This window comes from Streptomyces radicis, from assembly GCF_003626575.1.
Lineage (GTDB): Bacteria > Actinomycetota > Actinomycetes > Streptomycetales > Streptomycetaceae > Streptomyces > Streptomyces radicis.
Genome location: NZ_RBDY01000027.1, coordinates 1 through 57,671 on the forward strand (window position 1 = coordinate 1; position 57,671 = coordinate 57,671).

At 74.2% G+C, this 57,671-nt stretch carries 35 protein-coding genes (1 of these 35 running past the window's edge); 17 read left to right on the forward strand and 18 right to left on the reverse strand.

Going from position 1 to position 57,671, the window contains the following annotated elements:
• The first annotated feature begins 152 nt into the window (after nucleotides 1-152).
• From D7318_RS34205 to D7318_RS25570, 3 genes are read left to right on the forward strand one after another with little or no spacing between them, the layout of a single operon-like run.
• Nucleotides 153-2,006, forward strand: coding sequence for an ATP-binding protein (locus D7318_RS34205; RefSeq protein ID WP_230424076.1), 1,854 nt, complete (start codon nucleotides 153-155; stop codon nucleotides 2,004-2,006).
• 49 nt (nucleotides 2,007-2,055) lie between these two features.
• Complete coding sequence (locus D7318_RS25565) at nucleotides 2,056-2,415, forward strand: GntR family transcriptional regulator (protein ID WP_408055534.1); 360 nt, start codon at nucleotides 2,056-2,058, stop codon at nucleotides 2,413-2,415.
• Entirely contained in the window at nucleotides 2,412-2,888 is a 477-nt protein-coding gene (locus D7318_RS25570) for a hypothetical protein (protein ID WP_120699569.1), read from the forward strand. The genes D7318_RS25565 and D7318_RS25570 overlap by 4 nt, the downstream gene beginning before the upstream one ends.
• An 18-nt stretch (nucleotides 2,889-2,906) precedes the next feature.
• Here D7318_RS25570 and D7318_RS25575 read toward each other — a convergent pair whose 3' ends face one another.
• Complete coding sequence (locus tag D7318_RS25575; RefSeq protein WP_120699570.1) at nucleotides 2,907-3,332, reverse strand: MarR family winged helix-turn-helix transcriptional regulator; 426 nt, start codon at nucleotides 3,330-3,332, stop codon at nucleotides 2,907-2,909.
• Nucleotides 3,333-3,430: 98 nt separating this feature from the next.
• On the opposite strand from D7318_RS25575, the gene D7318_RS25580 reads away from it, so the two are divergent.
• The 6 genes from D7318_RS25580 to urtE all read left to right on the forward strand — a co-directional run bounded on the left by D7318_RS25580 (nucleotide 3,431) and on the right by urtE (nucleotide 9,467).
• Nucleotides 3,431-4,549 carry a substrate-binding domain-containing protein gene (locus D7318_RS25580; RefSeq protein WP_120699571.1) on the forward strand — a complete coding sequence of 373 codons (1,119 nt, stop codon included), beginning with the start codon at nucleotides 3,431-3,433 and terminating at the stop codon, nucleotides 4,547-4,549.
• A gap of 158 nt (nucleotides 4,550-4,707) precedes the next feature.
• Nucleotides 4,708-6,039 (forward strand): urea ABC transporter substrate-binding protein, encoded by a 1,332-nt coding sequence (gene urtA / locus D7318_RS25585; protein ID WP_120699572.1) that lies wholly within the window; start codon nucleotides 4,708-4,710, stop codon nucleotides 6,037-6,039.
• Entirely contained in the window at nucleotides 6,036-6,932 is an 897-nt protein-coding gene (gene urtB, locus D7318_RS25590; protein WP_120699573.1) for an urea ABC transporter permease subunit UrtB, read from the forward strand. The genes urtA and urtB overlap by 4 nt, the downstream gene beginning before the upstream one ends.
• Nucleotides 6,929-8,029 (forward strand): urea ABC transporter permease subunit UrtC, encoded by a 1,101-nt coding sequence (gene urtC, locus D7318_RS25595; protein ID WP_120699574.1) that lies wholly within the window; start codon nucleotides 6,929-6,931, stop codon nucleotides 8,027-8,029. Before urtB ends, urtC begins: the two co-directional genes overlap by 4 nt.
• Nucleotides 8,026-8,775, forward strand: coding sequence for an urea ABC transporter ATP-binding protein UrtD (gene urtD / locus D7318_RS25600; protein WP_120699575.1), 750 nt, complete (start codon nucleotides 8,026-8,028; stop codon nucleotides 8,773-8,775). The genes urtC and urtD overlap by 4 nt, the downstream gene beginning before the upstream one ends.
• Complete coding sequence (urtE, locus tag D7318_RS25605; protein WP_120699576.1) at nucleotides 8,775-9,467, forward strand: urea ABC transporter ATP-binding subunit UrtE; 693 nt, start codon at nucleotides 8,775-8,777, stop codon at nucleotides 9,465-9,467. Before urtD ends, urtE begins: the two co-directional genes overlap by 1 nt.
• Nucleotides 9,468-9,469: 2 nt before the next feature.
• Here the strand turns inward: urtE and D7318_RS25610 are convergent, their stop codons facing one another.
• From D7318_RS25610 to D7318_RS25640, 7 genes are all read right to left on the reverse strand, one after another.
• Nucleotides 9,470-10,078, reverse strand: a complete 609-nt coding sequence (locus D7318_RS25610) for a hypothetical protein (RefSeq protein WP_120699577.1) — start codon at nucleotides 10,076-10,078, stop codon at nucleotides 9,470-9,472.
• 139 nt (nucleotides 10,079-10,217) lie between these two features.
• Entirely contained in the window at nucleotides 10,218-10,820 is a 603-nt protein-coding gene (locus D7318_RS25615; RefSeq protein WP_120699578.1) for a hypothetical protein, read from the reverse strand.
• A gap of 139 nt (nucleotides 10,821-10,959) precedes the next feature.
• The gene (locus tag D7318_RS25620; protein ID WP_120699579.1) at nucleotides 10,960-11,562 is read right to left on the reverse strand and encodes a hypothetical protein; all 603 of its coding nucleotides are present in this window, start codon (nucleotides 11,560-11,562) and stop codon (nucleotides 10,960-10,962) included.
• Nucleotides 11,563-11,701: 139 nt separating this feature from the next.
• Nucleotides 11,702-12,304, reverse strand: coding sequence for a hypothetical protein (locus D7318_RS25625; protein WP_147437823.1), 603 nt, complete (start codon nucleotides 12,302-12,304; stop codon nucleotides 11,702-11,704).
• A 47-nt stretch (nucleotides 12,305-12,351) separates the two neighbouring features.
• Nucleotides 12,352-14,592: a hypothetical protein gene (locus D7318_RS25630; RefSeq protein WP_120699581.1), complete on the reverse strand. Its 2,241-nt coding sequence runs from the start codon at nucleotides 14,590-14,592 to the stop codon at nucleotides 12,352-12,354.
• Nucleotides 14,574-15,035: a hypothetical protein gene (locus D7318_RS25635; protein ID WP_120699582.1), complete on the reverse strand. Its 462-nt coding sequence runs from the start codon at nucleotides 15,033-15,035 to the stop codon at nucleotides 14,574-14,576. Before D7318_RS25635 ends, D7318_RS25630 begins: the two co-directional genes overlap by 19 nt.
• Before the next feature lie 35 nt (nucleotides 15,036-15,070).
• Nucleotides 15,071-16,117 (reverse strand): helix-turn-helix domain-containing protein, encoded by a 1,047-nt coding sequence (locus D7318_RS25640; protein WP_147437825.1) that lies wholly within the window; start codon nucleotides 16,115-16,117, stop codon nucleotides 15,071-15,073.
• A gap of 184 nt (nucleotides 16,118-16,301) precedes the next feature.
• On the opposite strand from D7318_RS25640, the gene D7318_RS25645 reads away from it, so the two are divergent.
• From D7318_RS25645 to D7318_RS25665, 5 genes are all read left to right on the forward strand, one after another.
• Nucleotides 16,302-16,562 carry a phosphopantetheine-binding protein gene (locus tag D7318_RS25645; protein WP_120699584.1) on the forward strand — a complete coding sequence of 87 codons (261 nt, stop codon included), beginning with the start codon at nucleotides 16,302-16,304 and terminating at the stop codon, nucleotides 16,560-16,562.
• On the forward strand, nucleotides 16,555-18,135 hold the full coding sequence (locus D7318_RS25650) for an acyl-CoA ligase (AMP-forming), exosortase A system-associated (protein WP_120699585.1): 1,581 nt from the start codon (nucleotides 16,555-16,557) through the stop codon (nucleotides 18,133-18,135). Before D7318_RS25645 ends, D7318_RS25650 begins: the two co-directional genes overlap by 8 nt.
• Entirely contained in the window at nucleotides 18,129-18,962 is an 834-nt protein-coding gene (locus D7318_RS25655; protein ID WP_120699586.1) for an ABC transporter ATP-binding protein, read from the forward strand. Before D7318_RS25650 ends, D7318_RS25655 begins: the two co-directional genes overlap by 7 nt.
• A complete protein-coding gene (locus D7318_RS25660) occupies nucleotides 18,952-19,743 on the forward strand; it encodes an ABC transporter permease (RefSeq protein WP_120699587.1) in 792 nt (263 codons plus the stop codon). Before D7318_RS25655 ends, D7318_RS25660 begins: the two co-directional genes overlap by 11 nt.
• Before the next feature lie 65 nt (nucleotides 19,744-19,808).
• Nucleotides 19,809-23,144 (forward strand): beta-ketoacyl synthase N-terminal-like domain-containing protein, encoded by a 3,336-nt coding sequence (locus D7318_RS25665; protein ID WP_183091604.1) that lies wholly within the window; start codon nucleotides 19,809-19,811, stop codon nucleotides 23,142-23,144.
• A gap of 394 nt (nucleotides 23,145-23,538) precedes the next feature.
• Here D7318_RS25665 and D7318_RS25670 read toward each other — a convergent pair whose 3' ends face one another.
• From D7318_RS25670 to D7318_RS25705, 8 genes are all read right to left on the reverse strand, one after another.
• A complete protein-coding gene (locus D7318_RS25670) occupies nucleotides 23,539-24,303 on the reverse strand; it encodes a thioesterase II family protein (RefSeq protein WP_120699589.1) in 765 nt (254 codons plus the stop codon).
• Entirely contained in the window at nucleotides 24,300-25,391 is a 1,092-nt protein-coding gene (locus D7318_RS25675; RefSeq protein WP_120699590.1) for an HAD-IIIC family phosphatase, read from the reverse strand. The genes D7318_RS25670 and D7318_RS25675 overlap by 4 nt, the downstream gene beginning before the upstream one ends.
• Nucleotides 25,388-26,518 carry an acyl-CoA dehydrogenase family protein gene (locus D7318_RS25680; RefSeq protein WP_120699591.1) on the reverse strand — a complete coding sequence of 377 codons (1,131 nt, stop codon included), beginning with the start codon at nucleotides 26,516-26,518 and terminating at the stop codon, nucleotides 25,388-25,390. The genes D7318_RS25675 and D7318_RS25680 overlap by 4 nt, the downstream gene beginning before the upstream one ends.
• A 4-nt stretch (nucleotides 26,519-26,522) precedes the next feature.
• A complete protein-coding gene (locus D7318_RS25685) occupies nucleotides 26,523-26,789 on the reverse strand; it encodes an acyl carrier protein (protein WP_120699592.1) in 267 nt (88 codons plus the stop codon).
• Between the two features lie 12 nt (nucleotides 26,790-26,801).
• Nucleotides 26,802-27,647 (reverse strand): 3-hydroxyacyl-CoA dehydrogenase family protein, encoded by an 846-nt coding sequence (locus D7318_RS25690; protein ID WP_120699593.1) that lies wholly within the window; start codon nucleotides 27,645-27,647, stop codon nucleotides 26,802-26,804.
• 125 nt (nucleotides 27,648-27,772) lie between these two features.
• Nucleotides 27,773-36,700 (reverse strand): type I polyketide synthase, encoded by an 8,928-nt coding sequence (locus tag D7318_RS34675; protein ID WP_120699594.1) that lies wholly within the window; start codon nucleotides 36,698-36,700, stop codon nucleotides 27,773-27,775.
• Between the two features lie 7 nt (nucleotides 36,701-36,707).
• Entirely contained in the window at nucleotides 36,708-41,369 is a 4,662-nt protein-coding gene (locus D7318_RS25700) for a type I polyketide synthase (protein WP_120699595.1), read from the reverse strand.
• Nucleotides 41,370-41,383: 14 nt separating this feature from the next.
• Nucleotides 41,384-49,642 carry a type I polyketide synthase gene (locus tag D7318_RS25705; RefSeq protein WP_183091605.1) on the reverse strand — a complete coding sequence of 2,753 codons (8,259 nt, stop codon included), beginning with the start codon at nucleotides 49,640-49,642 and terminating at the stop codon, nucleotides 41,384-41,386.
• A gap of 512 nt (nucleotides 49,643-50,154) precedes the next feature.
• Here D7318_RS25705 and D7318_RS25710 point away from each other — a divergent pair.
• Together D7318_RS25710 and D7318_RS25715 are read left to right on the forward strand one after the other, a co-directional pair.
• Complete coding sequence (locus tag D7318_RS25710) at nucleotides 50,155-51,498, forward strand: pyridoxal-dependent decarboxylase, exosortase A system-associated (protein ID WP_120699597.1); 1,344 nt, start codon at nucleotides 50,155-50,157, stop codon at nucleotides 51,496-51,498.
• Between the two features lie 66 nt (nucleotides 51,499-51,564).
• Nucleotides 51,565-54,054 (forward strand): AfsR/SARP family transcriptional regulator, encoded by a 2,490-nt coding sequence (locus D7318_RS25715; RefSeq protein ID WP_183091606.1) that lies wholly within the window; start codon nucleotides 51,565-51,567, stop codon nucleotides 54,052-54,054.
• 13 nt (nucleotides 54,055-54,067) lie between these two features.
• On the opposite strand, the gene D7318_RS25720 is transcribed toward D7318_RS25715, so the two are convergent.
• Nucleotides 54,068-55,276: an RNA-guided endonuclease InsQ/TnpB family protein gene (locus tag D7318_RS25720; RefSeq protein WP_120699599.1), complete on the reverse strand. Its 1,209-nt coding sequence runs from the start codon at nucleotides 55,274-55,276 to the stop codon at nucleotides 54,068-54,070.
• Nucleotides 55,277-55,434: 158 nt separating this feature from the next.
• Here D7318_RS25720 and D7318_RS25725 point away from each other — a divergent pair, with 158 nt between their 5' ends.
• Nucleotides 55,435-56,379: a TIGR03564 family F420-dependent LLM class oxidoreductase gene (locus tag D7318_RS25725; RefSeq protein ID WP_120699600.1), complete on the forward strand. Its 945-nt coding sequence runs from the start codon at nucleotides 55,435-55,437 to the stop codon at nucleotides 56,377-56,379.
• On the opposite strand, the gene D7318_RS25730 is transcribed toward D7318_RS25725, so the two are convergent.
• Nucleotides 56,376-57,671: the 3' end of an ATP-binding protein gene (locus D7318_RS25730; protein ID WP_120699601.1), read on the reverse strand. The gene runs 1,644 nt beyond the window's last position; the window shows 1,296 of its 2,940 coding nt (coding positions 1,645-2,940); its start codon lies off the right edge, out of view; the stop codon is at nucleotides 56,376-56,378. The genes D7318_RS25725 and D7318_RS25730 overlap by 4 nt on opposite strands.

Genomic DNA, 57,671 nt, shown 5'->3' on the forward strand with positions numbered 1-57,671 from the left:
GCATCGCAACCCGCTACGACAAGACCCCGGACAGCTACCTCGCCGGCCTCTACCTTCGCGCCTCGATGATCTGGATCAAGGACCTGACACGAGCCACCCCTTGAACACAACTAAATACGCTCCCTAGCGCGGGGACCGCCGGAGAGGAGCGGATGGTGGAGGGAACGGACCCGGGCAGTGGTGCGGAGGGCGGCGCGGAGGAGGCGGGGCTGCGCGCGGACCTGACCCCGGAGGGGCGGGCCCTCGCCCTCGCGCTGCGCCGCCTGCTGAGGGCCACGGGGCAGTCGCAGCGCCAGTTCGCGGCCTACCACCACATCGGCCATGCGTCGGTCTCACGCTTTCTGAGCGGAGAGCGCGTTCCCGACAAGCGGTTCCTCGACGACCTGATGAAGTCGGCCTGCAAGGTCAACGGCCGGGAGGTCACCGCCGAGCTCCAGGGCGACCTGTACCGGCTGCACCGCGAGGCGCTGCTGGCCACCAGGCCCGCCAGGTATCGCGAGCAGATGGCCAGCGACCGCCTCGAGGACGCCGTGCTGCGGAAGGAGGCGGCGGAGCTGGAGCTGCGCGAGCTGAGAGGTGCCGTCACCGGCGAGCGGCGCCGACTTCTCGCGCTCGAGACACGGTTACGCGAGGTGGACGGCGCGGGCAGGCGCGAAAGGAGTCGCCTGCGTGCCGACCTCGAACGGCACGGCGCCCGCGAGGAGGAGCTGCGGCAGGAGTCCGCCAGGCTGCGCGAGGAGATCGCCAGGCTCGAGGAGGCCCTGCGGGAGGCGGAGCGGGAGCGGGATGCCGCGCTCACCCACTGCGAGGAGCTGGAGGCCGAGCTGGCCGTGGCCCAAGAGGCGACGGAGCGCGAGGAGTTGGAGCGGCTCGCCGCCGAGGAGCGGCTGCGCGCGGCGAGGGCCGCCGATGTGGCAGGGCACCGGCTCGAGGACCTGGAACGCGTGCAACGCGAGGCGGAACGCGTGCGGTTCGAGGCCGCGCGGGACGCCGCGGCGCGGATCGAGGAGGCGCGGGCCGAGGCGGAGAAGCTGGTCGACGAGGCGGCGGCCAAGGCCGGTCGGATGCGGCCCCCGGTGCTCAGAAGATCGGCGGCGGCCCGCCAACTGTCCGAGGCGGCACGGCGGATGGCCGAGGAGTTCACCGAGTACGGTCGGCGCCTCCTCGCCCACGACGGAGCCGATCCGGCGGACTTCGTACCCCGGCCGATCGACCTCCAGGGCCAGGACGACATCGGCCGGGCGGGCGAGGCGATCGAGGAGGTCCGGCGGGAGGCCGTGCGGGTGGCGGGGGAGCAGGCCGTGTTGCGCCGCGCCACCACCCAGCTCTCGCGCCGCACCCTGGGAGTCGTCCAGCGCCAACTCGCCCTGATCTCCGAGCTGGAGGAGCGCGAGACCGACCAGGACCGGCTCGCCTCGCTGTTCGGGCTCGACCACCTGGCCGTCCGCGTGCGCCGCCTCGCGGAGAGCGCGCTCGCGCTGAACGGGGTGGAGACGTACCACCGTTGGACGCACCCGATCCCCCTGGTGAACGTGCTGCGCGCCGCGGCGTACGAGGTGGCGGATCACCGGCGCGTCGAGCTGAGCGGGGTCCCGCCGCTGGATGTCGTCGAGCCCGTGGTGAGCGACCTGGTGCATCTGCTGGCCGAACTCCTGGAGAACGCCACCTCGTTCTCCTCGCCGCAGACCCGGGTCGCCCTCAGCGGCCAGCAACTGCCCGACGGCCGGGTCCTGGTGGAGATCGAGGACCGGGGCATCGGCCTGTCAAGGTTCGACATGGAGGACATCAACCAGCGGCTGGCCGAGCCGCCCGAGGTGGACCTCGCCGTCTCCCACCGCATGGGCCTCTTCCTTGTGGGCCGCCTGGCCCGGCGCCATGGCATCCGCGTCCAGGTGCGGCCATCGGGCTCCGGCGGCACGACCGCGCTGGTCATGGTGCCCGCACACGCCGTGGAACGCGGGCGCGCGCACGCCGCGTCGGGCGGCCTGGCCACGGACGTCGGCTGAACGGGCCCTGCGCTCCCCGGTCTTCCCCATCGATGCCTATGAAGCTAGCATGAGTAGCACCATGCTGCTTCATGTCGATCCATCGGACGCGCGCCCGCTGCACGAGCAGCTGGCCGCGGAGCTGCGCCGGGCCATCCGCACGCGCGACCTGGCGGCGGGGGACAGGCTGCCCACCGCCAAGGAGTTGGGCGATGCCCTCGGCCTCAACGCGAACACCGTGCTGCGCGCCCTGCGCGCGCTGCGCGACGAAGGGCTGCTGGAGTTCAGGCGGGGCCGCGGGGTCCGGGTGAGCGCGCTCTCGCCCGGGGACGCCGAAGTCGCCGAGCTGGTCCGGCGGTTGGTGGAGGTCGGTGAGCGGAACGGCTACCGGCGCGAGGAACTGGCCCACATGATCGAGGAGTTCGGATGAGAGACAAGGACAAGGGCGGCGCGGGGCGTCGGACGGCCTGGGTGAGCGGCGCCGGGAACGTGGCCGTTCCCCTCTTCGGCGCGGCGCTGGCCGCCGTGTTGATCGCGACACTGTGGTCGTCGGCGGGGCCAGGGATACTCCTGGCGCTCATCGCGCCCGTGGTCACCTCGCTGTTCGGCTCGGTGCGCGTGGTGGTCGGCGAGTCCGGGGTGCTCATCCGGATGGGCTATCTGGGCTGGCCGCGGCGGCATGTGCCGTTCGCCGACATCGACAAGGCCGAGAGGGACGACATCTCCGCGCTCTCGATGGGCGGTTGGGGCTATCGCGTGCGGGGCCGGACCACGGCATACCTGGTCAGGAGCGGTGAGAGTCTGGCGCTCAACCTGCGGAACGGCCGGAGGGTCGTCATCACCTGCCGGGACGCCGCGACCGGCGCCTCGCTGATCAACGACTACCTCGCGGCGAGGCGTTGACCCGCGCGCGGACGAACGTCAGGCCAGCGCCGGGCGGTTCCCCTCGAGCCCGGCCACCAGCCGGGTGAGCAGCGTCGCGAGCAGCTCGTCGTCGCCGCTGCTCGGCAGCGACTCCCAGGTGGCGCTGACCCGTTGGTCGAGGCGCTGCCACACCTCGCGCCCGCGCGGCGTGAGGAACGCCAGGATCCTGCGCCGGTCGAGCGGGTCGACGCGCCGGTGCACCATGCCGTCGTCGACGAGCTGGTCGACGAGCCGGGTCAGCGTCGGCGGCGGCAGCAGCACGCACTCGGAGATGGCCGTCATGCCGTGCCCCTCCCCGTCGGCGAGCAGCGACATCACGCGCCACGCGTCGACGGAACACCCCTCCTCGTCCAGCACCCCACGCAACCGCCGTACGGCCAACCGCTCGGCCCGGGCCAGCAACCCCACGAGATCAACGGACATACCCCTCCGCCCTCCAAGGCCCGAACGCCACCCCCATGGTACGAGTCGCGCGCACCGGCGGCCGCCGCGGCGCCGGGAGGAGGCATCATGGGCCGGTGATGCGACGGGAATCGGGCGGGGCGGGCGGGCCGTTGAGGGCCGAGCCCGGGGTGCTCGGGGTGGCGCTCGTCGTGCCGCGGCAGGGGCCCGCCGGGATCTTCGGGCCCGCGTGCGAGCTGTGCGCCCGGCTCGCCGCCGACGAGGTCAACGCCGCGGGCGGGGTGCTCGGGCGGGAGCTGCGACTCGTCACCGTGGACGGGGGCGCGCCGCCGCGGCTGGTGGCGGCCGAGGTGGAGGCGCTGGTCGCCGCGGGCGCCGTCCACGGCGTCACCGGCTGGCACATCTCCTCGGTGCGCCACGCCGTCGCGCCGCGCATCGCCGCCCGGGTGCCCTATGTGTATACGGCGCTCTACGAGGGCGGGGAGGACTCGGCGGGCGTCTATCTCACCAGCGAGACGCCCGACGGCCAACTCCGCCCGGCCATGCGGCTGTTGGCGGCCGAACGGCGCGTGCGCCGGTGGTATGTCGTCGGCAACGACTACGTCTGGCCCCGGCGCACCGCCCGCGCCGCCCAGCGTTACGCGCGCGAGAGCGGTGGCGAGATCTGCGGCGCGTCGTATCTCCCGCTGGGCGCCCACGACTTCGGCAACGTGCTGCGCGCCGTCGAACGCCGGGGTGCGGACGCGGTGGTGATGCTGCTGGTCGGTAGCGACGCGGTGCGGTTCAACCGCGCGTTCGCCGCCGCGGGGCTCGACCAGCGATGTCTGCGGCTGAGCACGCTGATGGACGAGAACATGCTGGCCGCCAGCGGCCCCGAGGCCACCCGCGGCCTGTCGGCCACCGCGGGCTTCTTCGGGGCCCTTGCCACCGCCGACACCCTTGATTTCCACGGGCGTTACGCCGCGCGGTTCGGGCCGGACTCCCCGGCGCCGAGCGCGTTGGGTGAGTCCTGCTACGAGGGCGTGCTGCTGCTCGCCGCGTTGATGACCCGGGCGCGTTCATGGGATGTCGCCGCCATCGAGGGCGCGGCGGGGGAGGTCAGCTACGAGGGCGCCAGAGGGCTGCTGCGCCTGGCGGGCCGCCATGTGCGGCAGCGCATCTACCTGGCGGAGGCGGACGGCCTCGACTTCGCCGTGACCGCCGACCTCGACGCCTGGAGCGGCCTCGCGCGGCCTTGAACGGCGGTGATACTTCCGAACGGAAGTATTAATGGAGGGGAAATCCCGGCGAAACTGCGCCCTTTGAAGCTGTGGCATGCCCACGCCGGGCGGCGCGGCCCGGCCACTCCCCTCGCGATTCCCCGTCCCTTCCCAGGGACCCTAGGAGGAGGTCGGTCATGCCCGGAGCCCGGGGAACCCGTCTCGCCGCGATCGTACTGGCGTTCGCCACCGCCCTGACCCTCACGGCCTGCGGGGCCAGGACAGGAGAGGAGGCGGGCGGGAGCGCCGCCGAGGTGGACACCTCGGGTGACACCATCAAGGTCGGCCTGCTCAACTCCCTGTCAGGGACGATGGCCATCAGCGAAGTCACCGTCCGCGACGCCCTGTTGCTCGCCATCGACGAGATCAACGCCGCGGGCGGCGTGCTCGGCAAGCAGATCGAGCCGATCAGCGAGGACGGCGCGTCCGACTGGCCGACGTTCGCCGAGAAGTCCGAGAAGCTGATCAGGCAGGACCAGGTCGCCGCGGTGTTCGGCTGCTGGACCTCCGCGAGCCGCAAGGCCGTTCTGCCGGTCTTCGAACGCGCCGGGTCGCTCCTCTTCTACCCCGTGCAGTACGAGGGCATGGAGCAGTCGCCCAACATCTTCTACACCGGCGCCACCACCAACCAGCAGATCATCCCCGCGCTCGACTACCTGCGCGAGGAGGAGGGCGTCGAGTCCCTCTACCTCGTCGGCAGCGACTACGTCTTCCCGCGCACCGCCAACCGCATCATCACCGCGTACGCCGAGGAGCACGGCATCGAGATCGCGGGCGAGGACTACGCCCCGCTGGGCTCGACGGAGTTCGCCACGATCGCCAACAAGGTCGAATCCTCGGGCGCCGACGCGGTGTTCAACACTCTCAACGGCGACAGCAACGTCTCGTTCTTCCGCGAGTACGCCGCCTCGGGCCTCACCGCCGAGTCCATGCCGGTGATGTCCGTCTCCATCGCCGAGGAGGAGGTGCGCAGCATCGGCGCCGAGACGCTCGAGGGCCAACTGACCTCCTGGAACTACTACCAGACCACCGAGGGCGCGACCAACGAGGACTTCGTCGCCGCCTACCAGGCCCGCTACGGCGAGGACCGGCCCACATCCGACCCGATGGAGGCCGCGTATACCTCCGTCTACCTGTGGGCCGCCATGGTCGAGGAGGCCGGGTCGTTCGAGGTGGAGGACGTGCGCGCCGCGGCCGACGGCATCACGTTCGAGGCCCCCGAGGGCACCGTGACCGTGGACGGCGAGACCCAGCACATCCACAAGACGGCCCGCATCGGGCGCATCAGCGCCGACGGCCTGATCGACGAGGTGTGGAACTCGGGCGAGCCCGTCGCACCCGACCCGTTCCTCACGAACTACCCCTGGGCGGAGGGCCTTTCGGCCGAGCAGCCGGACGGCGACGGAACGGAAGGCCACGCGACGGACGGCGAGGGAACGGACGGGTCCTCGGGCGAGGACGCCCCGTGACGGTCATCCTCAGCCAGTCGTTCACCGGCGTCAGCATCGGCGCGGTCCTGCTGCTCATCGCCCTCGGACTCTCGCTCACCTTCGGCCAGATGGGCGTGATCAACATGGCCCATGGCGAGTTCATCATGGCCGGCGCCTACACCGTCTACCTCCTCCAGGGCCCCATCGGCTCCGCCGGGGTCTCGCTCCTCGTCGCACTCCCGGTGGCCTTCGCGGTCGCCGGGGCGATGGGCGCGGCCCTCGAATGGCTGCTGATCCGGCGCCTCTACGCCCGCCCCCTGGACACGCTGCTGGTCACCTGGGGCGTCTCACTCATGCTCCAGCAGCTGGCCCGCGACCTGTTCGGCGCGCCCAACGTGCACACCGGGACGCCGAGTTGGCTGTCCGGCCGGATCACGCTGATCGGCGGTGACGACCCGTTGACGCTCGCCCATGGCAGGCTGTTCATCCTCGGCCTCGCGCTCGCCGCCGTCGTCGCGCTCACCCTGACGCTGCGGCTCACCCCGCTGGGCCGCCGCATCCGCGCCGTCGTCCAACACCGGGACCTGGCCGAGGCGTCGGGGATCGCGACCGCCCGCGTGGACCGCGTGACGTTCGTCCTCGGCTCGGGCCTCGCGGGCCTGGCGGGCGTCGCGCTCACCCTGGTCGGCCCCATCGGCCCGACCATGGGCACCAACGTCATCATCGACGCGTTCCTCGTGGTCGTCGTCGGCGGCATCGGGCAGCTGCGCGGCGCGGTCATCGCCGCGTTCGCCCTGGGCGTCCTCCAGGCGGTGATGGAGTACTCCACCACCGTGAGCGTCGCCAGGGTGACCGTGCTCGTCGCCATCGTCGCGTTCCTCCAGTGGCGCCCCCAGGGCATCCACACCCTCCGCACCAGGAGCCTGGCATGACCGACTCCTCCACCAGCAAGTCACCGACCGCGCCCGCCCGTTGGGCCCGCTGGCGGACGCCGCTCGGCTACGCGCTCGGCGCGCTGGTCCTCTTCGGCCTCGCGCCCCTCGTCCTGTCCGACTTCCGCCTCGGCCAGCTCGCCCGCTACCTGTGCGTCGCCATCGTGGCCGTCGGCATCTCCCTGGCCTGGGGCCGGGGCGGCATGCTCGTCCTCGGCCAAGGCCTCTTCTTCGGCCTCGGCGGCTACGCCATGGCGATGCACATGAAGCTCGCCGACGCGGGCGCCGGGCAACTGCCCGACTTCATGCTGCTGTACGGCTCCACCGACGAACTCCCATGGTGGTGGCAGCCGTTCAGCTCCCCGGTGGTCGCGCTCGCCGCGGTGCTCGTGCTCCCCATGGGACTCGCGGCGCTCATCGGCTGGTCCGTCTTCCGACGCCGGGTGCGCGGCGCCTACTTCGCCATCCTCAGCCAGGCCCTCGCGGCGGCGTTCGCGATCCTGCTGATCGGCCAGCAGGCCACCACGGGCGGCACCAACGGACTCACCAACTTCCAGGGCTTCTTCGGCTTCTCCCTCCACGACCCCGTCAACCGCCGCACGGTGTACTTCCTCATCGCCGCGACGCTGCTGCTCCTCATGCTGGCCACGCGGCAGCTCTTCCACAGCCGCTACGGCGAACTCCTCGTCGCCGTAAGGGACTCGGAGGAACGCGTGCGCTTCCTCGGCTACGACCCCGCGTTGGTCAAGCTCGTCGCCTACGTTCTCTCCGCGGGGATGGCGGGCGTGGCGGGCGCGCTGTTCGTGCCCGCCGTCGGGATCATCTCCCCCGCGCTCATCGGCATCGTGCCGTCCATCCAGTTCGTCATCGGCGCGGCCATCGGCGGCCGGGCCAGCGTCGCCGGGGCCGCCCTCGGCGCGGTCGCCGTCGCCTGGGCACAGACCACACTCTCCGAGGAATTCCCCTCCGCCTGGACGTACTTCCAGGGCGGCCTCTTCGTCGTGGTGGTCGCCTTCCTCCCCGGCGGCCTCGCCTCCCTGTGGCACCTGGCCGCCGCCCGGCGGCGCCAGCGAACGGAAGTGGTGACAGCGGCATGACCGAACAGCCCCTCAACGACCTGGTGATCGACGACGTGCGGGTCACGTTCGACGGCTTCGTGGCCGTCGACGGCGTCAGCCTGCGCGTCGGCCCCGGCGATCTGCGGTTCCTCATCGGACCCAACGGCGCGGGCAAGACCACCCTGGTGGACGCCATCACCGGACTCACCCCGGCCACCGGCTCCGTCAGGTTCGGCGGCCGCGAGCTGCTCGGCCGCCCCGTCCACCGCATCGTCCGGCTCGGCATCGGGCGCACGTTCCAGACCGCCACCGTCTTCGAGAACCTCACCGTCCTCCAGAACCTCGACATCGCCGCGGGCACCACCCGCCGCCCCCACACCCTGCTGCGCCGCCGCAGGACCGTTCCCGACGAGGTGCAACGCGCCCTGGAGACCACGGGGTTGACCGGCCAACGCGACCGCGCGGCAGGCACCCTGGCACACGGTCAGAAGCAGTGGCTGGAGATCGGCATGCTGCTCGTGCAGAACGTCCAACTCCTGCTGCTCGACGAGCCGGTCGCCGGGATGAGCCACGAAGAACGCGAGCAGACAGGCCAGTTGCTCCAACGCGTCGGCGAGGACCGCACGGTCGTCGTCATCGAACACGACATGGACTTCATGCGCGCCTTCGCCGCCAGCGTCACCGTTCTGCACGCCGGGCGCGTCCTGAGCGAGGGAACGGTCGCCGAGGTGCGCGCCGACCCCCGGGTCCAGGAGGTCTACCTCGGCGAGACGGCGGTGGCCTGATGCTGGAGATCACCGGCCTGGTCGCCGGATACGACCGCACCACCGTGCTGCACGGCGTGTCCCTCACCGTCCCCGAGGACGGCGTGGCCACCGTGCTCGGCCACAACGGCGCGGGAAAGTCCACCTTGCTGCGCGCGGCCGTCGGCCTCATCAGGCCCCGTTCCGGCACCGTCATCCTCGACGGCGAGGACATCACCCGGCTCCCCGCGCACCGGCGGGCGCGGCGCGGGATCGCGTATGTCCCGCAGGGGCAGCAGAGCTTTCCGCAGCTCACCACCATGGAGAACCTGCGGCTGATCGCCGACGGCCGCCGCGACGGGCGCGCGGCCCTCGACGAGGCGCTCGACCTCTTCCCCGCCCTCCGCGAGGTGACCACCCGCCCCGCGGGCCTCCTCTCCGGCGGCCAACGCCAGCAACTCGCCCTCGCCCGCGCCCTGATGACCCGCCCCCGGCTGCTGCTCCTCGACGAGCCGACGGAGGGCATCCAGCCCTCGGTGGTGCGCGAGATCCAGACCACGATCCTCGACCTGAGCGGCCGGGGCGGCCTGTCCGTGCTGCTGGTGGAGCAGCACGTCGGCTTCGCCCTCAGGGCGGCGCAGCGGTACTACGTCCTCGAGGCGGGCCGGATCACCTCCTCGGGCCCCGGCACGGCGGACGCCGAGGCGGCGGTGCGGGAGGCGCTACGGGTGTGAGGTCAGGCGGGAGCCTCCCACCGGGCGGGTGGCTCGGGTGTCAGTCCCGATTCTTCGGTGCAGCCGAGCGCTTCGACGACGGCGTGGGCGGCGGAGTTGAGGATGGCGATCATGTCGTCATGATCGGAGCCGCTGCCGGGGGTCTGGACGGCGAGTTCGCCTTGGAGGAACGCGTCGTCCGGAGCCGCTCCAACCGGGCAGGGCACACCCATCGTCGCGTTCTGGTCGCTGGCCGAGCCATAGGGAGTGATGTCGTAGTAGGTGGCGTCGGGGCGGGCCCCCGGTGTCGGAACGCGCTCCACCCACGAGAACGTGATCGAGGCGAACGAACGGGGTGAAGTACTGGGCGTGTAGATCACGCAGAGGTTGGTGGTGATGACATCGTTCTCCATCAGCACGTCCGCGTAGTCCCGCGGATCATAGGAGGGAGCCGTGTCGATCTCGCCGAACTCCGTTTCTCCGGACCGTGCTTCGAGGCTGTCGGCGCCTCCGGCGAGGGTGCCACGGCAGACCTCGTCGGCTGACATGTCGTGCACGACCCCGCCGTGGTCCACCTCCTCGTCCCCGCCGCCGGAGGTGCAGGCGGTGGCGCTGAGGAGGAGCGCGCTCATGAGCAGGGTCCGTGTGGACCTGCTCGCTGGATTCCTCATGTGTCGGCCCGGTGCTGCTCCTGGCTGATCGCGATCTCCTCGAGCGCCGTTCGTCGGAAGTCTTCTCCGTCCATCGCGCCTTCCGGGTCTTCTTGGTCGATCACGCGGGGGCCTCCCATCGGGCGGGTGGCTCGGGTGTCAGTCCCGATTCTTCGGTGCAGCCGAGTGCGTCGACGACGGTGTAGGTGGCGGAGTTGAGGATGGCGATCATGTCGTCGTGATCGGAGCCGCTACCGGGGGTCTGGACGGCGAGTTCGGCCCACAGCAGTTCGTCGGGTGGGGCTGCGCCCACGGGGCAGTTGACGAACATGGCCGCGTACTGGTCGCTGGTCGAGGCGTAGGCGTCCACGTCGTAGTAGGTGAGGCGGCGATCCTCACCCGGAGTGGGCACCAGGTCGAACCAGGAGAACTTGATGGACGCGAACTCTCCCCGGTCCCTCACCGGCGCGTAGATCACGCAGAGGTTGGTGGGGGTGACGTTGTTCTCCATCAGCACGTCGGCGTAGTCGGCGGGTGTGTACGAGGGAGCCATGTCGATCTCTCCGAACTCCTCGCTGCGCGCTCGTGCTTCGAGGCTGTCGGCGCTTCCGGCGAGGGTGCCCTGGCAGACCTCGTCGGCTGTCATGTTGTACTCGTCCTCGTCGGAGCCCTGTTCACCGCCGCCGGAGGTGCAGGCGGTGGCGCTGAGGAGGAGCGCGCTCATGAGCAGGGTCCGTGTGGACCTGCTCGCTGGATTCCTCATGTGTCGGCCCGGTGCCGCTCCTGGGCGATCGCGATCTCTTCAAGCGCCGTTCGTTGGAAGTCCCCTTCGTCCATCGCGCCTTCCGGGTCTTCTTGGTCGATCACGCGGGGGCCTCCCATCGGGCGGGTGGCTCGGGTGTCAGTCCCGATTCCTCGGTGCAGCCGAGCGCTTCGACGACGGCGTAGGCGGCGGAGTTGAGGATGGCGATCATGTCGTCATGATCGGAGCCGCTGCCCGAGTCGTACATCGTCAACTCCGCCTGTAGCAGCTCATCCTCAGGCGCGGCCCCGACCGGGCAGGTGAGAAGGATCCTCGCATTGTGGTCGCCCGCCGAAGCGAGGGGGGAGATGTCGTAATAGGTCTGCTCGGGACGCGCACCCGGCTCGGGCACGAGTGCGGACCAGGAGAAGACGATGTTCGCGAACCGGCTGTCGGGCACGACGGGCGCGAATATCACGCAGAAGTCGGTCGACACGGTCTCGTTCTCCATCAGCACGTCGGCGTAGTCGGCGGGTGTGTACGAGGGGGATTGCTCGATCTCTCCGAACTCCTCGCTGCGCGCTCGTGCTTCGAGGCTGTCGGCGCTTCCGGCGAGGGTGCCCTGGCAGACCTCGTCGGCTGTCATGTTGTACTCGTCCTCGTCGGAGCCCTGTTCACCGCCGCCGGAGGTGCAGGCGGTGGCGCTGAGGAGGAGCGCGCTCATGAGCAGGGTCCGTGTGGACCTGCTCGCTGGTTTCCTCATGTGTCGGCCCGGTGCCGCTCCTGGGTGATCGCGATCTCTTCAAGCGTTGTTCGACGGAAGCCTGCTTCGTCCATCGCGCCTTCCGGGTCTTCTTGGTCGATCACGTGGGGGCCTCCCATCGGGCGGGTGGCTCGGGTGTCAGTCCTGATTCTTCGGTGCAGCCGAGCGCTTCGACGACGGCGTAGGCGGCGGAGTTGAGGATGGCGATCATGTCGTCGTGATCGGAGCCGCTGCCGGGGGTCTGGACGGCGAGTTCGGCCCACAGCAGCTCGTCGGGTGGGGCTGCGCCCACGGGGCAGTTGACGTACATGGCCGCGTACTGGTCGCTGGTCGAGGCGTACGCGTCCACGTCGTAGTAGGTGAGGCGGCGCTCGTGACCCGGAGTGGGCACCATGGAAGACCAGGCGAATTCGATGGTCGCGAAGTCCATGGGATACGCACCCGGCGTGTAGATCACGCAGAAATCGGTGGTGATCACGTTGTTCTCCATCAGCACCTCGGCGTAGTCGGTCGGAGTGTACGAGGGAGCCATGTCGATCTCTCCGAACTCCTCGCTGCGCGCTCGTGCTTCGAGGCTGTCCGCGCTTCCGGCGAGGGTGCCTTGGCATACCTCGTTGGCCGTCATGTCGTACTCCTGCTCGCCGGAGTTCTGTTCATCGCCGCCCGAGGTGCAGGCGGAGGCAGCGACGAACAGCGCGCTCATGAACAGGGTTCGTGTCGACCTGCCCGCTGCGTTCATCATGGCCGTGCTCATTCCCCGCGTGAGTCGGGCTTTTCCACCATGTTCCGGCCCCCGTCGTACGCCCTGCTCAGCAGGTCGGCGCTGAGCTGACTCGTATTGGTGTCGACGCCCGGCCCGAGGTCGGTCCAGTACTGATCCTGCATAGTCGCGATCTCCTCCAACGCCGTTCGACGGAAGCCTGCTCTGTCCATCGCGCCTTCTGAATCTCCCTGGGACACGAGCGCGTCGATGTTCTGGTTGATGAACTCGGCGGCGAGAGGGCTCGCGCCTCCTGCCACGATCGGCACGACGACGGGTGCCGCGCCTCCGGTCAGCAAGACGGCTGCCCCACCCGCCGCGACGCCGAGCAGCCCACCAGTGGCCGCCTTCATCCACCCTGCGCTCTGGGCCAACTCTTGCTGCTGCGCCGCCTGGTCCGTCGCGAACTCCTCCTCGACGCGTAGTATTCGCGCCTCATCCAGAATCCCCCGCATTTCCGCACCCGTATGGAGCAGCTCGTGCCCTGTCAGAAAGTTGGTGGTGTCATCCGGCGGGAAGGTGCTCATACTTCCTACGGTGTATGCGAAGACTCCTTGATTGGTCACCGCGTGCGCGGTCTTCGACTCGCCGAGGGCGATCAGGAAGTCGATCGTGGGAAAGTGACCGTTCCGAAGGTGTCCCCCGTACGACGTCTCGTAGACGTCGGCGACATCGTTCCGTTGCTCGTCCGAATTCGTGGTCACCCAGTAGCCGATGTCGTCCATGTACATCGACGCCATCAGGCCCAGGCTCTCGGCCATCTCCGGCTGCTCGTGGATGAGGTCGGGGTCGGCGGTGCCGTAGAGGTGGACGACCTGTTCCATCACGGCCGCCGACTCCACGCTGCGCATGTCGAGTTGGAGAGCGCTCTCCATGTCCTCGAGGTCGCCGACGGAGAAGCCCGCCGCCGAGCTTCCCGTGGTGGCCGCCAGCAGGGCGGCGCCGAGCTGGGCCGGGGCTGCGCGGTCCTCGCCGTGGTCCGTCCACCAGTCGCGGTCGACGGCGAGATACTGGAGACGTTCGTTGATCTCGACGTCGTCCGCCGTCGGATCGAAGCCCTCAGGTGGGGCGAAGAACTCGGTGGCCGCGGCGGGCGCGTGGGACAGGCCGCTGAGGAAACCCACCATGGGGTCGCGGCCCGGGTCGTCGCCGACGAAGCTCACGGTGGGCCCGCTGTTCATGTCCCACAGCGAGGCGGGGGCGGCACCCGAGTCCCGCTCGTGGGCGAAGAGCGCGTCCCCGTAGTCGAGGAGGAACGAGTCCTCCCATGTGCCGCCGTGCATCAGCGCGCTGGTGGCGTGGAAGCCCAGCGGGTAGGCGCCGTCGCCGATCGGCTCGTCGGCGAGGTCGATGAGGTCGCGCTCCCAGCGCTCCATCGCCGCCGAGTCCGACCGGGTCGCCGTGCCGAGGACCGCGCCCAGGCTCGTCTGGAGGGCGCCCGCCGAGTCCGTCCACTCCTCGCCGCCGTCGCCGCCCGGGGCGTAGGTGCTCAGATCCGACCAGTACTCCAGCACGCCCCGAGGGCCGAGTTCCGTGGCGATGTGCTCCGCGAACGCCGGGTCGTCCTGGTGGAGTTCGAGGAGGAGGGCGAGGTCGTTCAGCTCGTCCGCGCTCAACTCCCCGCCCCGCTCCATCAACTCCAGGGCGCGACGGGCGTCCTCGTGCGCCAGGGTGGCCTGTTGGACCGAGGTGTAGTCGACGGGGGTGAAACGGTCGGGGTCGGTGCCCATCGCCATGCGCAGGGCCCGGGAGATCTCCGCGTCGTCCTCCGCGACGGTCCGCAGGACGTCGGTGATCCGCTCCGACACCTCGATCACCGCGTCCTGGCGCGTCCTGCGCGTCTCGGGGTCGAGCCCGGTGAGGTCACTTGTCACCTCGCCGGAGGCGCTGATGTGGACGCCGAGGGCCGGGGCGTCCGTCTCGACCAGGGTCGTGAGCCGGTCCTTGGAGGTCTTCAGCCGCTGATGGCCGTCGCGCACCAACTCCCGTAGCGTCGCAGCCTGTCTGCGTGCCGCCTCGAACTGCTCACCCTGTTCCGTGACGAACTCGGTGGTGACATCGGCGTTCTCGCCCCTCCAGTTCGCGCGGCGGGTGCGCCGCACCATGGCCTCGGCGTTCTCCTTCATCTCGTCGAGGCGCTGGACCTGGAGGTCCCACTCCCCGACGGCCTCGTCCAACTGGCCCAGGGAGAGGTGGAGAAGCTCCTCGAACGTCAGCGAGCCTCGTGCCATGACGGGCCCCCGTCCAGCGCGTCGAGGCGGGGGTTGGAGGCCGGGGCCGAGGCGCCCCTGAGGTCGGCGAGCGTCTCCTGCTCGGTGGCGCTGTGGGCCCGCACGGTCGCGTCGACATGGCCCGCGATGCGCCTGCACGCCGAACGCAGGGCGTCGGCCTGGGACTGCCAGCGTTCGGCGACCTCGATCAGCGCGTAGCCCGTCTCCAGGCCGGGCGTGCGCAGGAAGATGCCCGCCACATGGGTGGGGTTCCGCGCCAGAGAGCCGTTCCGGTCGAGCTCGTCGGCCAGCTCGCCCGCCACCTCGTGGACCGGCCTGAGCTCCTCCCCGGAAACCGCGTAGTCCGCTCCGTCACCTGCCCCGCCGTCGCTGTTCAGCCGCGTCGCGTTGAGCTCGTCCTGGGCCGCCGCCTGTAAACGGGCCCACTCCTCGTCGAAGGTCATGCGGATTCCCCCCTCCGAGTGAGCATCCTAGAGCGTCACCCGTTCTCGGCGCGGTCCTCCCTGGCGCCGGTCAGGGGGAAGCGGGTGGCCGCGCGGGCGCCCGCCTGGAATCTGCTGACCGCGTCCAAGTCGCGTAGCAGGCCCGCGATGTGGCGACGGCATGTGCGGACCGACATGCCCAGACGGCGCGCCACCACCTCGTCGGTCAGGCCCTCGGCCATCAGCCGCGCCAGCGACTGCTTGAGGTCGTCCGCCGCGTCCGCGTAGCCGGGGCCGCCCACGGTGAACGGTGTCGCGCCCTCCCAGAGTTGGTCGAACAGCTCCACCATGAACCGCACCACGTCGCCGTCGCGCACCCGCCGCGCGGTGGGCTCGCCGCCGTGCTCGGGCAGGTCGATCAGCACGGCGAGCGAGCGGTCGAACACCACGGCGGCCTGCGGGACTTGGCTCAGCGTCCGGATCCCGGCGCCGCCCCGGGCGAGGCGTGTCGACCTGGCGCGGGCGGCGAAGCCCGTCCTGCTGCGGTGCGGGGACACGACGCGGACCGGGACCTGCCGCTCCAACACGTCGAAGCACGGGCTCAACAGCTCGTCGAGCGCGTCCTCTTGACGGTGCCCGGGCCGCAGCACCACCAGCTCATCCCGGCATGTCTCCGCGGCCAGCTTGAACAGGCCGCGGATCTCCGCGCCGCCGTCCAACGCGTCGATCTCGCCGCCCGCCCCGCCCCCCGCCACCGCGCCGATGCGGTCGCGCAGCCGGTCTGCCAGCTCCCGCCGCCGGTACATGGCGCGTTCGACCGGCGACACCAGCAGCGCCGTCGCCACCTCGGGAGGTGCGGGCACCAGGCGGCCATCGGCCGCCTCCTCGGTGCCGAGCAGGCGCAGCTCGACCAGCCGGGTGGCCGCCGCGAGCAGCGTGGCGACGGGCAACCCCAGCTCGGCGGCGGCGGGTTCGAGCGCTCCCAACTCCCCCCGGCGGACGGTGTAGTGGTAGAGCGCCGCCGCGTGGTCGTCCATGCGCGCGCCCACCGGTTCGTCCACGTCCGGGGCCAACCCGATCCGCGGCAGGGCAACCGTAGCCATGTCTCCTCCGAAGCCTGTGTGAGAGGGCTCAGCCGGATCACCGTCGCAGAGCCGCTCATCACGCCACTACCCGTCCGCCACCGCCCCGGCGATAGCGGGGCGAGAGCGCGGTGAGGACGCCGGGTGGTTCGGTCGGGGGCACTGGCGGGTGACCCCGCCGTCCGACGGAGAACATGGTGACGAGATGGACATACCGCACACGTTCAGGAAGACCCTGGTGACCCATCTTCCGTACGCGACCGACGAGGGCATCGCCCCGACGGACGACCTCGCCGCGCTCGGCCTCGACTCGATGGGCGTGGTCCAGCTGCTGACGGACCTCGAGGAGACGTACGGCGTCGACCTCCCCGACGAGCTGATCACCGAGGAGACCTTCGAAACGGTCGGCTCCCTGTGGGCGGCGGTCGGCGCGCTCGTCCCGGCCGAGAGGTTCGCCGATGCGTGAGCCGATCCCCGAGCGCCCACCCCGGTGCGGGGCCGCCCCCGTACGCGTGGACCAACTCCTCGGGCTCGGCGCCCCGTTGAGCCCCGCGCTCACATTCAGGGACGAGACCGTCGGCTACGCCGAGCTCGCCGAACGGGTCGCCCGGGTCGCGGGCGGGCTGCGCGCCCTCGGCGTGGCGCGCGGCGACCGCGTCGCCGTCCACGCCGAGAAGCGGATCGAAACGGTGGTCGCCCTGCTGGCCGCCTCCGCCGCGGGCGCGGTCTCCGTACCGATCAACCCCCTTTACAAGGAACGGCAGTTGCGGCGCGTCGTCGACGACTGCGCCCCCCGCGTCCTCATCACCACGGCCGAGCGGCACCACGCCGTCACCGCGGCGCTGCCCGAACACGCCCCCGTCGAGCACGTGGTGGCGATCGGCACCGACGCCTGGCACCGGCTCGCCGCCGCCGACCCCGACCCCGGCAACGCCGAGGTCATCGACCAGGACCCCGCCGCCATCCTCTACACCTCGGGCAGCACCGGCGGCCCCAAGGGCGTCGTGCTCTCCCACCGCAACCTCCTCGCGGGCGCCGAGAGCGTCGCGGGCTATCTGCGGCACACCCCCGACGACGTGATCCTCGCCGCGCTGCCCCTCAGCTTCGACGCGGGACTCAGCCAGCTCACCACGTCGCTCATCGCCGGGGCCCACCTCGTGCTCGTCAACTACCTCGGCCCTCGCGACATCGTGCGCCTCTGCGCCCGCCACCGCGTCACCGCGCTCACCTGCGTCCCCCCGCTGTGGCTGCGCCTGGCCGAGCAGGAGTGGCCCGACGAGGCGACCTCCGCGCTGCGTTACTTCGCCAACACCGGCGGCCGCATGCCCCGCGCCACCCTCGCCGCGCTGCGGCGGACCTTCCCGAACGCCGAGCCGTTCCTCATGTACGGCCTCACCGAGGCGTTCCGCTCCACCTACCTCGACCCGGCGCAGGCCGACCGCCGCCCCGACTCCATCGGCAAGGCGATCCCCAACGCCGAGATCCTGCTGGTGCGTTCCGACGGCACGCCCTGCGAGCCGGGCGAGCACGGGGAGTTGGTGCACCGCGGCGCCCTGGTCGCCCTCGGGTACTGGCGCGACCCCGAGCGCACCGCCGAACGGTTCAGGCCCGTGCCGGGAGCCCCGCCCGCGGGCCGCCCCGAACTCGCCGTCTGGTCGGGCGACACGGCCTACCGCGACCAGGACGGCTACCTCTACTTCGTCGGCCGCGACGACGACATGATCAAGACCTCCGGCTACCGGGTCAGCCCCACCGAGATCGAGGAGGCCGCCTACGCCACCGGCCTCGTGGGCGAGGCGGTGGCACTCGGCGTCCCCGACGAACGGCTCGGCCAGGAAGTCGTGTTGGCCTTCACACCACGCCGCCCCGACCTCACCGTCGCCGAACTCACCCGCGCGCTCGCCCGCGAGCTGCCCGCCTACATGCTGCCGCGCCGCTTCGAGGCGCTGACGGCACTGCCCCGCTCGGTCAACGGCAAGTTCGACCGCGTCGAACTCCGCGCGACCATCCGACGAACCTCCCAGGAGCCGGCGTGCTAGAGGTCAACGAACTCACCAAGCGCTACGACGAGGTGCGGGCGCTCGACGGATTCACCCTGGACGTGGCGGCGGGCGAGATCGTCGGCCTCGTCGGCCACAACGGCGCGGGCAAGACCACGTTCGTCGAGATGGTCTCCGGACTTCTCCAACCCGACAGCGGAACGGTCCTCGTCGGCGGACGCCCCCCGGCCGACACCCGGGGCGAGATCGGCATCTCACCCCAACACATCGCGCTCTACCGCCCGTTGAGCGTCCGCGAACACCTCAACCTCTACGGCGGGATCGCCGGACTGCGCGGCGCGACCCTGCGCGACGCGATCGACGAGCTCGCCGTCGCCCTCCAACTCACCTCCTTCATCGACCGCAGGGCCGGGCTGCTCTCGGGCGGCCAGCAACGCCGCACCCAGGCCGCGACGGCCCTCATCCACCGCCCGTCGCTCCTGCTGCTCGACGAGCCGACCGCGGGCGCCGACCCCGAGACCCGCCAGGCGCTCCTCGACGTCGTCAAGCAACGCGCGGGCGAGGGCACCGCCGTCGTCTACACCACCCACTACCTCGCCGAGCTCATGGACCTCGACGCCACCATCGCCGTGGCCGCCAAGGGCCGGGTGATCGCCCGCGGCACCAGCGCCCAACTCCTCGAAGGACTCCCCGGCGAGGTGCGGGTGACGGCCGCCGACGGCGAGGTCCACGTCTCCTCACAGGACCCCACGGGCACCCTGCTCGAGATCCTCGGCAGCGTGCGGCGACCGGTCGAGTCGGTCGAGCTGCGCCACCCCACCCTCGACGACCTCTACCACTCCCTGGCGGCCGACCATGTCCACTGACGCCCAACTCGCCCCCCTCGCAACCCGGTTCGGCGACGCCCTGCACCGCACCCGCGCTCTTGTCACCTACAACCTGCTGCTGCGCGTGCGCGATCCCTCCCAGCTCATCAGTTACTTGATAACGCCGATGGTGTTCATGGTGATGCTCCAGCCGCTGTACGAGGAGGCGTTGGAGACCGGCACCGTGCACGCGGTCACCGGGCAGCTGGTGATGTTCTCCGTGTTCGCCATGGCCATCGTCGGCAACGCGATCTTCGTCGAACGCGAGTGGCGCACCTGGGACCGGCTGCGCGCCAGCCGCGCCGCCCGCTGGGAGCTGCTGGTCGGCAAGGCCGTCCCGGTGTTCGTGGTGCTGCTCTTCCAGCAGGCGGTCCTCTTCGTCTACGGCGTGGCCGTGATCGGCATGCCCCTGCCCGTCTCGCTGCCGCTGCTGCTCGCCGCCATGTCGATCTGGGGCGTCACGCTGCTCGCCATGGGCGCGGCGCTCGCCACGCTGGTCCGCAGCAGGGGCGACCTGATCGTCGCGTGCGACGTGGGCGCGATCACGGTCAGCACGGTCGGTGGAACGTTCCTGCCCGTGGACCTGATGCCCGGCTGGGCCCAGGACATCGCGCCGTTCTCGCCCGGCTACTGGGGCCTGTCGATGCTCCGCGCCGCGGTGGAGGGCGACGTCGCCGAGACGTTCCGCCCGGCCCTGGTCTGCCTGGCGATCGTGCTGGTCACCGGCGCGTTCGCCACCTACCGCCTCGCCCACGGGTGGGGCCGCAGCCACCTGGTGTGAACGCCATGACCGAGGCAGGGGCCGTGACCGACGCGAGAACCGTGACCGACGCAGGGACGGGACCAGTGACCGAGTCCAGACACGAGAACGCTCCGGGTACGGGGAACGAGGTCGAGAACGACGCCGCGGTGGCCGTCGTCGGCATGGCCGGGCGCTTCCCCGGCGCCGACGACGTCGGCGAGCTGTGGCGCAACCTGCTCGCCGGGGCCTCGGGGCTCCGCGAGATCACCGACGCCGAACTCGCGGCAGCGGGCGCCGATTTGGGTCCCGGCCATGTGCGGGTGGGCGGCCCGGTGGCGGGGATCGAGGAGTTCGACGCGGTCGCGTTCGGGCTCAGCGACCGCGAGGCCGAGACGATGGAGCCCCACCACAGGCTGCTACTCGAGTGCGCCTGGGAGGCGTTGGAGAGCGCCGGATACCCGCCGACCGACCCCGGCGTCCCGGTCGGCGTCTTCGCCGGGTGCGCCTTCCCCGACTATCTGACCCATCATGTCCCCGACCTGGCCCAACAGCCGGATGGTGGGCGGCTGTTGGCCGCCGGTGTCGAACGCGACTCGCTGACGTCGTTCATCTCGTGGAAGCTCGGCCTGCGCGGCCCGAGCCTCACCGTGCAGACCTACTGCTCGACGTCGTTGGTCGCCGTTCATCTGGCCTGCCAGAGCCTGCTCACCTATGAGTGCGACATGGCGCTGGCCGGTGGGGCGCACCTGCCGCTGCCGCAGGCGGCGGGCTACCGCCACGAGGAGGGCGGCATCCTCTCGCCCGACGGGCGCGTCGCCAGCCTGGACGCGTCCGCGAACGGCACCGTCATGGGCTCGGGCGCCGCGCTCGTCGCGCTCAAACGGCTGGCCGACGCGGTGGCCGACGGCGACGTCGTGCACGCCGTCATCCTGGGCTCCGCCGTCAACAACGACGGCCGGGAGCGCGCCGGTTACGCCGCCCCCGGCGCCGCGGGGCAGGCCGCGGTGGTGGAGACGGCCCAGGCGGTCGCCGGGGTCAAGCCGGAGTCCATCGGCTATGTCGAGTGCCACGCGGTCGGCACCCCGCTGGGCGACTCCGTCGAACTGGCCGCGCTTGCACGGGTGTTCGGCACCCCGCGGGACGAGCCCTGCGTGCTCGGCTCCGCCAAGCCGCTCATCGGCCACCTGGACCGGGCCGCGGGCGTGACGGGCCTGCTGCGGGCCGCGTTGAGCCTGCGCGACCGCGTCCTGCCCGCGACGGCCGGGTTCACGGCGCCCAACCCCGCCCTCGCGGCGGCCGGGGGCCGCCTCGTCGTCCTCGCCGAGAACCGACCCTGGCCCGCGGGCGCCGAGCCGCGCAGGGCCGGGGTCAGCTCGTTCGGCGTGGGCGGCACCAACGCCCATGTGGTGCTCCAGGAGCCGCCGTTGGCTCCGGCCGTGGCGCCGCGTCCGGGGCCGCACCTGCTGACTCTGTCGGCCGCGGGCCCGGAGGCGCTGTCGGCCGCCACCCGGCGGCTCGGCGCGTATCTCGCCGAGCACCCGGGCGCCGACCTGGCCGATGTGGCGCACACCCTCCAGGTCTCCCGCGGGCGCTTCGCCCTGCGCCGGGCCGTGGTCGTGCGGGACCACGAGGACGCCGTGGCGGCCCTGGCCGACCCGGACCGCTGGATCGAGGGCGAGACCCGCAGGCGCGACCCCCGGGTGCGGGTCACCGGGGGGGAGAGCCCCGAACTCGTCACAGCCGCACGCCGGTTGCTCGGCACCGAGAGCGTGGCCTCCGGGCTGCGGCGGATCGGCGTCCTCGTCGCGGACGACGGCACCGAGGAGGTGGCGATCGACGGCGTCGGTGGCGTGGGGGTTGGTGCCGCGGGGGTTGGTGCCGCGGGGGTCGGTGCCTTCGGGGTGGGTGGCGCGGGGGTCGGTGGTGAGGGCGCGGGCCGCGATGGCGTGGACGTGTGGCTGCTGACCGTGCTCGCCCGCCTCTGGCTGGCGGGGGCCGTGCTCGACTGGGCGGCCCTGCACGGCGGAGCGGGGCGGCGCGTCGCGCTGCCGACCTACCCCTTCCAACGCCGCCGCCACTGGATGGAGCCCGGCGCGACCGGGGCACCGAACGCGCCGGGCGTCCTGCTGCCGTCCTGGCAGCGCCGCCCGCTGCCGGTCGCCGACCTGGACCGGCGGCTCCGACTGGCCGGTCCCTGGCTGCTGTTGGGCGCCGGGGAGCGGGCGGAGGCGCTGCGGGAGCGGCTGATCGGGGCGGGCGCCGAGGTGGTCGCCATCCGGCGCGGCGCCGCGTTCGCGGCCCACGCGAGCGGCGACTTCACCGTCGCGCGGCCCGACGACGCGCCGCTGCTTGCCCGTTCGCTGATCGCCGTGCCCAGGACCGTGGCGCACGCGTTCGCCCTCGGCCCCCCTGGGGCGGGCGGCGCCGCCGACGACGCCGAGGCGTGGATCGCCGCGCTGGCCGGTGAGCCGGTGCTGGCGGACGCCCGCCCCGTGGTGTTCACCGGCGGCGCCCTGGGCGTGCTCGGCCCCGACCTCACCCGGCCCGAACACTCCGCACTCGCGGAGGGCGCCCCGAACGCCGTTCAGGTGGACCTCGACCCCGGCGCCGACATGGACCAGGCGCTCGCGGCGGCACTGACGGACGGCGCGGGACCGCTCGCCGTGCGCGGCGGAGGTGTCTGGGAGAGCGCTTTCCGGGAGTGTGAACTCCCCGACCCCACACCGGTGTCGGGCCTGAACGTGCTGCTCGTCGGCGACGACGAGGCCGCCGCCGGATGGCTGGCCGACGCGGGCGCGAACGTGGTCCGCGCACGCCCCGGGGAGGCGGTCACCCCCCATCAACGGGTGGACGCCGCGGTGCTCTCCCCGGCCACCGTCGACGGCTTCCACGCGCTCCAGGCCGCGCTCGGCGACCGGGCGCCGAGGGCGCGTGTCGCCCTGGCCCCGCGTGGCGCCGTCGCCGCGCACGCCCGGGCGGCGCGGCTGCGCGGCGCGGGCCGGTGGATCGTGGCCGAGGGCGAACGGGCCCACGCCGCGCTCGACCGCCTGCTCGCCGCCGCGGATCACCTCGACCATGTGGTGATCGGCGGCGACCCACCGCGCGAGGCCCACGGGGCCGAACGGGCCGAGGGGCCCGGGCGGTCCCGACCGGGTACCGGGGCTCGGGCGTCGCGGCCCCGCCCCGCGCTGGCCACCCCACTGGTCGAGCCGGGAACGGACCGCGAGCGCGCCGTCGCCGAGCTGTGGTGCGCGGGCCTTGGGCTGGCGGAGGTGGGCGTGGACGACAACTTCTTCGAGCTGGGCGGACGCTCCGCGGCGGCCGTGGGCATTGCCACGCGCCTCGCGGAGGCGCACTCCGTCGAACTGCCCCTGACCGCCCTCGTGGAATACCCCACCGTGCGCCAACTGGCGGCGTATGTCGAGGAATTGGGCGGCTGAGGGGGGCTGTTGGGCGGCGGGGGGGGAGAGAAGGGGAGGGGGGAGAGCGCTCTCCAGGGTTGGGTGCAAGCCTCAGGAGGGAGAGCGCTCTCCGAGGCGGCGCGGCGCGGGGCCGAGCGGAGAGCGCTCTCCGGGGTGGTGCGGAACCCAAGGGGAGAGCGCTCTCCCCTCGGGAGCGCTCCGTGCCCTCGGGCCCTGTCCACCGCCTCCGACCGGAAAGCGCTCTCCCGCCGCATCTCGCAGCCATCGGCTCCGGTCAGCCGTTGGAATCCGTTTACCCGCCCCGCCCGTCCCGCCCCGTCCCTCCCTCCACCCCCCCGCCCGTCAACGTTGCACGCCCCGAGGCGGAGAGCGCTCTCCACCCCCGGGGCGTGCCACCGCCATGGTTCCCGCCTCAGACAGGTGCCGCCGCGGTGGGGGCCGGGAGCCATGGCGCCAGGGCGGTGCGGAGATGGGCCAGGGTGCGGTCCTCCTGTGCGAGGACCGCGAAGTGGCCGCCGCGGTAGGTGTGGAGGCGGAACCGGGAGATCGTCTGGTCGCGCCAGGCCGCGACCGACGCGACGTCGGCGCGCGGGTCGTCGTCCGCCGCCAGCGCGGTGATCGGCACATCGAGCGGCGGTCCCGGCGCGTAGCGGAAGCTGTTCCTGACGGCCAGGTCCGCGCGGACCCGCGGCAGGATCATCCGCACCACGCGCGGGTCGTCGAGGAACGACTCGGGCGTGCCGCCCAGTCCCCGCATCAGCCCGAGCACCTGCTCGTCGGTCAGCCCCTCGGCGTCCCCGGTGAGCGTCTGCGGCGCCGAGCAGCCGGAGACGACGAGGTGCTCGGGGAGCGGGCCGCCCCGCTCGCGGATCGCGCGGATCAACTCGAAGCCCGTGAGCGCGCCGAGGCTGTGCCCGAACACCGCGTAGGGGCCGTCCGTTTCGGCGATGACGCGGTCGGCGAGGTCGGCGCACAGGGCGGCCATGCTCGCCGGGGGCGCGTCGTCGGGGCGGGTCTCCCGGCCCGGCGGCTGGACGGGGCACACCGCCACCCCGCCGAGCCGCCCCAGCCACGGCCTGAACGCCGAGGCCGAACCCCCCGCGTGTGGAAGGCAGTAGAGCCGCGGGGCCCCCGCCGCCACCGGGAACGGGAGCCAGCGCGACGCCCGCGCGGTCACGGGACCACCTCGAGGCGCACATACGGCGGCGCGGGCTGGATGGCGGCCAGGTCGGCGGCGAGGGTGACCCGCGCCCCGTCCCTGGCCACCTCGGTGAACCCGCTGAACGCGTAGGTGATCTGCATCATCCGGTTGCGGCCCGTCTCGACCAGGTCGGCGACCAGGCCCGCGCCCGCCGCCCTGGCCAGGCCCATCACATGGCCGAGCAGCACCGTTCCGACGCCGCGCGACATCACGCGGCAGGACATCAGCATCATGTTGAGCCGCCAGTCGGGGTCGCCCTTCTCCACCAGGGCCAGGCCGATCTTGCCGTAGGAGCCGAAGCGGTCGGTGAGTGAGGCCACCAGCAGCAGATGGTCGGGGGACGAGCGCAGCGCGTCCAACTCGTCGTAGGAGTAGGTGCGGCCGGTGGAGTTGAGCTGGTTGGTCCTGACGGTCAGCTCCTCGGCGCGCTGGAGGTCCTCGCGCCCCGCCCTGGCGATCGTGAACGACATGTCGAGCCCGGCGAGGAACTCCTCGCTGGTGCCCACGAATTCGGCCTGTACCTCGTCCCTGGCCAGCTGGCCGCGGTACATGTCGCGGCGCCGCGCGGACTCGTCGGTGACGAAGCGCGGCAGGAACTCGGGCCGGTGCAGGGCCTCGTCGATGTCCGCCACGTTCACCCGGGTCACCTGGGGCAGCGCGTGTTCCACCTCGGCCAGCTCGAACTCCTGGTCGTCGACGAAGGCGAACGCGTCGAGGCCGAGGTTGAGCTTCGCCGAAATCTGTTGGATCGCGGCCGACTTGGGGTTCCAGGAGATCCGCGGGTAGAGGAACAGCTCGTCGAGCCCGAAGCGGCGTAGGGCCGCCGTCGCCGCGTCCGGGTCGTTCTTGCTCGCGACGGAGTGGAGCACGCCCAGGGCGTCGAGGCGGCGGATGTGCTCCAGCACGGCGGGGCGCACCCGCACGTCGCCGTCCTCCAACAGGACGCCGTCCCACAGGGTGTTGTCCAGGTCCCACACCACGCACTTGATCCTGCCCCGCGTCGGCTTCGGCGGGGCGGCCACCGCCGTGCCGACGGCTCCCGCGTCCACGGTACTTGTGCTCACGGAACCTGCCTCCGATACGCCTCGCCAGCGATGGTCGTCCGCTGGATCTCGTTGCTGCCCTCGATGATCTCCATCACCTTCGCGTCCCGGTAGTAACGCGCCACCGGGTAGCCGGTGCCGCAGCCGTTGGCGCCGTGGATCTGGACCGCCTCCGACGCGTGGCGCGCCGCGGCGGTGGACGCGAAGTACTTGGCCACCCAGGTGGCCATGAGCGTCGCCTCGTCGCCCGCGTCCTTGAGGCGCCCGGCCTCGGCCAGCAGCAGCCTCGCCGCCCTGACGTCCGTGACCATGTCGCTGACCTTCGCCTGGATCAGGGGGAGTTCGCCCAGGGGCGTCCCACCGACCCGGCGCCTCGACGTGTAGTCGGCGCACGCGTCGAGGCACGCCTGGATGATGCCGACCGAGCCCGCGGCGACGCTGTAACGGCCCAGGTCGAGCGTGCCGGTGAGCACCATGCCCGAGGCGAAGCCGCTGGGGCCGAGCAGCGCGTCGGGCCCGAGCCGCACCCCGTCGAAGGACACCTCGGCCAGCATCGAGGCGCGGGTGCCGAGCATGTCGTCGATCGGCGTCACGGTCACGCCGGGGGTGGCCCTGGGCACGAGCAGCGCCACGGTGGCGGCCGGGCCGCGGGCGAACACCAGGAAGAGATCGGCACGTTGGCCGCCGGTGATCCACTTCTTGACGCCGTCGACGACCCAGGCGCCGCCGTCGAGGCGGGCCGTGGTGGTGATGCCCGAGGTGTCGCTCCCGGCGCCGGGCTCGGACAGGCAGAACGCGCCGAGCACCCGTCCGGCGGCCAACTCGGGGCCCCAGCGGTCACGTTGTGCCTCGCTGCCCCAACGGCGCAGCGCCCAGGCCAGCATGGTGTGCACGGTGAGCAGGCTGCGCACCGACGAGCAGCCACGCCCGACCTCCTCGTGGATCGCGCCGAGGGTCACCATGTCCGTTCCGGAGCCGCCGAGTCGGGGTGGCAGGAACGGTGCCCACAGGCCCGCTTCGCCGATGCGGGTGAGCGCCTCCTCGGGAACGGCGCCCGCGCGGTCCCACGCGTCGGCGAAGGGGGCGATGTGCTCGTCCACGAACCGGCGGGCGGTGGCGCGGTCGAGCGCGGTCAGCTGGTCGGTCATCGGCTCAGCCCGTCGTGACGGCGGGGCGCAGCCGGTCCACGAGGGCGGTCATCGCCTCGACCGTGCGGAAGTTGTCGATGCTCAGCTCCTCGTTGGGGATGGTCAGTTCGAAGGTCTTCTCGATGAACATCACCAGCTCCATCGCGAAGAGGGAGTTGATGTATCCGAGGGAGAAGATGTCCTTGGCGGGGTCGATCTCGGCGCGTGGGAAGCGGCCGGTGATGAAGCCCGTGATCGTCTCGGCCGTGGTGGCGGTGGCGTGGGTCGTCATGGTGTGTTCTCCTCAGCTCTCGTAGGTGTAGAAGCCGCGGCCGGTCTTCCGGCCGTGCAGCCCGGCGTCCGTCATCTGCTTGAGCAGCGGGCACGGGCGGTACTTGCTGTCGGCGTAGGCCTCGTAGAGGACCTCGACGCTGTAGAGGATCGTGTCGACGCCGATGAGGTCGGCCGTCTCGAGCGGGCCCATCGGGTGGCCGAAGCAGCCCCTGAAGACCTCGTCCACGGCCTCGGCCGTGGCGACGCCCTCGTGGACGAGGAACGCCGCCTCGTTGACGGTGAGCATGAGGACGCGGTTGGAGACGAAGCCCGAGGCGTCCTTGACGTCCACCCAGCGCTTCCCCATGGAGCGCAGCAACTCCCTGGTGCGCTCGAGCGTTTGCTCGCTGGTGTGGACGCCGGGGATCAGCTCGACCACGGGCTTGGCCGGGACGGGGTTCATGAAGTGCACGCCCACGACCCGCTCGGGGTGGGCGCCGACGGAGGCGATCCTGGTGATCGGGATGGCCGAGGTGTTGGCCACCAGCACCGTGTCGGGGGAGCACGCCTCGTCCAACTCGGCGTGCACCGCGCGCTTGACGTCCCAGTTCTCGGTGACGTTCTCGATGACGATGTCCGCCTTGGCGAGCGAACTCACGCCCACCGCCGTGGAGATGGCGGCCAGGATGGTGTCCGCGTCGAGCGCGGGGCCGCCCATGAGGCGGCTCATCCTGCTGTTCCGTGCGATGGCCGTCCTGGCCTCGGCGAGCACCGCCTCGTCCCGGTCGACGAGGACCACCTCGTGCCCGCCCTGGGCGAGGTTCTGAGCGACGCCGACGCCCATCACCCCCGCGCCCACCACGCCGATCATGGCCATGACTCCTCCATTTCCTGTGCCTGTCGTTCGCTTGCCGTGCTGTTGCCGCGCTGATGCCGTGCTGGCCGCTTGCCGCGCGGTCGGTGCGCCCGTCGGTGTACCGGTCGCTTTCCGGTCGGTGTGCTTCAGGGTCTGCGCCGCCGGGCCGCGGCGGCCCTGAGTCCGGACCGGCGCAGCCGACCCTGCTCGGCGGTGTCGCGTTCGCCTTCGCCGCCGGGTCCGCCGGGGGCGGGCGTTCCGTCGATGACGCGGGCGAGCGCCGCGACCGTCGGCGCCTCGTGGATGACATGGGGCGGCAGGTCTGCCTCGGGGAACGACTGGCGCAGCGTGGCCAGGAGCGTGATCCCGAGCAGGCTGGTGCCGCCGAGCTCGAAGAAGTTGTCGAGCGCGCCCACCTGTTGGAGGCGCAGCGCCTGGCGCCACACCTCGGCGACGGCCTCCTCGGCCGGGCCGCCCGGCTCCTGGAACGGGGTGACCAGGTCGGGGCGCGGGTGCCGGTCCGAGGCGTCCCCCGCGCCCTGGGATGTGGTCACCGCGTCCACGCTGAACCGGCTGGCGACCCGCACCACCGCGGGCAACTCCTGGGTGGAGACGACCACATGGGGCTCGCCGGAGGCCAGGGCGCGCAGCAGTGTGCGCCAGCCGGGCTCGAAGTCGATGCCGAAACGGGCCCGATGCTCGCGGAAGAACGTCCTGATGCCCTCCTCGTAGCCGGAGAGCCCCTCGTCCCAGGCGTTCCATGTCCACTCGCCCCACGCGATCGACACGGTCGGCTGGTCGAGGGCGGGGGCGTAGGCGTCGAGGAACGCGTTGGCCGCGCAGTAGTCGACCTGCCCGGGGCCGCCGCCGGTGACGGAGGTGATGGACGAGAACAGCGCGAGGAAGTCGAGCGCCACCCCGGCCGTGCGCAGGGCATCGGTGATCGCCCGCGCGCCGGCCAGCTTGGGGGCGAGCACCTGTTCGGCGTCGCCGGGCCTCTTGAACTGCATCAGCCCCGTGCCGGGCACCCCGGCCGTGTGGAGCACGCCGTGCAGCGCGCCGAACCGCTCGACGGCCAGCCGGACCGCCGCCAAGACGTCGGCGGGCTCGGCGACATCGCCTTCGACGACCTCGACCTCGGCGCCGAGGGCGATCAGGTCGAGCACCTGACTGACCCGGTCGCGGATCCGCTCGGGCGCCTCGTCGGTGCCCTCGGCGACGGCCGCCCAGCGCTCGCGCGGCGGCAGCCCTCGCCGCCCGAACAGCACCAGGCGGGCGCGGACTTCACGGGCCAGCCGCTCGGCCATCGCCAGGCCGAGGCCGCCGAGGCCGCCGGTGATCAGATAGACGCCGCCCTCGCGCGGGCCCCTCGGCGCCGGGTCGTCCTCGACCCGCGCCGTGTCGCCCTCGACGGCGGGCAGCACCTCGTAGTGGGGCAGCCAGCGCCTGGTGCCGCGCAGCGCCACCGTCCGCCCGGCGACCGGGCGGTGCAACTCGGCCACCACGGCGGCGGGGTCGGGATCGGGGCCGACGTCCACCAGGCGCGTGGCCACCGTCGGGTACTCCATCGGGATGACCAGCGCGGGCCCGGTCAGCGTGGCGGCGTCCGGGCGGACCTCGGCGTCGTCGAGCACCCGCTGGGTGCCGGTCGCCACGATGTCCAGGCGCCAGTCGGCCAGGCCGAGTTCACCGGCGGCGCGGGCGAGCGCCACCAGCGTGTGCAGGCCGAGGGACAGGGCATCGCCTTCCGCAACGGTGCCTTCCGCGACGCTGCCTTCCGCAACGCTGTCCTCGCCGACGTTCCACAGGTGCACCACGCGCTCCAACGGAACGCCATCGGCCCGCAGGCCGCGCAGCAGCGCCAGGGCGTCGTCCACATCGCCAGGCCGCACCGTCAGGCCTTCGGGGGAGACCCCGTACGCCTCGCCGGGGCGGACCACGGTCACCCGCGCGCCCGCCGCGTCCGCGCGCTTCCGCAGTGCGCCGAGCACGCGCTCACCGGCGCCGGGCCGCACAAAGACCAGCCAGGACACGGGCGTTACGGGCTCGGGGGCGGTGGGCGGCGCCTGCCGCCAGACCGGCAGGTGCAGCCACTCCTCCTCGGGCAGCAGCGGGATCCGGTCGAACTCGCCGAGCGGGCCGCCGAGTTCGCCCGGCGCCTCGATCTCGACGCGCCGGGAGGCGTTCCTGGGGGCCGCGTCGATCCAGTAACGCTGCCGCTGGAACGGGTAGGTCGGCAGCGGCACCCGGCCGCGCCCCGCGCCCGCGTGGTGCGCCGCCCAGTCGAGGTCGACGCCGAGCAGCCACAGCCGCGCCAGCCCCTCGGTGAACACCTCGTCGTCCGGGCGCGGATCGGCCTCGGCCGGGAGGGTCGCGGTGATCAGGGGCCAGCGCGTGGGCGGGCACCCGGCCGAGCGCAGCAGCGCGCCCAGCGACTGCCCGGGGCCGATCTCGACCACGGCGAGCTCCTCGTCGGCCAGCAACTCCCGTGCGGCGTCGAGGAATCGGACGGGCTCGCACATGTGCCGTGCCCAGTAGCCGGGGTCGGTGACCAGCTCGGCGTCCACGGGGCGGCCGGTGACATCGGAGAGATAGGGCAGTGTGGGGGCGTTGAGCCTGACGTTGTCCCTGACCCAGTCGGTCAGCTCGTCGGCCAGCGGGGCCAGCATCCGGGAGTGGAACGCGTGGGTGGTGCGCAGCGGGCGGCAGGGCACCCCGGCGGCGCCGAGCTCATCGGACAGCGCCGCCATCCGGTCCGACGGGCCCGCGACGACGGTGAGTTCGGGCCCGTTGACGGCGGCGATGTCGAGCCCTTCGAGCGAGACGCGCTCGCGCAGCGCCGCCTCGGAGAGCGGAACGGCCGCCATGCCGCCGCGTTCGGCGCCCTCGATCAGCCGGGCGCGGTGGACCACCAGGGCCAGCGCGTCCTCGAGGGACAGCACCCCGGCCAGGCAGGCGGCCACATACTCGCCCACGCTGTAGCCGAGCATCGTGGCGGGGCGCACGCCCCACTCCATCAGGGTGGTGGCCAGCGCGTAGCCGACCGCGAACATCAACGGCTGGACGATCTCGGTGCGTTCGAGCGCCGCCGCCCTGGGGTCGGCCGGGGCGCGGCGGCCGAGCAGTGCCGCGAGGTCGCCGCCGACCGGGCCGCGCTCCCCGGTCAGCAGCCCGGCCAGCTCGTCGCGGGACCCGAGGGTCTCGGGCAGCAGGTCGAGGCAGGCGTCCAGGGCCCTTCTGAACGCCGGTTCGCGCCGGTGGAGTTCACCGACGAGCCCCGGGTACTGCTCGCCGACGCCGGTGAACAGGAACGCCACCTGGCGCCCGGTGACCGGGTCGAAGCGGGTCGCGGGCGCCTCGCTCAGCGCGGCGGCGGCGCCCGCCGTGTCGGTGGCGACCACGACGCGCCGGTGCTCGAACGTCCCGCGCCCCACCTGGAGGGTGAACGCCGCGTCGCCGAGGTCGAGTTCGGGTGTGGTGCGCAGGTGCTCGGCAAGGCGTGCCGCGGCTGCGTCCGCCGCGTCGGCCGTGCGGGCGGAGACCGGGACCACCTGGTGGCGCCGCCCTGCGCCGTCGCCGCCCCGGCGCCCGGGCCTGGTGGGGGGCTGTTCGACGACGAGGTGGACGTTGGTGCCGCCCATGCCGAGGGAGTTGAGCCCGGCGATGCGCGGCCGGTCGCCGCTCGGCCAGGGCGTGAGCGTGGCGTTGACGTAGAACGGGCTGTGCGCGAAGTCGATCTCGGGGTTGGGGGCCGTGTAGTGCAGGGTGGGCGGCAGCACGCCCTCGCGGACGGCCAGGGATGTCTTGATCAGCCCGGTGGCGCCCGCGGCGCGGTCGAGGTGGCCGACGTTGGGCTTCACCGAGCCGATGGGGCAGTACTGGTGGGTGGCGGTGGGGCCGAACGCCCGGGTGAGCGCGGCCACTTCGATCGGGTCGCCCAGCTCGGTTCCGGTGCCGTGGGCCTCGACATAGCCGATGTCCTCGGCGTCGACCCCGGCGTCGGCCATGGCCTCGGCGATGACCGCGGCCTGGCCCGCGACGCTGGGGGCGGTGTAACCCACCTTGAGCGCACCGTCGTTGTTGATCGCCGAGCCGCGGATCACCGACCAGATGTGGTCGCCGTCGCGGAGCGCGTCGCTCAGGCGCTTGAGGACCACGACCGCGGCGCCGTCGCCGAACATGCTGCCGTGCGCCTGCGCGTCGAACGTCCGCACATGGCCGTCGGGGGACTCCATGCCGCCGGGGGTGTGCAGGTGCCCGACCCGGTCGGGCACGCGGACCGAGACCCCGCCCGCCAGCGCCATCTCGCAGTCCCCGGCGCGCAGTCCGCGGATCGCGGTGTGCACCGCGACGAGCGAGGTGGAGCAGAACGTCTGCACGGCCACGCTCGGGCCTCGTAGGTCGAGGAGGTAGGAGACGGTGGTGGTGAGGGCGTCCTTGTCGTTGCCCATGACCAGCTCGTAGATGCTGGCGTCCTCGTCCGAGGTGAACCGGTCGGCGATGCCCAGGAGATAGGTGCTGAGGTTGCAGCCGCCGAACACGCCGACGCGGCCCCGGTGTTCGGGCCTGGCGTAGCCGGAGTGTTCCAGCGCCTCCCAGCAGACTTCGAGGAAGAGGCGCTGCTGCGGGTCGGTGAGCGCTGCCATGCGGGGGCTCAGCCCGAAGAACGCGGCGTCGAAGCCGGTCACGTCGTCGAGCACCGGGCGGGCGGCCACATAGGCCGGGTCCCTCGCGGTCTCGGGGTCCACGCCCGCCGCGATCATCTCCTCCGGGGTGAAGAAGCTGATCGACTCCACGCCGTCGCACAGGTTGCGCCAGAACGTGTCCACGTCCCCCGCGCCGGGGAAGCGGCCCGCCATGCCGACGATCGCGATGTGCCGGTCCGCGTCGGAGTCGAGGACGTCCGGGGCGGCGGAGACGGCGGGGACGGCGGGGGTGATGGAGGCGGCGGGCTCGACCGCCGCGGCGGGCCCTGACGGCTCAACGGGCCTGGCGCGCCTGGCCGTTCCGCCAGGGCCCACGAGCCCGCCGACGCACGCGGGCAGCGGCGCCGGGTCGTCGTGGCCGACGGGCGGGGTGGGACCAGGCGGCGCGGCGGCGGGTGCCGGTCCGGGCCTCGCGGTCAACTCCTGTGCCGCAGCGGCCCGTTCGTCCAGCAGGTCGGCAAGCGCCTGCACGGTGGGCTTCTCGAAGAGGGCCACGGTGGGGATCGCGACCCCGAAGCGGCTCTTGACCTCGGCGAGCATCTGGAGCGCCAGCAGGGAGTTGCCGCTCAGGTCGAAGAACGCGTCGCGTACGCCGACCGGTTCGACGCCGAGCACCGCCGACCAGACCTCCGCGAGGGCGCGTTGGGTGCCCGTCAGCGGCGGCGCGTAGGGCTGCGGCAGGTCGGGGCGCGGGAAGCGGGCCGCCGGGGCCTTGGCCTCGACGGGCGCCGAGCCCGCCGTGGGCAGGCGGCCCTCGAGGCCGCCCGCCGCCGCGACCACCGGGCCGGGGCCATGGGCGAGCACCCGGTCGAAGGCGTCGAGCGCCTGCGCCTCGGTCATCGCGTGCGCGGACAGGGCGGCGCCGACGCGGCCCTCGACCCGTGCGGCGGTGCCGGGCCAGGTGTCCCAGGCGGCGGCGATCCAGCGGGTGCCGGGGGCGCGGCCCTCGGCCCAGGCGGCCAGGGCCGCGTTCGCCGCCGCGTAGCCGCCGAGCGTCACGCCGCCGAGCACGGCCGAGGTGGAGGAGAACAGCACGCACCAGTCCGGGCGCCGCCCGGGCGGCAGCGCGTCGATCAGCTCGGCCAGCACCTCGGCACCGCCCACCTTGGCCCCGAACTGCCGGGCGAGCGTGGCGCGTTCGAGCGCGGCCAGGGGCAGCAGCGTGTCAGGCCCGGCGTCCGCGGCGGCGTGGACGACGCCGTCGAAACGCTCATCGGCCAGCAGGCGGCGCATCGCGGCCCGGTCGGTGACATCGAGCCTGGGGGTGTGCACCTCGGCGCCGAGGGAGCGCAGCCGGTCGGCCCGGTCGCCCGGCTCGCCACGCCCCGTGAGGACCAGGCGGGCGGCGCCGCGCCGGATCAGGTGCTCGGCGATCAGCAGGCCGACCGGGCCGAGCCCGCCGGTCACCAGATAGGTGCCGCCGGTCCTGACCGCGGTCGCGGGGCGGGCGGTGGCGGGCGCGTGGCCGGGTAGGTGACGGCGGCCCGCCCGGTGCGCGGCCAGCGGCCCATCGGCGGGGCGGCCCAGCTCGGCGGCCAGCGCGCGGGCCGCCTCAGCGGGGCCGTAGGCCGGGTCCAGGTCGAGGCAGCGGCGTTCGAGCCCGGGGTGCTCCTGGCCCGCGACGGCCGGGAGCACCGCCAGGGCCGCCTGGGCGGGGGCGGGCGCCTCGGCCGCGGTGACCCGCTGCCCGCCCCTGGTCACCAGCAGGACCGGCGCCTCGGCCCCGGTCAGCAGAGCCGCGGCGGAAGCCACGGCGTCAACGACGTCAACCGTGTCAACCCTGTCAACCGCCGCGTCGGCGCGTTCGGCCGCCGAGAGGTCCACGATCACATCGGGCCGCTCGGTGACGAGGGCACCGCCGTCGCGCCGCACGAGCGCGGCGAACGCCTCGGCGACGCCGCCGCCTTCGGGGATGACGCGGTAACGCCCGGTGAGCGGGGCGAGTGGGGCCTCGGGCGCGGGCCGCCACCGGGGGGTGAGCAGCCGCACCGCCTCACCCGCGTCGTCCTCGGCGGCGGGCGGCTCGATCCAGTAACGCTCGCGCTGGAACGGATAGGTGGGCAGCCCGACCGTGCGCGCCCCGCGCCCGGCTCCGAACGCCCGCGGGTCCAGGGGCGCCCCGGCCAGCCACAGCCGCCCGGCCGCCTCGGCGAGCAACGCCTGGGCCGCCGCGGGGTCGTCGTCGGCGGGGAGCAGGGGCAGCGCCCCCGGCCTGCCGGTGCCGACATCGGCGAGCACGGTGCCGTCCTCGGTGGACGGGGCGGCGAACTCCTCGGGCGCGCAGGCCTGTTCGGCCCAGTGGCGTGGGTCGGCCGCCCATTCGGCGGTGACGGGCTCACCCGTGGTGACGGAGACGAGCGGCAGCGTCGCGGGCGCCAGGGTGGCGCGTTCGGCCAACCAGGCGGCCAGCTCGGCGCGTTGGGCCGCCGAGGGCGCCTCGCCCAGCTCGGCGCGGCGCTCGGCCAGGGCGAGGGCGTCGCCGCGCGACAACACCCCGGCCAGGCAGGCGGCCACGGCCGCACCCGCGCCGCCGCCCGCCACCAGCGCGGGCTCCACGCCCCAGGACAGCACGAGCCGGGCCAGCGCGAGGGCGCGCCCGAAGCCCGCCGCCACGCCCCGCTCGTCACCGAACCCCGCCTCGGGAGCCAGGAGTTGGGCGGCCACCCGGTCATGTCCCACGGGGAGGCGGCCGAACAGCAGCCCGGCCCGCCCCGCGCCGCCCACGCCCGTCGCTGCCGCGCCCGCGCGCAGCGCGTCGGCGGCGGCCCGGGGCGAGTCGGCCACCAGCATCCGCCGGTGCGGCAGTTCGCGGCGGCCCGTCCGCAGGGTGTGCGCGATGTCGGCCAACGCGTCGTCCGTGGCCGCCAGATGCGCCGCGAGATCCGCCGTGGCCCGGTCGGCGGCGGCCTCGGAACGCGCCGACCACACCAGCACCTCTGGCCTGGGCGCCTCATCGGCGCGGGCGGGCTCCACGGGCGGCGGAGCCTCCTCGACGACGACATGCGCGTTGGTGCCGCCGATGCCGAACGCGCTCACGCCCGCGCGCCGTGGCCGTTCCGCGCGCGGCCACGGCTGCCGCTCGGTGACCACGTCCAAGCGCGCCTCGCCGTCCGCCAGTTGAGGATTGGGCTCCGCGAAGTGCAGCGTCGCGGGGATCTCCCCGTGGTGCAGCGACAGGGCGGTCTTGATCAGGCCCGTGACGCCCGCCGCCCTGTCCAGGTGCCCGACGTTGGTCTTGACCGAGCCGATGCGCGGCGACTCGCCGCGGAAGACGCGTTGCAGCGCGGCGAGTTCGGCGGCGTCGCCCAGGGCGGTGCCGGTGCCGTGCGCCTCGACGTAGTCGATGTCGCCGGGGGCGAGCCCGGCGGCCGCCAACGCCTCCTCGATGACGGCGGCCTGCCCGTCCACGCCGGGGGCGGTGAAGCCGACCTTGCGGCCGCCGTCGTTGTTGACCGCCCAGCCGCGCAGCACGGCGTACACGCGGTCGCCGTCGGCCAGCGCGTCGTCCAGGCGCCGCAGCGCGACCACCCCGACGCCGCTGCCGAGCGGCGCGCCGAGGCCCGCCGCGTCGAACGCGCGGCAGCGGCCGTCGGGCGGGGCGATGCCGCCCTCCTGGTAGAGGTAGCCGACGCGCTGCGGCACGGCGAGCGAGACGCCGCCCGCGAGGGCCAGGTCGCACTCGAAGCTCGCCAGGCTGCTCGCCGCCACGCACACCGCGACCAGCGAGGTGGAGCAGGCGCTCTGCACGGTGAACGCGGGCCCGGTCAGGCCGAGTACGTGCGCGACCCGGGTGGCCAGGGTGTCCTTCTCGTTGCCGAGGGTGACGCCCATGTCCAGGGAAATCCCGGCCGGGGTGAGGTTGTTGGCGAGATAGGAACTCCACGCGCTGCCCGCGAAGACGCCGACGGTCCCGTCGAAGCGCGCCGGGTCGCACCCCGCGTCCTCCAACGCGGCCCAGCTGTGCTCCAGATAGAGGCGGTGCTGCGGGTCGAGGATCTGGGCCTCCCTCGGCCCGAGGCCGAACAGCTCGGCGTCGAACTCCTCGATCCCGTCGATCACCGCGCCCGACCGGACATAGGCCGGGTCCGCGAGCAGCGCGCTCGGCACCCCTGCGGCGCGCAGCTCGGCGTCGGTGAAGTCGGTGATGCCCGAACGCCCTTCCCTGATGGACTCCCAGAGCCCCGCCACGTCGCGGGCCCCGGGGAACCGGCCCGCCATCCCGACCAGGGCGATGTCGGTCGGCCCGCCCGCCGAGAGGCCGGTCGGGACGGTCGGGTCGGTCGGGAAGGCCGGGACGTCCGTCGGCAGACCGGTCGCGAGGTCCGACGGGACGTCGGTCGAGGGGTCGGGAGAGGTGTACTCGGTCACGTCATCCTCACTTCTGCGTACGGGAGTTCCGGGCGCGGCGGCGTTCGCCCCGTGCCGTTCCTGTGGCCCGGTCCGGCCCGGGGCCGCCGTCGAGCGCCCCGGCGAACGCCGCGACGGTGGGGTGCTCGAAGAGGACGGCGGGGGCGATCCGCCGGTCCAGCTGGCGTTCGAGCGCGGTCACCATCGCCATCCCCACCAGGGAGTTGCCGCCCAGGTCGAAGAACGGGTCGTGGACGCCGACCCGTTCGATGCCGAGGAACTCACCCCAGACATCGGCGACCGTGCGCTCCAGGTCGGTGCGCGGCGCGACGTAGTCGGTGCGCAGCGGCGGCCTGGGGTAGCGCGAGGGGGTGGCGGTCCCCGCGGTCGCCGAGGCGAGCAGCCCTTCCAGGTCGTTGAGCGACGCCAGGTCGCGCACGGTGGTCGGCAGGGGGCGGCGCAGCGCCACCGTGGCGCCGCCCGCCCCGGCCGCCAACTCGCCGAGCAGCGCGCACCCTTCATCGGCGGAGAAGCCGTAACGCTCGCGGTAGGCGGTCCGTTCGGCGCCGGTCGCCGCGTCGGCCCACGCGTCGTGGCGCCAGTGGCCCCAGGCGACGGTGAGGACCCGGGTGTCGGGAGCGGCGGCGGCCAACGCCTGGCCGTACGCGTCGAGCACGCTGTTGGCGGCGCAGTAGTCCGCCTCGCCGATGCCGCCCACCACCGAGGCGACTGACGAGTAGAGGATCAGCCAACGCGGCCGCCCCTGGGGCGGGTTGGCGGGTCCGAGCAGCTCGGCGAGCGGGCCCATGGCCAGCACCTTGGGCGCGAGCACCCGGCCCGCGTCCGCCACGGACCGCCGCTGCGCGAGGCCGCCGCCGGGCAGGCCCGCGGCGTGCACGACGCCGTCGATCCCGCCGAACCGCTCGGCCGTCTCCCGCAGGGCGCGGCGCAGCTCGTCGGGAACGCCCGCGTCCGCCGCGATCAGCAGCACCTCGGCGCCCGCCGCCTCCAGGTCGGACACGTCGGCGGTGCCGGTCCTGCTGACCAGCGCGAGCCTGCGCACGCCACGGGCGACCAGGTCCCTGGCCAGGATCAGGCCGAGACCCCGGGTGCCCCCGGTGATCAGGAAGGTGCCCTCGGGGGACCAACTCCCTTGTCCTTCGGGGAGTTGGCCGGGGAGTTGGGGAAGCTCGGCCCAGCCCTTGAGCCAACGCCGACCGCCGCGCCAGCCGATGAGCGCGGGCTCGGCCGCCGGGTCTGGCGTCTCCCACGGGGTGCGCCGCAGCTCGTCGAGCAGCTGCGCCGCGGCGCCGGGGGAGGGGGAGGGATCGATGTCCACGCCGCGCCAGGACAGCTCGGGGTGTTCCGCGCGCACGCCCCGGCCCAGGCCATGGGCCAACGCCCGCTCGGGCGCGGTGAGTTCGCCGCCGGTGATCTCCTCGGCCCCGGCGGTGACGGTCAGCAGCCGCGCCGCGCGGCCCGCGAGCGCCCGCACGGTGAGCAGCGGCGCGTCGAACGCGTGCCGCACGGCGGAGCGCAGCGCGGCGTCGTCGGCGAAGACGCCCCCCGCGGGCGGCAGCAGGCTCCACAGGTGGACCACGCGCAGCGGCCCGGTCAGCCCGGCGAACACCTCGCGGTGGTGCTCGGGGTCGGCCGGGTCGATCTCGATCCGGTGCCCCTCGCGCCGCAGCGCGGTCCCCGCGACCACCTCGACGGCGGGCACGCCCACCGCCTCGACCAGCCGCGTGCCGATGTCCCCTTCGCTGAACACCACCAATGTGCCGGTGAGCGGCGGCAGTTCAGCGGGTCCCTGGCCGAAGTCCCGCCGCCACGTGGGCGCGTAGCGGTGCGCGCCGCCCGTCGCGGCCCCGCCCGTCGCGGCCTCGGCCGGAGCCGCGGGGGAGGAGGCGACCGTGCGCTCCGGCCAGTAACGGGTGCGTTGGAACGGATAGGGCGGCAGTGAGACCAGGCGGCCCCCACCGGGGCGCAGCGCCGACCAGTCGAGGTCGACGCCCCGCTCCCACAGCCGCCCACAGGTCTCGAGCACGGCGGTGGCCTCGTCCCCACGCCCGGTCGCGGGCCAGGGCGCGGCCAGGGTGCCGAGCACGGTGGGGCGGGCGTCCAAGGGGAGGTTCTGCCTGACCAGGCTGCCGAGCACCTGCCCCGGCCCCAACTCCACATAGACGTCCACGCGTTCGGCGGCGCAGTGCGCCACCCCCGCGGCGAACCGGACGGGCAGGCACAGGTGTTCGGCCCAGTAGCCGGGGTCGGTCGCCCGCTCGTCGGTCAGCGGGCGGCCCGTCGCGTTGGAGACGATCGGCACGCGGGGCGCGCTCCGCGGCACGGTCGCGATGAGCGCCGCCAGCTTGTCCTTCGCGGGTTCGAGCAGCGTGGAGTGGAACGGGTGCGCCGAGCGCAGCGGCCGCGCCGCGACCCCGGCCTCCCTCAGCCGCGCGGCGGCCTCGTCGACCGCGGCGGGCGTCCCGCTCAGCACCGTCATGCCGGGCCCGTTGACGGCGGCGACGTCCACGCCGCACGCGCCGGGCAGCCCCAGCGCGTCGAGCGCGTCGGCGCCCGCGGCCACCGCGAGCATCCGCCCGGCCGGGGCCGAGGCGATCAGCCGGGCGCGCTCGGTCACCACCCACAGGGCGTCAGGGAGCGTGAACACCCCGGCCAGGCAAGCCGCGACATACTCGCCGAGGCTGTAGCCGACCAGCACGTCGGGCGCGACGCCGCGGTGGGCGAGCAGCCGGGCGAGGGCGTACTCGACGGTGAAGAGGAACGGGTGCGCGACCTCCGCGCGTTCGAACAGCGGGTCGTCGTCGGGCCCGCCGAGCAGGGACGGCGCGCCCGAGGTCGGCCCCTCGGGCTCGGCCATGAACACCGCGCGCAGGTCGATCCCGCAGCGCTCATCGGCGATGGCAAGGCACTCGTCGACCGCCTCGGCGAACACCGGCTCGTCGCGGTACAACGCGCGCCCGAGGCCCCGGTACTGGTCGCCGACGCCCGGGAGCAGGAACGCGACCCTGGGCCTCGCGTCCGCGCGCACCCCGCCGTCCGCCGCCGCGAGCCGCGTCGCCGCCGCGAGCCGCGCCGCGGCCTCGGCAGGGTCGGCGGCCACCACGGCCCTGCGGTGCGCGTGGTGGGCGCGCCCCGAGCCGAGGGTGTGGGCGAGATCGCCGAGGTCACCGTTCCCCAACCCGGCGGTGTGAGCGGCGAGTTGGGACAGTCGTTCGGCCAACGCCAAGTCGTTCGCCGCCGATACGGGCAGCAGCGCGGGCACGCCCCGCCCCTCGGGGGCCGCCGCTGCGGTGGCCGCCGCGGACGGCGCGCGTTCGAGCACCACATGCGCGTTGGTGCCCGACCAGCCGAACGAACTCACCCCGGCGAGCGGCGACTCGGGCAGCGGCACCGGCGCGGTGACCGGCGCGACCGCCGCGTTCGCGGCGACCAGCTCGGCGGGCTCGTCCATGTGGAGGTTGGGCGGGACGACGCCGTTCTCCAGCACCAGCACCGTCTTGATGAGGCCCGCGATCCCGGCCGCCGTGTGCGTGTGGCCGACATTGGTCTTCACCGCCCCGACGCGCAGCGGGCGTTCGGCCGGACGGTCGCCGAACACGTCGTGCAGCGCGCCGAGTTCGATCTCGTCGCCGAGCCGGGTGCCCGAGCCGTGCGCCTCCACGTAGTCCACGTCGCCCGGCGTCGCGCCCGCGCTCGCCAAGGCCCGGCGGATCACCTCGACCTGGGCGGCGCGGCTCGGCGCGGTCATGCCGTTGCTGCGGCCGTCCTGGTTGACAGCGGAGCCACGGATCACCGCCCTGATCCGGTGCCCGGCGCGCAGCGCGTCCGACAGCCGGGCCAGCACGACCATCCCGCCGCCCTCGCCCATCAGATAGCCGTCGGCACCGGCGTCGAACGTGTGGCACAGGTCGGTCGGCGAAAGCAGCGACGTGGCACCGCTGTAGAGGTAGAGGAACGGGTGCAGCGCGAGGAACCCGCCGCCCGCCAGCGCGTAGTCGCACTCGCCCGCGCGCAGCGCCCGCGCCGCCAGGTGGACGGCGACCAGCGTCGACGAGCACGCGGTGTCCAGGGAGAACGCGGGCCCCCGCAGGTCGAAGTGGTACGCGAGCCGCCCCGCCACGACGCTGCCCAGGCTGCCCTGCCCCATGTAGGGGTCGGCGTACACGTCGGTGCCCTGCCGCTCGGTCTCCACCTGCCCGTACTGGAACGCGTCGGAGAAGCCGAGCAGCACCCCCGTCCTGCTGCCGGTCAGGGTCGGCGGCGGGGTGCCCGCGTCCTCCATCGCCTCCCACGCCAGCTCCATCATCAGGCGCTGCTGCGGGTCCATCCGCAGCGCCTCCTGGGGCGGGAAGCCGAAGAACTCCGCGTCGAATCCCGCGACATCGGGCAGGAACGCGCCCCGCCTCGGCCGGAAGCGCCGCCGCTCCTCGGGCGTGAGGTCCAGGTCGAACCGGCCCGGCGGCACCTCGCCGATCTCGGCCGCGCGCCCCTCGCGCAGCAACTCCCAGTAGGCGTCCACGTTCTCCGCGCCAGGGAACCGGCAGGACATGCCGATGACGGCGACGGGCTCGTGGTCGCGCGCGTCCGCGTCCGCGAGACGCCGACGGGCGTCCGTCAACTCGGCGGTCACCCGCCGGAGATACTCGCGCAGCTTGTCCTCTCCGGACATGGTCAGCTCCCTGGTCAGATTCGGGTCGACGCCGGGTCGGCGTCGGGTCGGGTCCGGGCGTCGAGCCGGGTGTCGAGTGGGGCGTCGGGCCTGGTGTGGGTCCCGGCGTCGAGTTGGGCGTCGATGAACGCGAACAGCTCGTCGTCCGAGGCGGGTTGGGGAACGGCGGGCGGCGCGGCGGGCGGGGCGCTCTCCGCGTGCGGTTGGAGAGCGCTCTCCCCAGTTGGGTGGAGAGCGCTCTCCCTTGTGCCCGCGCGGTCGAGGGCCTCGGACAGGATGGCGAGCGCCCGCTCGCGGTCGAGCGTGGGAAGGGCCGCGTCGAGGGCGTCGCGCAGGGCCCGTTCGGGATCGGGGGCCAGCTCGCCCGCCAGGTGCGCGGCGAGCAGGGTGACGGTCGGGTGGTTGAAGACGAGCGAGGCGGGCAGCCGCAGCCCCGTGGCCTCGCCGATCCGGTTGCGCAGCTCCACGGAGGTGAGCGAGTCGAGCCCGAGATCGCTGAACGGCCGTTCGGGGTCGATCGCCTCGGGCGAGGCGTGGCCGAGCGCGAGCGCCACCTGGTCCCTGACGAACGCGAGCACGCTCGCCGCGTCCTCGAAACGGGGGGTGGGCGCGGGGCTCGCGGTGGTCCCCGGCGCGGTCCTCCGGCCCGGCGCGGGCGCCAACGAGCGGAGCACATCGGGCAGTTGGTCGCCCAGGTCGCGCAGCGCCGCCGGGTCGAACCGGCTGGCGACCATGACGGGGTCGGCGTCGGGGCGGAGCGCCGCGTCGAACAGGTCGAGGCCGTCCCGCTCGCCCAGCGGGGCCACGGCGGCGAGCCGCCGCCGGTCGGCCGCCTTGAGGTGCGCGGTCATGCCGGTGGGGAGCGACCACAGGCCCCAGGCGATCGAGACGGCGGGCAGCCCTCGGGCGCGGCGGTCGCGGGCGAGCGCGTCCAGGGCGGCGTTGGCCGCGGCGTAGGCGGCCTGGCCCCGGTTGCCGAGCACCCCGGCGACCGACGAGAACAGCACGAACGCGCGCAGCGGCTGGTCGGCGGTCAGCTCGTCGAGCAGCGCGGCGGCGTCGGCCTTGGGCCGCAGCGCCGCGTCGAGGCGTTCGGGCGTCAACGCGCCCACGGTGCCGTCCTCGAGCGCCCCGGCCGCGTGCACCACGGCCGAGAGGCGCCGCCCGGCGAGCAGCTGGGAGAGCGCTTCCCGGTCGGCGGCGTCGCACGCCGCGACGGTCACCGAGGCGCCCGCCTCCCGAAGGCGCCGCGCCAGCGCGTCCGCGCCGGGCGCCGCGGGGCCCCGGCGTGAGGTGAGCACCAGCTCGGTGACGCCGTGCCGTTCGACGAGGTGGGTGGCGACCAGGGCGCCGAGGCCGCCGGTGCCCCCGGTGATCAGCACGGCGCCGTCGCCGAGGCCGGGCGGCGGGGCCTCGCCCACCGTGCCGGGGACCACCCGGGGCACCAGCACCCGCCCGTCCCGCACCCTGAACTGGTCGGCGCGGACGGTGGCGGCGAGCCGTTCGGGCGCGTCGGCCAGGCCGAAACGGCCGGGGTGCTCCGCGATGGCCGAGCGGACCAGGCCCCACACCGGGGCCCCCGCGGGCGTGTCGGGGTCGGCGATGAACACCAGTCGGGAGCCGGGTGAGCGCTCTCCCGTCGCCCACTGCCGCACCGTCGCCGCCACCCGGTGGAGCGTCGCCAGGGCGGGCGCGTCGGGGCAGCGGACCAGCACCACCGGGGGAGCGCTCTCCGGGAGTTCGGCGCCGCAGTCGACCACCGCGTAGGGGCTGCCCTGGGGCTCGGTCGCGGGGCGCGCCTCGACCCAGTCGACGCGGTGCAGCCCGGGGACGTTCCTGGCGGCCGCGGGCCTGAGGGTGACCTCATCGATCCCGCCGACCGGCTCGCCCCGCCCGTCCCACACGGTGACCCGGCCGTCGCCCACCCGCACCCGCAGCCGTTCGGCCCCCGGGCGGGTGACGCGCAGCCCGGAGAACGCGAACGGCAGCAGCAGCCCGCGCCCGTCCCCGTCCGGTGCGCCGTCCATGAGCAGCGGGTGCAGCGCCGCGTCCATCAGCGCCGGGTGCAGCACGAACTCGCCCGCGCCGCCCGCAGGTCGCGCCACCTCGGCCCAGAGCTCGCCTTCGGCCCGCCAGGCCGAGGTCAGCCCGCGGAACGCCGGGCCGTAGGCGTAGCCGCGCGCGGCGAGCCGGTCGTAGGCGTCGGCGATGTCCACCGGGGTCGCGCCCCGCGGGGGCCAGTGGGTCAGCCGGTCCTGGGGCGGTGGCGCCTCGTCGGCCAGGGTGCCGCTGGCGTGCCGGATCCAGGGCGCGTCGTCGCCGACCCGCGCGTGGATGGACAACTCCGTTCCGTTGATGGCGACTTGGAGGGTGATGGCGCCGTTCTCCGGCAGGTCGAGCGGGGCGTGCAGCGTCAGGCTCTCCACCCCGGGGGCGCCCGCCTCGGCGGCGGCGCGCAGTGCCATCTCGGCGAACGCGGTGCCCGGCAGCAGCACCCGCCCCTCGACCGCGTGGTCGGCCAGCCAGGGCGTGCGGGAGCGCGAGACCCGCCCGGTGAGCAGCACCCCGTCGCCCTCGGCGACGGGCACCACACGGTCGAGCAGCGGGTGGCCGCCGCGCTCGGCCGGGTGCAGCCAGTAGCGGCCGCGGTCGAACGCGTAGGTGGGCAGGTCGAGTTGGCGGTGGACCCGGCCGAGCACGCGCGGCCAGGCGACGGGCGCGCCGCGCACCCAGGCGTTGCCGAGCGCGGTCATGAGCTGGTGGCGCCCGCCCGCGCCGCGCCGCAGCGTGCCCACGGCCGCGCCGCCGAGCCCGGCGTCGGCGATGATCCCGGCGACCGCGCCGGTGAGGATCGGATGCGGGCTGACCTCGACGAAGAGCGGGTCCGCCGTTCCGGAGAACGCGCGGATCGCGGCGTCGAAGCGGACGGGCTCGGCGAGGTTGCGGTACCAGTACCCGGCGTCGAGCCGCGAGCCCTCGATCAGCGCGCCCTCGAGCGACGAGCTGATCGCCGTCCCGGTGTCCCTGGGCGCGAGTTGACCGATGCCCGAGAGCAACTCCTCGCGCACCGCGGTCACATGGGGCGTGTGGGCGGCATAGGCGACGGGGGTGCGCCGCAGCTGCACCCGGTCCCCGCACGCCGCGGCGAACGCGTCGATGGCCGCCAACTCCCCCGCGACGACGGTGCCGATGGGGCCGTTGTCCACCGCCACCCAGAGCCGGTCGCGCCACGGGGCGAGCCGCTCGGCCACCTCGGCGGCGGGCAGCCCCACGGCCAGCACGCCCCCGGTGCCGTCGAGCGCCCCGACGACCCGGGCGCGCAGCGCGCTGATCCTGGCGGCCTCGGCCAGCGGCAGCGCCCCGGCGACCGCGGCCCCCGCGATCTCGCCCTGGGAGTGGCCGACCACGGCGGCGGGTTCCACGCCCGCCGCCCGCCAGCGCCCGGCGAGCGCGTACATGAGCGCGAACAGCACCGGCTGGACCACATCCGTGCGCTCCAGCGAGGGAGCGCTCTCCAAGCCGGTGAGCACGTCTAGGACCGACCAGCCGGTGTGCGGGCGCAGCGCCTCCGCGCAGCGCCGCAGATCGGCGGCGAACTCCTCGTCCTCCTCCAGGAGTTCGGCGGCCATCCCCACCCACTGGGCGCCCTGCCCCGGGAACACGAACACCGGGTGCGCCTCGCGCGGCGCCACGCCCGTGACCAGCGCGGGGTGCGGCGCGCCCTCGGAGAGCGCGTTCAGCGCGGCGACCAGCTCGCCCCGGTCCTCGGCCACCACCACGGCGCGGTGGGCGAACGCCGTGCGCCGCGCCAGCAGCGGGGCCGCCGCCGCCGCGTCGGGCGAGTCCGCGACCGCGCGCAGCCCGGCCGCCCGCGCGCGGAGCGCCGCCTCGGAGCGGGCGGCGAGAACCCACACCAACGGGCCGTTCGGCGCCGGGAGTTCACCCGTGGCGGCCTCCGCGCGCGGGGCCCCGTCAAGCGGCGCCTCCGCGCGCGGTGCCCCGTCGCGCGGTGCCTCCTCAAGGACGAGGTGGGCGTTGGTGCCGCTGATCCCGAAGCTGGAGACGGCGGCCCGCCTGGGGCGTTCCCCCGACGGCCAGGGCCGCTCCCTGGTCAGCAGCCGCACCGCGCCCTCGTCCCAGTGGACGCGCTCGCTCGGCCGCTCGGCGTGCAGGGTCATCGGCAGCAGCCCGTGCCGCAGGGCGAGCACCATCTTGATGACCCCGGCGACCCCGGCGGCCGCCTGGGTGTGGCCGAGGTTGGACTTCACCGAGCCGAGCCAGGCCGGGGTGGACCGCCCCTGGCCGTAGGTGGCGAGCAGCGCGTGCGCCTCGACGGGGTCGCCGAGCGCGGTGCCGGTGCCGTGTGCCTCGACGGCGTCCACGTCGGCGGGGGCCAGGCCCGCGTCGGCGAGCGCCGCGCGGATGACCCGTTGCTGCGCCTGCCCGTTGGGCGCGGACAGGCCGTTGCTGGCGCCGTCGGAGTTGACGGCGGCGCCGCGGATGACGGCGAGCACGGGGTGCCCGTTGCGGCGCGCGTCGGAGAGGCGTTCGAGCAGGAGCACTCCTGCGCCCTCGGCGAACGCGGTGCCGTCGGCCGCCGCGGAGAACGCCTTGGCGCGGCCGTCGGGGGCGAGGCCGTTCTGGCGGCTGAACTCGACGAGGTTGCCCGGGTTGGCCATCACCGTCACCCCGCCCGCCAGCGCGAGCGCGCACTCGCCGCGCCGCAGCGACGCGGTGGCCAGCTGCACGGCGACCAGCGAGGAGGAGCAGGCGGTGTCCAGGGTGAGCGCGGGCCCCGTCAGGCCCAGGGTGTAGGCGATGCGGCCCGAGGCGACGCTCAGCGCGGTGCCGGTGAGCAGGTGCCCGTCGGCGACCCCGGTCGGCTGGTGCAGCCGGGGGCCGTAGTCGGTGGCCATCGCGCCGACGAACACGCCGGTCGGCGAGCCCGCGAGCGCCGTCGGGTCGATCCCGGCGCGCTCGATCGCCTCCCAGCAGACCTCGAGCATCAGGCGCTGCTGCGGGTCCATCGCCAGCGCCTCGCGTGGGCTCAGCCCGAAGAACTCGGCGTCGAACGCGTCGGCCTCGTGCAGGAACCCTCCCCGCCGGGTGGCGCAGGCGCCCGCGTGCAGCGCGTCCAGGTCCCAGCCCCGGTTCGTCGGCAACTCCGTGGCGGCGTCCCGGCCTTCGGCCAGCAGCGCCCACAGCTCCTCGGGCGAGGTCACCCCGCCCGGGAGGCGGCAGCCCATCGCGACGACCGCGATCGCCTCGCCCCCGAGCCCGGCGGGATCCCCGGCCCGGCCCCCGGGCGCGGGCGTCAACTCGGAGACGGTCGCGGGCCGTTCGCCGTCGCCGCCGTCGCCGTCGATGAGCAGCGCGCGCACATGTTCGGCGACCCGCTGGGGCGTGGGGAAGTCGTAGAGCAGGCTCGAAGGGAGCCGTAGGCCGGTCAACGACTGGAGCAGGCCCCGGAGTTCGACGGTTCCGGCGGAGTCGAGGCCGAGGTCCTTGAACGTTCGCAGCGGGTCGACCGCGCCCGCCTCGCCATGGCCGAGCACTGTGGCGGCCGCCCCCGTCACCAGCGCGCGCAGCGCCCGGGGCGAGGCGTCGACCCGGGCCGCCGCCGCCTCGGGCGCGGCGGCGCGCGGGGCCTCGCCCGGCCAGTGGCGTTCGCGCTGGAACGGATAGGTCGGCAGGTCGGTGAGCGCCGCGCCCGCCACCTCGGGCCAGGCGACCGGCGCGCCCGCGACCAGGGCCTCGGCCGTGGCGCGCAGCAGCCGTCGGGGCCCGCCGTCGCCGCGCCGCAGCGTGCCGAGGGCGACGGCCTCGGCGCCCGCCTCCTCGGCGGTCTCCTCGATCGCGGCGGTCAGCACGGGGTGCGGGCTCACCTCGATGAAACGGCTCGCCCCCCGTTCGATGGCGGCGCGGGTGGCGTCGGCGAACCGCACCGGGTGGCGCAGGTTGTCGCACCAGTAGGCGGCGTCCAGGGCGGCGGTGTCGATCGGGGCGCCGGTCAGCGTGGAGACGAAGGTGGCCGGGGTGGAGACCGGCGTGATGGGCGCGAGGAGCGTCAGCAGCTCCTCGCGGACGGCGTCGACCGCGGGGGAGTGCGAGGCGTAGCCGACGGGGAGCGGCTTGGCGCGGTGCCCGGCGGCGGTCAGTCGCTCGCCCAGGGCGGCCAGGGCCGCGCGGGGGCCCGAAAGGACCGTGGAGCGTGGGCCGTTGTCGGCGGCGACGCTCACCTCGGGGGCGTCGGCGAGGAGTTGGGCGACCGCCTCGGGAGGCGCGCCCACCGACAGCATGCCGCCGCCCGTCAACGCGCGCAGGGCGCGGCTGCGCAACGCCACGACCCGCGCCGCGTCCGAGAGGCTGAGCGCGCCCACCACGGTCGCGGCGGCGATCTCGCCCTGCGAGTGGCCGATGACGGTCGTCGGCTCGACGCCGCGCGAGCGCCACAGCTCGGCAAGGGCCACCATCACCGCCCACAGCGCGGGTTGCACCACGTCGACGCGGTCGAGGCCCGGCGCGCCCGGCGCGCCGCGCAGCACGTCGAGCGGCGCGTGGTCCACGAACGGCTCGAGCGCGCGGGCGCACTCGACCAGCCGATCCGCCACCTCCCGTGGCCCGTCGAGGAGTTGGGCGGCCATCCCGACCCACTGGGCGCCCTGCCCAGGGAAGACCAGGACGTCGCCGCCGGGAAGCGCCCTGCCGACGGCGACCGTTTCGTCGGGGCGGCCCTCGGCCAGCGCGTCGAGCGCGGCCCGGTGGCCGCCGACGTGGCCGCCGTCGACACGGTCCCCGTCGTGGCCGCCGAGGACGACGGCGCGGTGCTCGAACAGCGTGCGGCTGCGCAGCAGCGAGTGCGCCACGTCGGCGAGCGGCACCGAGGGGTGCGCGGCCAGATTCCCGGAGAGCGCTCTCCCCGTGGCGCGCAACGCCGTCGCCGAGCGGGCCGAGAGCACCAACGGCGGTGCGCCGACGGGCGGTTCGGCGCCGCGCGGCTCGGCGGGCGGCGCCTCGGCGACGATCAGGTGGCAGTTGGTGCCGCCCACCCCGAACGAGCTGACGCCCGCCACGCGCCGACCCGCGCCCGGCCACTCCGTGCGCGTGCGCACCACGTCGAGGCCCAGGCGGTCGAGGGGGATCTCGGGGGGCGGCGCGGCGAAGTTGAGGCTGGCGGGCAGCTCCCGGTGGCTGAGCCCGAGCACCACCTTGAGCAGCCCCGCGATCCCCGCGGCGCCCTCGAGGTGGCCGATGTTCGTCTTCACCGAGCCGACCAACAGCGGTGCGCCGCCCGGCCGTTCGGCGGCCATCGCGGCGCCGAGCGCGTGGGCCTCGACGGGGTCGCCGACCCGGGTGCCCGTGCCGTGCAGCTCGACATACGACACCTCGCCCGGGGTGACGCCCGCGTCGGCGTGCGCCAGCCGGATGACCTCCTCCTGCGCGGGCCCGTGCGGAACGGTCAACCCGTCGCCGCCGCCGTCGTTGTTGACCGCGCCGCCCAGGATCACGGCGTGCACCCGGTCGCCTTCGGCGAGCGCGGCGGACAGCGGCTTGAGCACCACCAGGGCGCCGCCCTCGCCGCGCGCGTAGCCGTTGGCCCTGCTGTCGAACGTGTGGCACCGGCCGTCGGGGGACAGGGCGCCGAAGGCGGCGAGGGCCGCGCTCGACCTGGCGTCGGGGATGAGGTTGACGCCGCCCGCGAGCGCCACGCGCGCGGCGCCCGAGCGCAGGCTCGCGCACGCCGCGTGCACCGCGACGAGCGACGACGACTGCCCGGTGTCGAGGGTGAGGCTCGGGCCCCGCCAACCCAGGTGGTACGACACGCGGTTGGCGATCAGGCCGCGCTGGGTGCCCGCGAACGTGTGCGGGCCCGGGCGCTCGTGCAGGCGCTCCCAGTCGCCCGCGATGGCCCCGACGAAGACGCCGGACGGCGTGCCGCGCAGCGCGGTCGGCGCCGTGCGCGCGTGCTCGAGCGCCTCCCAGGCCAGCTCGAGGACGAGCCGCGCCTGCGGGTCCATCGCCGCCGCCTCGCGCGGCGAGACGCCGAAGAACGCGGCGTCGAAGCGGTCGATCGCGGGGAGGAAGCCACCCCGGCGGTACGCGGCGTCCACCGCCTCGGGGCGCCGGTCCTCCGGCATGGCGCCCATCGCGTCCTGGCCCGCGCTCAGCAGCCGCCAGAAGGCCGATGGGCTCTCGCCCCCGGGCAGCCTGCACGCGAGGCCGACCACGGCGATCGGCTCGCCTGCCGTGTTTTTCGCACCCCTGGAAGACATGCAATCACCCGCCGTCACGCGCATTCGGATAGGACTGGTCGAGGCTCGGTAAGAAGCTCGGGAGGACATGGAGAGACAGAGTTCCGCGGGGGGCGTGAAAGGAGAGTGCGGGGGAATCCCCGCCGCGCCCCGGCCGGTCGGTTCCGGCCGAACGAATACCGATCCTGGGTCCGCGCCAAGAGGAACGTCAAGAAGATCAAAGGGCCTTCGCGGTGGCAGGTAATCGTGCGCAAGAAGCTGCCAACGTCCGCCCCCGTGCGGCCAGCGCCCGCCATCCAAGGCCCTGAGCTGCGGCTTTGTCGCGCCGCCCGGCGCGTGATGGGCGTGTGGGGAGTCCGTGAGGAATATGGGGGTCGCCTACCCATGCGGCCCCCACCACCCGCTTGGGACAGTTCTCCGTGAGTGGGCCGGGGTGTCTCTCCCCGCGGCGCCCGGCGTCAAGTCCGTGCCTCGGCCCGGATTTCCGGCTGCGGTGGTCAGGGCGAGCTTCGAGGCGAGCAGAGGTTGTTGCGATGGTGAACACAAAAGTGCGGGAGACGGCCTTTCCCGGCCCTGCGCACGGAAACATCGAAGGAAACGCGGACGGGAACGCGGACGGGAACGCGGACAAGAACGTTGACAGGGACGTTGACGGGAATCCCGCCGACGCGAATCCCGCCGACGGCAATCTCACGGTCGGCGGAATATCGGCGCGCCTGCTCGCGGCCCGGGTCGGGAGCACGCCGTTCTTCGCCTACGACCGCGAACGGATCACCCGGCGGGTGGCCGACGTGCGCGCCGCGCTGCCCAGGGACGTCGAGCTGAGCTACGCCGTCAAGGCCAACCCCATGCCCGCCGTCCTGCACCACATGGCCGCGCTCGTGGACGGCTTCGACGTCGCCTCGGGCGGCGAGCTGCGCCACGCCCTCGACACGCAGGTCCCGCCCGAGCGGGTGAGCTTCGCCGGGCCGGGCAAGACCACGGCCGAGCTGACCCAGGCGGTGGCCGCTGGCGTCACCGTCGAGCTGGAGTCACGCAACGAGCTGGCGCGGGTGCGCGAGGTGGCCGAACGGCTCGGCCTGCGCGCCCGGGTGGCGCTGCGGGTGAACCCCGACTTCACCGTCAAGGGCGCCGGGATGCGCCTTGGCGGCGGCGCCCAGCAGTTCGGCGTCGACGCCGAACGCGTTCCCGAGGTGCTGGCCGAACTGACCGCCGCCGGGCTCGACTTCCTCGGCTTCCATGTCTTCGCGGGCTCCCAGAACCTCCGCGCCGACAGCGTGTGCGAGGCCCAACGCCGTACCGTGGAGCTGGCGTTGCGGCTGGCCGACGCGGCGCCCGGGCCGTTGCGCTATCTCAACCTCGGTGGCGGCTTCGGCATCCCCTACGCGCCGCGGGACCGGCCGCTCGACCTGGCCGAGGTGGGCGAGAACCTGGCCGAGCTGATGGCCACCCGCGTCAGGCCCCGACTCCCCGGCGCCCGCGTGGTGATCGAGCTCGGCCGCTACCTGGTCGGCGAGGCGGGCGTGTATGTGACCCGCGTGATCGACCGCAAGGAGTCGCGCGGCACCACGTTCCTCGTGGTGGACGGCGGCCTGCACCACCAGCTCGCGGCCTCGGGCAACTTCGGCCAGGTGATCCGCCGCAACTACCCGCTCGCGGTCGCCGACCGCGCCGCCGCCGACCCCGGGGCGGCCCCCGAGACCGTGACGGTCGTCGGCTGCCTGTGCACGCCGCTCGACCTGCTCGGCGACCGGGTGGACCTGCCAAGGGCGGAGATCGGCGACCTCATCGCGATCTTCCAGGCCGGCGCGTACGGCCTGACGGCCAGCCCGACCGCGTTCCTCGGCCATCCGGCGCCGGTCGAGGTGCTCGTCTGACGGCCACGACCACCCATGGCGGGGCGTCCTCAGGGGGCGCCCCGCCCGCGACCCCAGGGGGAAGCAGTGCGGACTCTCGACCTCATCACCGACCAGGGCCTCGACGCCGAACACGGCTTCAACGCCGACCAGGGCTTCAACGCCGACCAGGGCTTCAACGCCGGACAGCGCCCCGCGGCGGGCGCCGGGTACCGCGCGCCCGCGCCCGTCCCGCCGGGCGACCTCGCCGCCGCCCCGTGCTTCCGCGTGCTCGGGCTGATGCAGGTGCACGGCAGGGAGCAGGTGCTGGTGACGGCGCGCCGCCAGCAAGTGGTGCTCGCCCTACTGCTGTTGAACGCGGGCCGACTGGTGTCGCTCGACGGCATGGTGGACGCCCTGTGGGGCGCGGGCCCGCCCGCGACGGCCCGCGCCCAGGTGCAGACGGCCGTCTCCGCCCTGCGGCGGCTGCTCGACCGGGCGGGCCTCGGCGAACGCATCCGCACGCGCGGCGTCGGCTATGTCATCGAGGTGGACCGCCACGAGCTCGACCTGACCGTCTTCGAGGACCTGGTGGGCCGTGGCAGGGCCGCCCTGGCCGCCGGGGCGCCCCACCTCGCGAGGCGCGCGCTGCGCGAGGCGCTCGCGCTGTGGCGGGGCGAGCCGATGGCGGGCGTCGACAGCCCGGTGCTGCGCGACCACGCGGTGCGCGCCGCCGAGCGGCGGATCGAGGCGGTCGAGGACTGCGCCGAGGCCGAGCTGCGCCTCGGCCTGCACCGCGAGGTGGCCGTCGACCTCGCCGCGCTGGTCGCCGAACACCCCCTGCGCGAACGGTTCGTGGGCCAGCTCATGACCGCGCTCCACCGCGGTGGCCGCCGGGTCGAGGCGTTGGCCGCCTACCGTTCGCTGCGCTCCACGCTGGTGGCCGAGCTCGGCCTCGAACCCGGGCCCGAGCTGCGCCGCCTCCACCAGGACATCCTGACCGGAAGGGCCGACCCGGGCCCGCGCGAGCCCGTTCCGCCACCACCGGGCGGCGCGAGACCCGTGCCGCGCATGCTGCCCGCGCGCACGGCGCCCTTCACCGGGCGCGCCGACGTGCTCGCCGCGCTGCGGGCGCGGCTCCTCGCCGACCCGGGCTCGGGCGCCGCCGGGGTCGCGGTGATCACGGGGCGTGGCGGCGTCGGCAAGTCGGCGCTGGCCCTGGAGGCCGCGCACGCCCTGGCGCCCGAGTTCCCCGACGGGCAGCTCTACGCCGGGCTCGCCGACCGCGCGGGCCGAGGAGGCCGCGCGGGCCGCGCCGCTGACACCGCTGACGTGCTCGAGGGCTTTCTGCGGGCGCTGGGGTTCGCGGCCGCCGAGATCCCCGCCGACCTGGAGGGGCGCGCGGCGCTCTACCGCAGCGCGCTCGCCGGGCGCCGGGTGCTCACCGTGATCGAGGACGCCGCCGACGAGGCGCAGATCAGGCCGCTGGTGCCGGGCGCCTCGCACGGCCGCCTGATCGTGACGACCCGCGCGAGGACCGCGGCCCCGCCAGGGGCCGCCCGCTACGAGCTCGACGTGCTCGACACCCGGGGCGCCCTCGAGCTGCTCTCCGCCCTGCTCGGCCCCGAACGGGTCCGCGCCGAGCCCCGCGAGGCCCGCGAACTGGCCGCGCTGTGCGGGGGGTTGCAGCTCGCGCTGGCCGGGGCCGCGGCGCGCCTCGCCGCGCGCCCGCACTGGACGTTGGCCGACCTGGTGGCGGGCCTGCGCGACGAGCGGACCCGGCTCGACCACCTCGGCCATCACGGCATCGACGTGCGGGCGAGCCTGCGCCGCGGCTACGCGTCCCTGCCGCCCGCGGCCCGGCGGCTGTTCGGCAGGCTGGGGCTGTTGGAGACCGGCACGTGCGCCGCCTGGCTCGCCGCCCCGCTGCTCGACGACGAACCCCGCACCGCGGCCGAGGCGTTGGAGACCCTGGTCGACGCGCGCCTGGTGGACGTCGTGGGCGGCACGGGCGCCGCCGCCCGTTACCGCGTCCACCCGCTGGCCCGCCTCCTGGCCCGCGAGCTGCTGGCCGCGAAGGAGCCGCCGGAGGAGCGAAAGGGCGCGCTGCGCCGGGTGTTCGGGGCGTGGCTGCACCTCGCCGACGAGGCGGCGGCCCGCCGCGGCGGGCCGTGCCCGCCCCGCGGCCCCGCCGCCCGCTGGCCCCTGGCCGAGCCGGTCGTGGACGCGGTCCTGGCCGATCCACGCGACTGGTACGCGACCGAGCGAACGGCCCTGCTGGCCGCCGTCCGCCAGGCCGCCGCCGTCGGCGAGGCCGCCCACAGCTGGGCCCTCGCGGTCGCCGCCGCGGGCCCTGGCGGCGACCAGGCCCGCACGGCCGACTGGCGCGAGGCGGGCGCGTGCGCCCTGCGGGCCGCCCAGCGCGCCGGGGACCGGGCGGGCGAGGCCGCCCTGCGCCACCTGCTCGTGGCCAGGGCGGCGCGGGACGAGGCCGACCGCAGGACCGCGGCCCGGCAGGCCAGGACCCGCGGAAGACCCGAACCGCGCCGCGCGCCCGCGGGCCAACCGGCGCTGACACGAAGGGAACACACAGCTTGACTTCCTCTCCCGCCTAAGGGCGGGGGGTTCCAGCGGTCGCCCGCTGGGGTTCCTGTTTCATCGACGACTGCCCTGTCCGGGAGGACTCCCGTTGAGGTCTTACACCGTCTCCACAGGCTGCTGCCGCCAGCCCGGCGGCCAGGATGGTGCGTGCCGCGTTCACGTCACGGTCGTGCACCGCGCCGCACTCGCACGTCCACGTCCGGACGTTCAGCGGCAGTTTCCCGCGGACCGTGCCGCAGGCCCCGCACAGCCTGGAGCTGGGGAACCATCGGTCGATCACCACGAGGTCGCGCCCGTACCAGGCGCACTTGTACTCCAGCATGGAGCGGAGTTCCGTCCAGGCCGCGTCCGAGATGGCGCGCGCGAGACGCCCGTTCTTGAGCAGGTTGCGGACGGCGAGGTCCTCGATCACGACCGTTTGGTTCTCACGGACGAGCCGAGTGGTGAGTTTGTGGAGGAAGTCTCTGCGCCGGTCGGCGATCCGGGCGTGGACCCGGGCGACCTTACGGCGGGCCTTCTCGCGGTTGTTCGAGCCCTTCCGCTTGCGGGACAGCTCCCGCTGCGCGCGGGCCAGGCGCGTACGGTCACGCCGCTCGTGCCGGGGGTTGGTGATCTTCTCGCCGGTGGACAGGGTCACCAGGGACGTGATGCCCGCGTCGACACCGACCGCCGCGCCCGTGGCGGGGGCCTCGGTGACGGTGTCCTCGCACAGCAGGGACACGAACCAGCGGCCCGCCGCGTCACGGGAGACGGTCACGGTGGACGGCTCCGCCCCCTGAGGCAGGGGACGCGACCAGCGGATGTCCAGGGGCCCGGACATCTTCGCCAGCGTCAACTCCCCCTCACGCCACGTGAACGCGCTGCGGGTGTACTCGGCCGACGCCCTCGACCTCTTCCGCGACTTGTAGCGGGGGTATTGGGCCCGCTTGGCGAAGAAGCTGGTGAAGGCCGTCTGGAGATGTCTCAGGGCCTGCTGGAGCGGGACGCAGGACACCTCGCCCAGGAAGGCGAGCTCCCCGGTCTTCTTCCATTCCGTCAGCGCGGCGGACGACTGCGCGTAGGAGACCCGGCGCTGCTCGCCGTACCAGGCGCGCGTGCGTTCCTCCAGCGCCTTGTTGTACACGAGACGGACGCAGCCGAACGTGCGCGACAGCTCAGCCGCCTGCTCGCTCGTGGGGTAGAAGCGGTACCTGAACGCCCGCTTGACCTGCCGCCTCACGCCTCACACCCTATCAACTCCCCTGTGACCCAAGGGTGTCGACCGGTGGCCGTAGACGCCGAATCGCCCCGACGGCGATTCGCCTTTCCCCGCCCTGCTCCGCAGGAGCTTCGTTTCCTCCCCGGCCTGAAGGCCGGAGTATCCACGAAGGAGACCAGATGACCATCGGAGTAGCGCTCCCCGCGGGGGACGTCGTCTGGCACGGGAACGCCGTCGACCAGCTCGTCGGCCAGGCCCGCCAGGCGGCCGACGCGGGCCTGACCTCGGTCTGGTTCAGCCAGCTGTTCCAGCACGACGCGATCACGCTGGCCGCGGTCGCGGGCCGCGAGGTGCCGGGGATCACCGTGGGCACCCATGTCGTCCCGCTCTACCCGCGCCACCCCCTGACGCTGGCGTCGCACGCGCAGACCGCGCAGGCGGCCACCGGCGGGCGGTTCGTCCTCGGCGTCGGCACGGGCGTGCGTGACCTGCTCGAACCCGCCTACGGCACCCCGTATCCGCCGCCGATCCGGCATCTGCGCGAGTCGTTGACCGTGCTGCGGCAGGCGCTCAACGGCGAACGTCCGCTGCTCGAAGGGCGCACCGTCACCGCGCGGCCCCCGCTGCCCACCGCCGTCGCGGGCGGCGCGGGCGCCCCGCTGCTGGTCGCGGCGATGGGCCCGCAGGCGCTTGCCGTCACCGGCGAACTGGCCGACGGCACGCTGCCGTTCCTCGCCGGGCCCCGCACGCTGGCCGAGCGGATCGTGCCGGTGCTCACCGCGGCGGCGGCCGAGGCGGCGCGGCCCGTGCCGCGGATCGTGGCGGCGGTGCCCGCCGTGGTGACCGACGACGTCGACGTGGTGCGCCAGATCGCCGCCGTCCACCTCGGCGCCTACGCCGCCGTCCCCTCCTACCGCCAGGTGCTCGCCGCCGAGGGCGCCACCCACCCCGTCGAGCTGGCCCTGATCGGCGACGAGCACACCGTGGCCACCGGCATCCGCCGCTACTTCGACGCGGGGGCGACGGAGGTGGTCCTGACCCAGACGGGCCTGCGCTCACCCCGCGAACGCGAGCGCACGTGGCACATGGCGGGCCGCCTCGCCTCCCGCACGTCGGTCGGTTAGGCGGGCTCGGGCCCCGGGGATGTCGCGAGGGTCGCGGACAGGTCGCACAGGGCGTCCCTGTTGTCCTGGAACGTCTTGGCGATCAGGCTCGCCACGTGCTTCTCCGCCGTGCGTGGCGAGATGTGCAGGCGGCGGGCGATGTCCTTGTTGCTCGGGCGGTCGGCGAGCAGCTGGAACACCTCGTACTCGCGCACCGTCACGCCCTGGGCGCGCAGGGGGAGCGGGATGCGGTCGCTGCCGTCGCGGTGCTGGCGGACCGAGGCGCCCATCTGGCGCAGCAGCGCCCGGCAGGCGCTCGCCACGGTGGGCACGGACGCCCGCTGGAAGTAGTGCTCGGCCCGGCGCAGCCAGTCCACAGGCTCGCCCCAGCCCGCCTCGTGCGCCTCCTCGCCCAGGAGCCGCAGCCCGAGGTGGAGCGCCAACGGGAGCGGCGCCGCGAGCTCCTGCGCCTCGCGGGCCGTCGCCAGCGCCTCGTCGGGGCGGCCCTCGCGGCCGAGGAGCGCGGCGTGCGCGAGGAGCACGAAGTGCCGGTTCCACCGCATCCGGCCCGCCGCGGTGTCCACGACCGCCGCGTACTGGGCGCGCCCCGCCGCCCCGCCGAGCACGTCGAGGAACAGCCCGAGCCCGTGTCGCCCCGCGAGGTGGAAGACGCTCGGGCTCTTCTCCTCCAACGCCGAGAGCGCGCCCAGCTCCTGGAGCGCCCGCGCCCTGTCCTCCTCGAGTAACGAGCAGAACACCTGGGCGAGCCCCATCGCCAGCGGCTCCTCGGGCGAGCCGCTGCCGTCCCAGCGTTCGAACTCGGCCAGCTCGCGCTCCATCGCCGCGCGGTCGGCCCGGTGCGCCGCCGCCGTCGCCTTGGCCATCAGCACATAGCGGGCCACCGAGCCGAGCCGCAGCCGGGCGGCCGTGGCCAGGCACTCGTCGCTCTGCCGCGCCCCGTCGGCCTGCCGCCCGCCCAGGACGGCGTGCAGGTAGAGGATGCCGTCGGTGATGTGGACGACCGTGATCGCGCCCACCCGCTGCGCCTCGGCCCGCACGGCCTCGAGGCCCTCGGTCGAGCCGTCGGCGAGCCAGCGGTCGCCGCCGATCCGCGACATCGCGTAGATCCGGTGGATGGGGAGGTTGTGCCGCTCGGCGATGCGCAACGCCTGCCGCGAGTAGGCGGTGGCCTCGTCGAGGTCCCGCTCCCTGGCCAGGATGCCGCGCAGCTGCCACGCCTCGCAGGCCACCGCGGGCAGGCCGTGGGCCTCGGCCGCCTCGATGGCGCGGCGGGCCAACTTCTCGGCGTACTT

Excerpts from the sequence above, each read along its gene's own strand:
- D7318_RS25680 (WP_120699591.1), bottom strand. The coding sequence starts at position 26,518 with ATGACCGACCAGCTGACCGCGCTCGACCGCGCCACCGCCCGCCGGTTC.
- D7318_RS25710 (WP_120699597.1), top strand. The coding sequence starts at position 50,155 with ATGGTGAACACAAAAGTGCGGGAGACGGCCTTTCCCGGCCCTGCGCAC.
- D7318_RS25700 (WP_120699595.1), bottom strand. The coding sequence starts at position 41,369 with ATGTCCGGAGAGGACAAGCTGCGCGAGTATCTCCGGCGGGTGACCGCC.
- D7318_RS25615 (WP_120699578.1), bottom strand. The coding sequence starts at position 10,820 with ATGAGCGCGCTCCTCCTCAGCGCCACCGCCTGCACCTCCGGCGGCGGT.
- D7318_RS25725 (WP_120699600.1), top strand. The coding sequence starts at position 55,435 with ATGACCATCGGAGTAGCGCTCCCCGCGGGGGACGTCGTCTGGCACGGG.
- D7318_RS25635 (WP_120699582.1), bottom strand. The coding sequence starts at position 15,035 with ATGACCTTCGACGAGGAGTGGGCCCGTTTACAGGCGGCGGCCCAGGAC.
- D7318_RS25705 (WP_183091605.1), bottom strand. The coding sequence starts at position 49,642 with ATGTCTTCCAGGGGTGCGAAAAACACGGCAGGCGAGCCGATCGCCGTG.
- D7318_RS25640 (WP_147437825.1), bottom strand. The coding sequence starts at position 16,117 with ATGGCTACGGTTGCCCTGCCGCGGATCGGGTTGGCCCCGGACGTGGAC.
- D7318_RS25625 (WP_147437823.1), bottom strand. The coding sequence starts at position 12,304 with ATGAGCGCGCTGTTCGTCGCTGCCTCCGCCTGCACCTCGGGCGGCGAT.
- D7318_RS25650 (WP_120699585.1), top strand. The coding sequence starts at position 16,555 with ATGCGTGAGCCGATCCCCGAGCGCCCACCCCGGTGCGGGGCCGCCCCC.
- D7318_RS34205 (WP_230424076.1), top strand. The coding sequence starts at position 153 with ATGGTGGAGGGAACGGACCCGGGCAGTGGTGCGGAGGGCGGCGCGGAG.
- D7318_RS25645 (WP_120699584.1), top strand. The coding sequence starts at position 16,302 with ATGGACATACCGCACACGTTCAGGAAGACCCTGGTGACCCATCTTCCG.
- D7318_RS25630 (WP_120699581.1), bottom strand. The coding sequence starts at position 14,592 with ATGGCACGAGGCTCGCTGACGTTCGAGGAGCTTCTCCACCTCTCCCTG.
- D7318_RS25620 (WP_120699579.1), bottom strand. The coding sequence starts at position 11,562 with ATGAGCGCGCTCCTCCTCAGCGCCACCGCCTGCACCTCCGGCGGCGGT.
- D7318_RS25580 (WP_120699571.1), top strand. The coding sequence starts at position 3,431 with ATGCGACGGGAATCGGGCGGGGCGGGCGGGCCGTTGAGGGCCGAGCCC.
- urtE (WP_120699576.1), top strand. The coding sequence starts at position 8,775 with ATGCTGGAGATCACCGGCCTGGTCGCCGGATACGACCGCACCACCGTG.
- D7318_RS25575 (WP_120699570.1), bottom strand. The coding sequence starts at position 3,332 with ATGTCCGTTGATCTCGTGGGGTTGCTGGCCCGGGCCGAGCGGTTGGCC.
- D7318_RS25610 (WP_120699577.1), bottom strand. The coding sequence starts at position 10,078 with ATGAGCGCGCTCCTCCTCAGCGCCACCGCCTGCACCTCCGGCGGCGGG.
- D7318_RS25570 (WP_120699569.1), top strand. The coding sequence starts at position 2,412 with ATGAGAGACAAGGACAAGGGCGGCGCGGGGCGTCGGACGGCCTGGGTG.
- D7318_RS25690 (WP_120699593.1), bottom strand. The coding sequence starts at position 27,647 with ATGGCCATGATCGGCGTGGTGGGCGCGGGGGTGATGGGCGTCGGCGTC.
- urtD (WP_120699575.1), top strand. The coding sequence starts at position 8,026 with ATGACCGAACAGCCCCTCAACGACCTGGTGATCGACGACGTGCGGGTC.
- D7318_RS25660 (WP_120699587.1), top strand. The coding sequence starts at position 18,952 with ATGTCCACTGACGCCCAACTCGCCCCCCTCGCAACCCGGTTCGGCGAC.
- D7318_RS25685 (WP_120699592.1), bottom strand. The coding sequence starts at position 26,789 with ATGACGACCCACGCCACCGCCACCACGGCCGAGACGATCACGGGCTTC.
- urtC (WP_120699574.1), top strand. The coding sequence starts at position 6,929 with ATGACCGACTCCTCCACCAGCAAGTCACCGACCGCGCCCGCCCGTTGG.
- D7318_RS25565 (WP_408055534.1), top strand. The coding sequence starts at position 2,056 with ATGAGTAGCACCATGCTGCTTCATGTCGATCCATCGGACGCGCGCCCG.
- urtA (WP_120699572.1), top strand. The coding sequence starts at position 4,708 with ATGCCCGGAGCCCGGGGAACCCGTCTCGCCGCGATCGTACTGGCGTTC.